Raw genomic sequence first — 57,671 nt, forward strand, 5'->3', positions numbered from 1 at the left:
GCCCGGCGACTTCACGATCGAGGTCATCGAGTGGTCGTGCTCGAAGCGTCGGGCCGCGTCGGTGGACGCGCGCAGACGACGCAGCTCGCAGGCGGAACGGTCGACCTCGGCGGGCAGTGGATCGGTCCGTCGCAGACCCGGATGAACGCACTCCTGCGGGAGCGCGGCCTCACGGACTATCCGTCCTTCACCAGCGGCCGCGCCGTCGTCATCGACGGGCACGGTCGCACGCGACGTTTCGGACCGGTGCCGGATGCCTCACTGATCGTCGGCGGCCTGGCGATGATGCCAGCCGTCCTCGACCTGGCGAACTGGCGGCGGCGACTCTCGACCGCTCCCCGGCGCGCGCTGATCGACGCCCTCGATCAGCGGACCGTCGCCGAGTGGATCGCGACGCGGATCCCCCACCGCGGCGCCCGTGACCTGGCGGCGGCTGCGCTCCGGGAGGTGTTCTGCGTCGAGCCCTCCGAGATCTCACTTCTCGTGCTGATCGAGAGTGTGGCGTCATCAGGCGGACTGGGGTCGGTGCTCGGCTTCGACGGAGGCGCGCAGCAGGATCTCATCCTCGAAGGCGCCGGTACCCTCGTGGCGCGCATGGCCGCCGGCCTCGACGTGCGGCTCCATTCTCCGGTGCATCGGATCGACGACACCGCGACGGGGGTGGTCGTCGAAGCGGCGACCGGTGCCGTCCGCGCGCGCCGAGCGCTCGTCGCCGTTCCCCCCTCCCTCGGCCGCGACATCGCCCTGTCGCCTCCGCCGGATCCCGACCTGGCTCGTTGGCTCGCCTCGCAGCGGCGCGGGCGCATCGTGAAGGTGATCGCGCACTATGAGCGGCCCTTCTGGCGAGATCGCGGCCTGTCCGGCACGGTCCTCCTCCCCCACGGGCCGGCCGGCTTGGCCACCGACATCTCCCCGCCGAGCGGCGGAGGGCGCCTCTGTCTCATCGCCGCCGGACGGGATGCCGATCACCTCCGCGGGCTCTCCGATGCGGTCCGCCACCGCCGCGTTCTCGAGGCACTCGTCCCCGTGCTCGGCGACGAGACGTTGCGCCCCCTCGATGTCGTGGGGAAGGACTGGACCGACGACCCGTGGATCCGCGGCGGCTACAGCTCGATTCCGTCGCCCGGCTCGTCGGTCCCACCGGTGTCCTTCCATCCGCGAGGCCACGTGCACTGGGCCGGCACCGAGACGGCGACCGAGTGGTCGGGTTACATGGAGGGCGCCGTGCGCTCGGGAGAGCGCGCCGCCGACGAGATCGTCGCAGCGACGCGTCAGTCGAGGAAGATGTCGGGGAAGAGCTCGTAGTCGGGAGTTCCCGGCACCGCCGCGTAGCGCGAGAAGTCGGTCACACCGGCGGCTTCGAGCACGTCTTCGACGATGAGCGTCTGTCCGGTGTAGTCCCGCGACGGCTTCGTCAGCACCTCGTACGCGGCGTCGGCGTAGATCTCGGGCGTGCGGCTGGCCCGCATCATCCGGTCTCCCCCGAGGGCGAACTGCACCGCGGCCGTGGCGATCGTGGTACGCGGCCACAGCGTGTTCGCCGCGATCCCCGCCTCGGCGAACTCCGCGGCGAAGCCGAGGGTCGCCATCGTCATGCCGTACTTCGCCAGCGTGTAGCCGGTGTGCGCGCCGAGCCAGCGCGGGCTGAGGTTCAACGGCGGCGAGAGCGACAGGATGTGGGGGTTGGCCGCCTCGCGCAGAATCGGCACCGCCGCCCGCGAGAGCATGAAGGTGCCACGGACGTTGACGTCCTGCATGAGGTCGTACTTCTTCGCCGCGAGGTCGAGCGAGGGCGACAGGTCGATCACGCTGGCGTTGTTGATCACGATGTCGATGCCGTCGAACTCGCCCTGGGTCTTCAGCACCGCCTCGGTGATGTCATCGTCGTTACGCACGTCGCCGACGATCGGCAAAGCCCGCCCGCCGGCCTCTTCGATCGCGGCCGCCGCGGTGTGCACGGTGCCCTCGAGCTTCGGGTGCGGGGTGTCGGTCTTGGCCAGCAGCGCGATGTTCGCGCCGTCGCGCGCCGCGCGCAGCGCGATCGCGAGGCCGATCCCGCGGCTGCCGCCCGAGATGAGGATGGTCTTTCCGGCGAGGGTCATCGGGTCTCCTCCGAGCGGGATCGTGAACGGGATGCTGCGGCGAAGGCCGCGACGCGGGTGCGCGCCTCGTCGGTGGCGAACCGGGCGCCGATCGTGGCGGCCTCGTCGTCGAGGTTCGCCTCGAAGGGGCGATCCGCCCCCTGCCGGACCAGGCGCTTGGCCTGCCCGAAGGCTGCGGTCGCGCCGTCGATCCAGGTGCGGGCGATCGCCTCGGCCCGGGCGGCCAGCTCGGCGGCGGGCACGACCTCGGCGACGAGACCCCAATCGAGTGCCTCCTCCGCAGTGAGCGTGCGGTCCTGGAGCAGCAGCTGCAGGGCACGCCGTTGGCCGACCGCCGCCGGCAGCAGCGTCGTCACCCCGAGGTCGGGGGTGAGCCCGATGTTGGCGTAGCGGCTGACGAAGCGCGCCGCGTCGGTGGCCACGATGTAGTCGGCGGTGAGCATGAGCCCGAGGCCCCCGCCGGCCACGGCGCCCTGCACGGCGGCGACGATGGGTGTGTCCGACAGAGCAAGGGTGCGGATGCCGTCGTGAATCACGTGGGCGCTGGCGGTGACGTCGTCACCGGAAGCCCCGCTGGTCGACATCGCCACCACGTCGCCGCCCGCGCAGAAGGCGGGCCCCGCGGCATCCAGGATCACCGCTCCGATCGCGGGGTCGTCGGCCACCCGGTGGGCGATCTCGCGCCAGCGTTCGGCCATCGCGAAGTCCATCGCGTTCAACCGCGCCGGGCGGTTGAAGGTGACCCGGGCGAGGCCGTCGTCCGCGACGGCGAGGAGGATGCTGTCCTCGACGACGCCGGTCATCGGGGAGCCATCCGGATCGCGCCGTCGAGGCGGATCGTCTCGCCGTTGAGGTAGCCGTTCTCGACGATCTGCTGCACCAGGGAGGCGTACTCGTCGGGCCTTCCAAGGCGCGCGGGATAGGGCACCTGTTCGCCGAGCGAGTCCTGAGCCGCCTGCGGCAGGCCCTTCAGCATCGGGGTCTCCATGATGCCGGGGGCGATCGTGACGACCCGGATGGCGTGGCGGGCCAGTTCGCGCGCGATCGGAAGGGTCATGGCGTGCACGCCTCCCTTGCTAGCCGCATACGCCGGCTGACCGATCTGCCCGTCGAAGGCGGCGACGCTGGCGGTGTTGACGATGACGCCCCGGTCTCCGGACGCGGTGGGCTCGGTGCGGGCGATGGCCGCGGAGCCCTGGGCGATCACGTTGTACGTGCCGATGAGGTTCACCCGGATGAGGCGTTCGAAGTCGGCCAGGGGCGTGGGCCGGCCGTCACGGTCGAGCACCTTGGCCGGCGGGGCGATCCCGGCGCAGTTCACGACGATGCGCAGCGGTCCTGTGCTCGCCGCCGTGGCGACCGCGGCGGCGACCTGCTCGGGGTCGGTGACATCGGCAGGGGCGAAGGCCCCACCGAAGCCGGCCGCGGCCTCGGCTCCAGGCGATGAGGGCAGATCGACGATGGTCACGACGGCACCCGCGCGGGCGAGTCTGTCGGCGGTGGCGAGGCCGAGCCCGCTCGCGCCGCCGGTGACGAGGGCTGCTGCGCCCGAGATCTCCATGCCGTTCCCCTTCGAACCGTTCCGCCTGTCAGCGACACGGCGTGTCAGTCCCCATGGGACTGAGTGTCACCGCCGTATCGCTGACACCAGGCTAACGGGTTCGCCGTGACGTCACGAGCCGCGCGACTCGTCCTTCGCGACGACGACCGGCTCGCCCTCGATCTGCTCGCGGTCCTTCGCCTCGCGGTCGTTGCGGGTCTTGATGAGGCTCGCGATCGTCGCCACCGTGATCGTGCCGGCGATGAAGAGCAGCGACAGCCAGATCGGGATCTCGGGAACCCACAGCAGCGGCTCGCCGCCGTTGATGAAGGGCAGCTCATTGACGTGGAGAGCGTGGAAGACGAGTTTCACGCCGATGAAGGCGAGGATGACCGCGAGACCCTGTGCGAGGTAGACCAGGCGCTCCAGCAGACCGCCGATGAGGAAGTACAGCTGACGCAGACCCATCAGGGCGAATGCGTTGGCGACGAAGACGATGTACGCCTCCTCGGTCAGACCGTAGATCGCGGGGATCGAGTCGACGGCGAAGATGAGGTCGACGAACCCGATCGCGACGATGACGAGCAGCATCGGGGTGACGAACCGACGACCGTCCTTCTTGACGGTCAGCTTGTCGCCGTTGTACTCGTCGCTGACCGGCAGGTGACGACGCACGAACGTCATGAACTTGCCGTTGGCGGGGTCGGACTCGCCGTGCGAGAACGCCTGTCGGTAGGCCAGGAACAGCAGCAGCGCCCCGAAGATGTAGAAGATCCACGAGAAGTTCTCGATGAGGGCCGCACCGACCGCGATGAACGCTCCACGCATGACCAGCGCGATCACGATGCCGATCATCAGCACCTTCTGCTGGTAGATCTTCGGCACCGCGAACCCGGTCATGACGATGAGGAAGACGAAGAGGTTGTCGATCGACAGCGCCTTCTCGGTGAGGTAGCCGGCGTAGTACTCGCCACCGAAGTCCCAACCCCAGACCATGCCGATGACGACGCCGAAGATGAGGGCGAGGCCGATGTAGAAGGCCGACCAGCGGGCCGACTCGCCGATGCTCGGCTCGTGGGGCTTTCGCACATGGGCGAAGAACTCGTAGATGAAGAACGCGATGGTGACCGCGATCGTGATGATCCAGACGAGAGGAGTGATGTCCACGGAAAATGCTCCAAGAGTGAGGGCAGGCGTCGTACCGCCCAAGGTCTCCTCCGCCCAGAGTGGGTCGGCGGCCCGGAACGCTGCATCGGATTCGTATTGACGGGCACGCCGCAAACGGGAGTACTCCCCTTGTTGCGGGTACCAGGGTACCAAACCCCGCCGGGCTAGGGTGGCTCGCGTGTCGATTCCGACGGACGAGGTGGTGGTGCCCACGCGGGTGCGCCATCTCGCCGGCTCTGACGACCTGATACCCGTCTGGCGGAACGGACTGGGTGGGCTGACCTTCCGCGCGACCGGGGCCGCCGGCATCCGCTACGTGAAGTGGGGACCGAGAAACGCCGAGACCACTGTCGAGGGGGAGGCGGAGCGCCTGGTGTGGGCGGCCGCATTCACACCGGTGCCGAGGGTGATCGCGCGGGGCGGAGACGACGACGAGGAGTGGCTCGTCACCGAGGCTCTTCCGGGCGAGAGTGCCGTCGCGCCGCGGTGGATCGCGGCACCCGAGATCGCCGTATCTGCGATCGGGGTGGGCCTCCGATCGCTCCACGACCGGCTTCCCGTGACCGACTGCCCGTTCTCGTGGCGGGTCGCCGATCGTCTCGCGCGGGCGGCGCGCCGCGGCATCCGCGTGCCCGAGCCTCTGCGGAAGGCACCCGACGAGGAGGACCTCGTGGTCTGCCACGGCGACGCCTGCAGCCCCAACACGGTGCTCACCGACGAGGGGACCGTCTCGGGGCACGTCGATCTCGGCGCGCTCGGCGTCGCCGACCGCTGGGCCGACATCGCCGTCGCCGCGATGAGCCTGGAGTGGAACTATGGGCCAGGATGGACCGAGACTCTGCTCGAGGCCTACGGCATCGCCCCGGACGAGAGTCGGATGACGTACTACCGAGAGCTGTGGAACGCGACATGACAGAAACCCCGCGGGTGACCGGAACGGTCGAGACGATCGACGATGAGCGGCACCTCGTGCTGCGGAGGACGTTCACCGCGTCGGCGAAGAAGGTGTGGCGCGATCTGACCGACGCCGACCGGCTCGAGAGGTGGATCGGCACGTGGGAGGGCGACCCGGCCGACGGGCACGTGATGTTCCGGATGACCGCCGAGGGTGAGAATGTGCCCGCCGAGACCTTCACGATCCGCGAGTGCGACAAGCCACGGCGTCTGGTCGCCGACACCGCCGTCGGCGAGGGGACCTGGCACCTGTGGTTCGAGCTCAAGGAGGACGAGGGCGAGACCCTGCTCTCGTTCGGCCAGCGACTGGGCGGCGGTGAGGACGTCGGCTCGATCGGGCCCGGCTGGGAGTACTACCTCGACCGGCTCGTCGCGGCGCGCGAGGGGCGCGACGTCGCGGAGGTCGAGTGGAGCGCGTACTACCCCGCGCTCCGCGAGGAGTACCTGAAGGTCGACGCGGGCTGAGCGCGGCGGTCGCGCGGGGCGTTCGCGCGGCGGTGACGGCGCGCCGTGGTGGTGCCGCGATGCGGTGGCCTGGCGCATGAGTGGCGCATATGGTCGCCTTGCCGCGCTCAACCCGGCTATCTGCGCCACCTCGATCCGCAGCCGCCGGGGAATGTGGCGCATGTGGTCGCCTTGCGCAGCTGAACCCGACCATTTGCGCCACCTCGGTCCGCGCCGCCTCAAGGAAGCGGCGCATATGGTCGCTTTGCGCCGCTCAAACCGACAATTTGCGCCACCTCGATGAGCCGGCGCTACGGCGCTGACGGGCAGTGACGCGCGTGGACCCCGGGGGCCGCCCGACCCTGCGCCCGGCCCTCAGCCCGGCCCGAGGATGAGGTTCCACGTCCCGGCGAGCACGGCCGCGGCGACGGCGATCCCTCCGACGGCGGCGCCCACGGCCAACAGTGCCCACTCGCGTCGGCCGAACGTCGATTCCCGGGCCCAGGTGCGGCGGCCCGGCGCGCCGAAGCCCCGCGCCTCCATCGCGGTGGCGAGCGTCGCCCCGCGGCGGAGCGACAGCACGAGCAGCGCGAACGCCATGCCGAGGAATCGGCGCACCCGGCCGCGGTCGGCCACGCCGCGCGCGCGGCGCGCGAGCTCGAGCGCCCGCCAGTCGTCGAGGAACAGCCCCACCATGCGCAGCCCCGCGAGCGCCCCGAGCACGAAACGCGAGGGCAGCCGCAGCACCTGGCCGAGCCCGTCGGCGAGGTCGGTGGGGTCGACGGTGACGAACAGCACGACCGAGGGCAGCGCGATGGCGAGCACCCGCAGCATCGTGGCGAACGCCAGCTCGAGCGACCCCTCGCTGACGCGGACGACGAACAGCTCCAGCAGCACCCGCCCCGACGTCTCGCCGTAGAGCGCGATCGTCAGTGCTGTGAGCGGTGCGGCGAGCCACACCGGCCACGTGCGCCGCCAGAACTCGCGCCACCCGAGGCCTGCGAACGGGAACAGCGCGAACTCGAGAAGCAGCGCCACCCCCGCCGAGACCGGGTCGAGGGTCAGCACGAGCGGCACGGTGAGAAGTGCCGCCGCGCCGAGCTTCGCGACCGGGTTGATCGCGGCGACCGGGCCGGTGCGCGCGCGGGTGCGCTCGAGCGTCATCCGACCGCCCCCATCTCCAGTTCGTCGGCGCCGAGCGCACGCACCACCTCGCGGTCGTGCGTGATCGCGACGATCGCCGTCCCCGCGTCGCGGAGCCCTGCAAGCAACGCGACGAGCTCGCTCCAGGTGCGGGCGTCCTGCCCGAAGGTGGGCTCGTCGAGGACGAGCACGCGCGGCCGGGTCGCGATCGCCGCCGCGACCGTCAGGCGGCGCTTCTCACCGCCCGAGAGCGTGTACGGGTTGGCGGCGCCGAGGTGGTCGAGCCTCAGCCGCCGCAGCAGGTCGTCGACCCGCGCCTCGACGTCGGGCTCGGCCATGCCGAGGGCACGCGGCCCGACGGCGAGCTCGTCGCGCACCGTGCGGGTGAGGAGCTGATGCTCGGGCTCCTGGAACACCGTGCCGATGCGGGTGAGGAGCGCCCGTGAGCTCCACCGGATCGGCGTCGGCCCCGCTCCGTCGGCGAGCGTCTCGGTCGCCATGAGAGCACCGGATGCCACGGGCAGAAGTCCCGCGAGGGTCAGCCCGAGCGTGGACTTGCCCACCCCGTTCGGCCCGGTGACGGCCAGCACGCCGCGCTCCCGGACGACGGCGTGCCCCACGCGCGCGACGGGGGTGTGGCGCACGCGTTCGACCTCGAGGTCGTGGGCCTCGAGAAGCGTGCGACCGGGCGGCGAGGACGCCGGCGCCGGATGGCGCGGCGGCCGGCCGGGCACCCAGACCCCCTGCGCCGCGAGCGCCGCGCCGTCGCGGCGCAGCACCTCATCGGGTGCACCGTCGGCGACGACACCACCCGTGCCTGCGCCGGCTCCACCCAGCACGATCACCCGGTCGACGACGCCGAGCCACGCCTCGACACGGTGTTCGACGACGACCAGGGTCATCCGGGTCTCGGCAGCGACGCGGGCGACGGCGTCGCGTACCTCGATCACGCCCGCGGGGTCGAGGTTGGCGGTCGGCTCATCCAGCAGCAGGATGCCGGGGCGCATCGCCAGCGCCCCGGCGAGCGCGAGCCGCTGCTTCTGCCCCCCCGAGAGCGCCTTCGTGGGCCGGTCGAGGGGCGCCTCGAGGCCGACGGCGTCGAGGGCCGCCTCCACGCGCGGCCAGATCTCCGCGCGCGGGACGCCGAGGTTCTCGCAGCCGAAGGCGACGTCGTCGCCGACGCGGGCGAGGATGACCTGGGCGTCGGGGTCCTGGAGCACCAGTCCCGCCCGCCCGCGGGCCTCGGCCGCCGGCATCCCGTCGATGAGGAGTTCGCCGGCTCGCTCGCCGTCCTCCCCCTCACCGAGCACGCCGGCGAACCCGTGGAGGAGGGTCGACTTGCCCGCCCCCGACGCGCCGAGCAGGAGCACGCGTTCCCCCGGATGGATGCGCAGCGTGACGTCCCTCAGCGCCCACGCGCGACGCGAGGCGTGTCGCCACCCCCAGCTGCGCGCCTCCAGCGCAGCCGGACGTGTACCGGTCGAGTCCACCGGTCTAGACGCGGGCGCGCGCCTCGCGCCCGATCGCGAAGCGGTCGAGTGCGCCGGTGGCGGCGAGGCCTCGTGCGAGCACCCACGACAGCGCCCCGGCGATGAGCGCGCCCGAAAGAAGCGTGCTGGCGAGGTACACGGTGATGAACAGCCCTCCCGAACCCGGGTACCAGAGGATCAGGTTGTTGATGCCGCCGGCGAGCGCCGCGCCCATGCCGGCGAGCACGGCGACCGGGAGGCTCCAGCGCCGGTAGAAGAAGAGCAGGAAGATGAGCTCGGCGCCGAGGCCCTGGACGAGACCGGCTTCGATCGTGAGGAAGCCTCCCCAGGTGTTGCCGACGAGGGCCGAGACGACCGCCGCGAGCGTCTCGGTGTAGATCGCCGCGCCGGGCTTGCGGATGATGAGCGCTCCGAGCACCCCGGCGAACAGCCACGGTCCGTCGAGAAGACCCTGAAGGCCCGGAAGCAGCGGACTCAGGAAGTTGCTCGGCCCGAGATAGGCGATGTTCCACAGCAGGAACACCAGACCCGCCGCGACCCCGAGGACGCTCGCGATGACGATGTCGATGACCCGCCACCGGAAGCGGTGGCCGCCTCCGGTGCCGGTGGTCGACGAGGCGGACCCGGTCGTGGACGTGTGCGTATGCATCAGTACTCCTTCCTGCGCTGGCATGACCCAGATCAGGTTCGACGGTCGGAGCGCGATTCGCTCCCTCTCAGCCCGGCTCGCCGGACTCCCGTGGTATCGGCGACCATCATATCGCCGACGGCGTTGTAGCGTAGGCGAATGGCGGAGGACGACCGGCACCCCCTCACGCGTCGCGCCCTGCGCCGGCACCCGGGGGAGACGGATGCGGCGGAGTCGCCGTCCCATGCCGGAGTGCTGACCGCACCCGGGGGTGACGCCGCCCCCTCACCGACGCGATCGAGCTTGGCCGAGCCGTCGATCGTCGCCGAGTCGCGGCATCCCACCGCCCTGACCTGGGTTGACGAGTCCGCGATCCTCGCCCGCCCGCCCGGGTTCACCGACCTCTCCGGCGGCGGCGTGCCGTACGTGCCGGTGGGGCCCGACCTGCTCGCGGGCGCCCCGCGGCGCTCGATCTTCCGCCCCGGCGTGCTGCTTCCCGCCGCGGTGATCCTCGGTCTCGTCGGCGGCTACGCCGCCACGACCGGGCTCTGGCCGCTCTACGCCGTGACGCCCGAGGTCGAGGCCGTGCAGGTGCTGCCCGCCGCGGCGCCCGCGGCGGCTCCGGTCTGGCCCGCCGAGGGAAGCGCTGCGGTCGCCGTCGAGGGCATCGGGGGGCCGGTGGCCTCCAGCGCCGACCGCGACGCCATCGCGAGCATCACGAAGGTCGTGACCTCCCTCGTCGTCCTCGACGAGCTCCAGCTCGGCCCCGGCGAGCCGGGTCCGGAGTTCCGCTTCACCGGCCGCGACAGCGACGAGTACTGGGACTACCTGGCCGGCGGCGAGTCCGCCCTCGACGTTCCCGTCGGAGGCACGCTCTCGATGTATCAGATGCTCGAGGGCATCCTGATCGGATCGGCGAACAACTACGCCGACCGCCTCGCGTCGTACCTGTACCCCACCGATGCGGTCTTCGCCAACGCGGCGGCGAGCTGGCTCGACCGCCACGGGATCGACGGGATCACGATCGTCGAGCCCACCGGCATCGACGAGCGCAACAGCGCCAGCTCCGACGCTCTCATCCCGCTCGCCCAGCGCGCCCTCGCCAACCCGGTCGTCGCGGAGATCGTCGCCAAGCAGGCCGTCGAACTCCCCGGCGCCGGGCTCGTGACCAACACCAACGGACTCCTCGCCGATCCCGGAGTGGTCGGCATCAAGACCGGCACGCTCGATCGCTGGAGTCTGCTGTCGGCGAAGAGCATCACCGTCGCCGAGACCCCGATCACCCTCTACGCCGCCGTCCTCGGCCAGCCCGACGACGAGGCGCGCCTGGCGGCATCCCGCGCTCTGTACGCACAGCTCGAGGCCGAGCTGCAGCCGACGGTCGCGGTACCGGCAGGCACGACGGCCGGGTACGTCCGGACCGCGTGGGGCGAGGACGTGCCGATCGTGACGACGGCGGATGCCGCGGTGATCGCGTGGAACGGAGGCTCGGCGACCGTGGAGTCGGCCTTCGACCTCGACGACCTGCGCGCCGAGGGCGACACCGTCGGGGCACTGACCGCGACCGGCGCGCTGGATGAGAGCGTGGTCGGGCTCGAGCTCGCGCAGGACGTCGAGGATCCGTCGTTCTGGTGGCGGCTCACCCACCCGCTGGAGCTGTTCGGCCTGACCGGCTGAGCGCGGCGGCGTCGCAGCTCCGGGGCATCGTCCCAGGCGAATCGGCCTAGACGAACTGCGCCGTGTGCTGGAGCCGTGTGCGGATCTCGAACAGCTCCGTCCCGCCGATGGCACGCGCGCCGGGCAGGCCCCGGCGCAGCACCGTGGCCAGGGCACTTCGCGAGACGAGCGCCACGGGGACGCCCTTGACCTTGCCGAGCTCCTGGATCATCTCGGTGACGTCCTCGTCGGGAAGCACCACGACGGCCCCGGTGAACTTCACCCTCGCGGCGCGGGAGACCACCCGCATGCGCGACAGCAGTCCCGCGACGGATCCCTCGGGGATCCCGTCACCGACGATCTCGCCTCGGCGCACCCCGACCGGTCCGCCGAAGTCCTCGGAGAGGATCCCGAACAGCCCGCTCGGGCCCAGCACGATGTGGTCGAGTTTCACGTCGGGGTCGCCGTCGCGACCGGAGGCGGCGACGTCATGCCACACCGTGTAGCCCATGCCGAGGTCGGCGACGGTGCGGGCGGTCTCCTCCTCGGCGAGGGCGTCGGCCAGCAGCCGGCGCAGGTGGCGGGGCGCGGAGCGGACGAGCGCCGGGTCGTAGGGATCGTCCACGGTGACACCGCGTCCGACCCACTCGCGGACCAGGGTCAGGTACCGCTCGCGACGCCATCCCCCCGGGTGACCGTACGACCGGGCGCGGGGACGCGTGTCGGCGCGGGGCGCCGGCGGGCGCCATCCCGACCATTCCGGTGCCGCTTCGGCACCGAACCCGTGCCCACGGTCGTAAGCGGCACGGGCCTCCGCGGTGCCGACGAGTTCCCAGGCGCGCTGCACCTGGACGAACACCGCCGCATCGCCCCCGGTGTCGGGGTGGGTCTGCCGCAGCCGCAGGCGATACGCGCGGCGCAGCGTCTCGTCATCGGCAGTGGGGTCGACCTGCAGCACCTCGTAGGCCGAGGCGGACAACGGACTGTCGAACACCGTTTCAGGCTATGCGCTGCTGATCGAGACTCGGCTGAGAGCGCCGATCAGGTCGCCGATCGTGTGGCCGGCGTTGGAGGGATGCCGCAGGGGCCGCGTCGAACGCACGGTGTAATGGTTGCGGCGCCCGCGCCGCTCGCGTTCGACGTAGCCCTCGGCGACGAGGTCGTTCAGGATCGTCACGGTCGAGCGCTCGGAGATCCCCACGATGCGGGCGATCTCGGCGAGGGTGACGTCGTTGTTGTCGGCGACGGCGACGAGGACGTGCGCGTGGTGGGTCAGGAATGTCCACGCACCGCCGCTCGCCATCACACGATTGTGGCGGCCCGGGTGACGGGATGCCAACCCGGGCCGCCGACGGATCGGTCTCCCGTCAACCGGTGCAGGCACCGCCGCGCAGGTCGACCCGCGCGCCCCAGTGATCGATCGGCACCCGCGCCGTGTCGTCGGAGGTCTGCACCGCCGTCCGGTCCAACCAGAAGGGCCCGCCGTGGACAGTGAGGCAGGACGCCTCGGGCACCAGGATCTCGTTCGTGACTCCGAGCAGCAGATCGCGTGAATCCGGCGCGATGGCATAGGTGGCGCGCTCCGCACCATCGGCCTCGAAGGCGACCACGGTGAGGGCTTCCTCCCCGGCGTTTCTCACGCTGCCGCACCCGAACGGATTGCCGCAGCTGCTCGACGGTGCACTGACGAACGGGAGGATCATCAGGGCGACGAGCCCGAAGGCCGGGAGGGCGATGAGGAGAGCCGCGCGGGGCCGGCGCGTTCGGGTGGTCTCGCTCATCGCCGGCTCCCGGCCATGGCGCGACGCGAGCGGAAGACCGGCTCGAGCTCGGCCATCTCCTCCTCGGTCGCGAGACGGAAGGCTCCCGCCGACTCCACCTCGATCTCGCGGCGCCCCTGACCGCGGGTCGCGATGAGCGAGGCGGTGATGGCGACGGCGATGATGAGCGCGACCACCGCGAGCGAGACGAGGGTCGGGATTTTCACGACGTCGAGGAGGGCCATCTTCACGCCGACCCAGACCAGCACGAACGCGAGTCCGATCTTGAGGTAGCGGAAGCGGTGGATGAGGTCGGCGAGCAGGAAGTACATCGCGCGAAGGCCCAGGATGGCGAACGCGTTGGCGGTGAAGACGAGGAACGGCTCGCTGGTGACGGCGAAGATCGCGGGGATCGAGTCGACCGCGAAGATGATGTCGGTCACCTCGACCAGTACGAGCACCGCCAGCAGAGGCGTGGCGACCAGCACCCCGGCCTTGCGGATCAGGAACCGCTGCCCGTGGTAGGCGTCGGTCATCGGCACGAAGCGGCGGAAGAGCTTCAGCGTCCGCGACTTCTCCGGGTGGACGTGCTCGTTGCGGGTGCGGATCATCTGGATGCCGGTGAGGATGAGGAACGCGGCGAAGACGTAGAGGATCCACGAGAAGTTCTCGATGAGCGCAGCGCCGGCGGCGATGAAGATCCCCCGGAAGACCAGGGCCCCGAGAACACCGAGGAAGAGCACCCGGTGCTGGAACTCGCGGGGCACCGCGAAGGCGGCGAAGATGATCGCCCAGACGAAGACGTTGTCGACAGCGAGGGACTTCTCGATCACGTATCCGGCGAAGTACTGCTGACCGAACTCCGCGCCCCACGAGTTCCAGACGACGATGCCGAAGGTGATGCCCGAGAGCACCCAGACGATCGACCAGGCCGCCGCTTCGCGGACGCCGATCACGTGGGCTTTGCGGTGGGCGACGAGATCGACGACGAGCATGGCGACGATCACGCCGAGGACGACGAACCAGGCCCAGAGCGGGACGGACATGAGAAAACCTCCACGAGTGTCGTGAAGGTCTCATCGGCGTTGCGTCGCCCCACGCACCGGGTCACGTCGGGTGACCGTACTGTCGATGCGTCGCGAGGATTACTCCCCTTCGAGGAACAGTGAAGCACACTTCATGCTTTGCGGGCAAGCTCGAGGTGTCGCCAGACGACCGCGGGTCACCGGCCCGGAGCGGATGAGCTGCGCGCCGGCGGATCCCTCCCCCGCAGCGGGAGATCGGGCGACCGCCGCTCAGCCCGCCGGGCGTCCCGTCAACACCGACGCCAGCGTCGGGCGCCAGTGGCGCTGCACGTACTCCAGAGCCTCGTCGACCGGCAGCGCACGGGTGGAGTTGCCCACCCGTATCCAGAGCTCCGTCGTCGCGCCTCCCCCGCTTCCTGCGAGGAACACCGGCTTCGGTGAGGGCGGACACTCCACGGCGCAGACGACCGCGTCGCCGGGCGCCACGCTGACGAACCGGATGCGCGGCAGCGCCGCGGCGTTCCGGCCGAGGGCCGTGGAGAGCATGTCGCGCAGCCACAGCTCGAATCGGTCGTGATCGGGTGTCCGGAGGGTCGCGAGGTCGCGGTCGAGTCCCACCGCCTGACCGGCATCGTTCGCGCCGATGACGAGCACGCCGCCGCGGCTGTTCAGGAACGCGGCGATCGTCTTGGCGATCGCGAGCTCCATCCGAGCATCCTTCTTGCTCTCCCGCACGTTCCAGCGCGCCGTCTCTTTGAACTCCGCGCGCTCCGACTCCCCCGCGCGCAGCACTGCCGAGATGTCAGCGTCACCCACCCCGCGCTGCGTGAGGGCCACGATCGACGCGACGAGGAACGACAGACCGAGGCTCGTTCCGAAGGTGAGGAGGAGGGTCGTGGGCATCCAGAGTCGTTGTCCGTAGAGGAACATGCCCGCCAGGAAGATGCCGACGCTGAACCCGAGGAGCGAGATGAGTGTCATCGCGGTGACGCTGAGCGACAGGCGTCGACCGAAGATCGCCAGGATCAGGCGGGCGAGCAGATACGCGATGCCGACGGAGATCGGCAGCGCGACGGCGAAGTCGACCAGGAGGGGGCTCTGCGGCATCCGTCCCTCTCAGCGCAGCGCGCCCACGCTCGCCAGCGCGAGGCGGATGAGGGTTCCCCGGCCCCCCTCCATCTCGGCCGCGACGGCATCGGACGACGCCTCGTCGGGCGAGAGCCAGGTGACTTCCAGGGCGTCCTGCCGCGGCTCGCAGGTACCGGTGACCGGAACGACGAACGCCAGCGACACCGCGTGCTGCCGGTCGTCGTGGAAGGCGCTGACGCCGGGGAGGGGGAAGTACTCGGCGACGGTGAAGGGCACCGGCTGCGGCGGCAGCAGCGGAAAGGCCATCGGGCCGAGGTCGTTCTCAAGGTGACGGAACAGCGCGTCGCGCACCGTCTCGCCATACCGCACCCGCCCCGACACGATCGAACGGGTGATCTCGCCGACGGGGGTCGCGCGCAGCAGGATGCCGACCTGGATCACCTGCCCCATGCCGTCGGTGCGGACGGGGATGGCCTCGACGTAGAGCATCGGGAGGCGCCGGCGGGCCTCGGCCAGCTCGATGTCGCTCAGCCATCCGGGGTTGGCCGACGAGCCCGTCGAGCCCCCGCCGAGTCCGTCGAGCGGGTCGCGGCGAGCGCTGCGGGCGTCGTCGTTCTCGCTCGGGTCGGGATCAGGGGTACGCACCGGCATAGGTCATGTATACCCCGAGGTATCGGGATCACCGAGGAGCACGGACGTCGGGCGGACCTGTCGGGAGCCTCTGGAAGGATGTCGGCATGTCCGACGAGCCCGCTCCCGCCCTCGCCCTCGACGACGACCTGGTGCTGTGGTCGGCGGATCCCGACGACCGCGCCGGGCGGCCGCTGCTGGTGCTGCTGCACGGCTACGGCGCCGATGAGCGCGACCTCTTCGGGCTCGTCCCCTTCCTCCCGTCCGACTTCGTGGTCGCCGCGGTGCGGGCACCGCTCACCCCGCCGTGGCCGTCGCCCGGATACTCCTGGTACCCCATCGAGGGTCTGCAGAGCCGCGATCCGGGGGCTGTCACGTCGGCTGCGCAGGCATTGCTGCGCTGGCTGGATGCCGCGGCCACGCCGGCGACGACCGTCGGCCTGCTGGGGTTCTCGCAGGGTGCCGCCGTCGCTCTGCAGGCGCTTCGCCTGAATCACGAGCGGTTCGCCTTCGCGGTGAACCTGTCGGGCTACGTCACGCCGGGGGCGCTCTCGGGCGACGCCGCCCTCGCTGCCCGCCGTCCCCCGGTGTTCTGGGGTCGCGGCTCCCGCGACGACGTCATCCCCGCCGCTCTGGTGGAGCACACCACGAGCTGGCTCCCCGAGCATGTCGACCTCAGCGGGAGGCTGTACCCGGGGCTCACCCACAGCGTCTCCGAGGACGAGCTGCGCGATGTGCAGGTCTTCCTCGACAAGCGTCTCGCCGCGATGACGGAGGCCGAGGCCGGGTAGGTCGAACGGAGGTCGAGCCGAGAGGGTCGGTGTCAGTCGCCTCCGCCACCCCCGCCGCCCCCTTCGCCGGCGCCGGCGCCTCCGTCGAAGCCGCCGTCGGTGGAGTGCCGGTCATCCCAGGTCGCAGCCCCCGTCGCTCCGGCGGTCTCCCCTCCGCCCGAGCGATCGGGGCGACGCGTCGACGGCGACCGAGCCGCGCCGAACGCCAGGGCGAGTGCCAACCCGAGCCCCACACCGATGGCGATGCCCACGGCGACGTCGCTGAGCGCCGAACCGATCGCCACGCCCACGGCGACTCCGATGGCGATCCCGCCGAACCATCCCCCTGCCCACCGATCGGGGCGACCCCCGTCGGCGCCTCGATCGGTGGGCAGGGGCCTCACGCTACGCACGGCGCCTTCCGTGCGCGTCCCTCGCCGGGCGGACTCCGCTCCGCCCCTCGGCGGAGTGTGCGAGGGGCGCGCGATCGGGTCGCCGGGTCGCCGTGCGCATGGCGCGCGGCACGCGACCCGTCACAAAGTGCGGCTCGCGCATCGCCAGGGCAGCATTTCTTGACGGGTGGCCGAATCGTCGGGCCGCCGGGCCGCCGGGCCGCCGGGCCGCCGGGCCGCCGGGCCGTCGGGCCGCCGGGCCGCCGGGCCGTCGGGCCGTCGGGCGCGGAGCGCGCGCTCCGCGCTCTCCGCGCGACCCGGCCGTGATTGCGCGAAGCGCCGCTCACCCCGCGACCCGTCAGAAAATGCGGCCCGCACGGCCCACGGGCAGCGTTTCTCGACGATCGGCCACGCGCCGGCGCGCGCGAAGCGCCGCTCACCCCGCGACCCGTCAGAAAATGCGGCCCGCACGGCCCACGGGCAGCGTTTCTCGACGGATCGGCCACGCGCCGGCGCGCGCGAAGCGCCGCTCGCCCCGCGACCCGTCAGAAAGTGCGGCCTGGGCGGCCCACGGGCAGCGTTTCTCGACGGGTCGAAGCCGCTTCGCCCCTGCGCGCGACGCGCCGCTCGCCCCGCGACCCGTCTAAGAGTGCGGCTCGCTCGGCGCGAGGGCGACGTTTTCCGACGGATCGGTCACGCGCCGGCGTGCGTGACGCCGCTCGCCCCCGCGACCCGCCAAAGAATGCGGGTTGCACGGCCCACGGGCAGCGTTTCTCGACGATCGGCCACGCGCCGGCGCGCGCGAAGCGCCGCTCACCCCGCGACCCGTCAGAAAGTGCGGCCTGGGCGGCCCACGGGCAGCGTTCTTCGACGGGTCGACGATGGAACCCCACCCCTTGCGAGGCACCCGGGATGACCCGCTACAGTGTTCAGGTCCTGTTCCCGACGTGAGGAAATCCGGTGAAGGTATCCGACGGCTCCGCGTTCACGCGCTGACACCGTCGACCCGCCGCATCCGTCAGGTCTTCTCTGCCGCATCTCGGCGCCCGGTGTCTGCGCATCCCTCAGACATCCGGGAGGCCTCGTGCCGCAGTCATCCGTTCATCCCTCCGTCGTCCTCGACGACGTCTCGTTCCACTGGCCCGACGGGACGGTCGCGCTCCGCGACGTCTCGGGCTCCTTCCCCGCGGGCCGCACGGGCCTCGTCGGCCGAAACGGCACGGGCAAGACCACTCTCCTCCGCCTCATCGCCGGCGACCTGATCCCGGCGGCGGGGCGCATCCAGCGCACCGCCGATGTGGCGACCCTCGCGCAGCGGCTGACGCTCGACGTCGACATCCCCGTCGCCGACCTGTTGGGCGCCGGTCCGGCCCTGCGCGCGGTCCGTGCGATCGAGGCCGGCGATGTCGACCCCCAGCACTTCGACACCGTCGGCGACGACTGGGACATCGAGGCGCGCTGCCACGCCGCCCTCGCAGAGGCGGGTCTCAGGCCCGACATGCTCGATCGCCGCGTGGGAGAACTGTCGGGCGGCGAGGCCGTGCTCGCCGCGATCGCGGGCATCCGCGCGGGCGGGGCGACCATCACCCTGCTCGACGAGCCGACGAACAACCTCGATCGCGATGCGCGCCACCACCTCTACGACCTGGTCGACCAGTGGCAGGGAACGCTCATCGTCGTCAGCCACGACACCGCCCTGCTCGAGCGCATGGACGACACCGCCGAGCTCTACGACCACACGCTGTCGGTGTTCGGCGGGCCCTACTCGCAGTGGCGAGCCTGGCTCGATGCGGAACAGGACGCAGCGCGCCAGGCCGAGCGTGCCGCTGCGCAGCGCTACCGCCGAGAGCGGCGCGACCGCATCGAAGCCGAGACGAAGATCTCGCACCGCATGGCGATGGGACGCAAGGCGGAGCGCGAGAAGCGCGTCCCGAAGATCGTCGCAGGCGGGCTGAAGCGGGCCGCACAGGTGTCCGCCGGCAAGTACCGCGGCGAGATGGCCGACCGCGAGCAGGCTGCCCGTGCGGATCTCGACCTCGCCGAGCGGCGGATCCGCGACGACGATGCGGTGCGCATCGACCTCCCCGACCCGGGGGTCGCGGCGGGACGCCGCATCGCCACCCTCTCCGGCGACGACCGCGCGTGGATCATCCAGGGCCCGGAGCGCGTGGCCCTCGTCGGCCCGAACGGGGCGGGGAAGACCACTGCGCTGGAACGCCTCGTCGGCGGGGGCGGTTGCGTCGGCGACATCCTGCTCGAACCTCACACCGACCGGATCGGCTACCTTCCGCAGCGGGTGGACGGGCTGAACGATCAGGAATCCGTGCTCGCGAACATCGCCGCCGCCGCGCCGCACACCGGCACGGTGGAACTGCGCAACCGGCTCGCGCGATTCCTCATCCGGGGTGCGGCGGTCGATCGACCGGTGTCGGCGCTGTCAGGCGGGGAGCGATTCCGGGTGGCGCTGGCCCACCTCCTCCTGGCCGACCCGGCGCCTCACCTTCTGGTGCTCGACGAACCGACGAACAACCTCGATCTCGACACCGTCGACCAGCTCGTCGCCGCACTCTCGTCGTACCGGGGGGCCGTGCTGGTCGTGAGCCACGACGACGCGTTCCTCCGCCGGCTCGGCGTGGACCTCGTGCTCGAGTTGAGGGACGGTGTGCTGCGGGAGACGGACCTCAGCGGGGACAAGCCGCTGGACGTGGAGTGAGGAAGAGGCCGGTCAAGCCCGCCCCGATGTCGGAGGTGCGCGGGAAGATGGGGGGATGAGCGACGCCTCGACGGTGGCGGCACCTGAGGTGCTCGGCCGCTTCGGTCCTGCGACCCAGGACTGGTTCCGTGGCGCCTTCGCCGAACCGACGGCGGCGCAAGCCGGGGCATGGGATGCGATCTCCCACGGCAAGCACGCACTCGTGGTCGCGCCGACCGGCTCGGGGAAGACCCTGTCGGCATTCCTGTGGGCGATCGACCGCATCTTCCGGGAGAAGGATGCTCCGGCGAAGACCTCCGACGATGCTCCCCGCCGCCGCCGCGGCGGCACCCGGGCGACCCCTCCCGCTCAAACCCGGGTGCTCTACATCTCGCCGCTGAAGGCCCTGGGCGTCGACGTCGAGCGCAACCTCCGGTCTCCGCTTGTCGGCATCGGCCAATCGGGGCGCCGGCTCGGCCAGCCCGTGCCGAACGTCACCGTCGGCGTGCGCTCGGGCGACACCTCCTCGAGCGACCGCCGCAAGCTCGTCACCGATCCTCCCGACATCCTGATCACCACGCCCGAGTCGCTGTATCTCATGCTCACCAGCCAGGCCGGTGAGACTCTCCGCGAGGTGCACACCGTCATCATCGACGAGGTGCACGCCGTGGCCGCCACCAAGCGCGGTGCACACCTGGCGGTGAGCCTCGAGCGCCTCGACGCGTTGCGGCAGTCGCACGACGCCGGCGTGGCACCAGCGCAGCGCATCGGCTTGTCGGCCACCGTTCGGCCGATCGACGAGGTCGCGCGCTTCCTCGGGGGATCGCAACCGGTCGAGATCGTCGCGCCACCGTCGACCAAGGCCTTCGACCTGCGCGTCGTGGTGCCCGTCGAAGACATGCTCAATCCGCCGCCGCCTCCGGGAGCGCCCCCCGAACCGGTGGACGGCGGCGACGCCTCCGGTGACTGGTACGCGCCCGACTCCGCTCCGGAGGAGCGGACCGGATCGCTGTGGCCGCACGTCGAGGAGGCGATCGTCGATCGCATCCTCGCCCACCGGTCGACGATCGTGTTCTCCAACTCTCGACGTCTCGCCGAGCGATTGACCGGCCGGCTGAACGAGATCTACGCCGAGCGCATCGGCGCCGAGATCCCAGATCCGACGGCCCCCGCCGCGATGATGTCTCAGGCCGGGTCGTCGGCAGGCGCGCCCGCCGTCCTCGCCAAGGCCCACCACGGCTCGGTGTCGAAGGAGCAGCGCGCCCAGGTCGAGGAAGAGCTGAAGTCGGGCGTGCTCCGCTGCGTCGTGGCGACGTCGAGCCTCGAGCTCGGTATCGACATGGGCGCGGTCGATCTCGTCATCCAGGTCGAGGCTCCCCCGTCGGCGGCATCGGGGCTGCAGCGCATCGGCCGCGCGGGCCACCAGGTGGGCGAGGTGAGCCGCGCCGCCCTGTTCCCCAAGCACCGCGGCGATGTGCTGCACACCGCGATCGTCACCGAGCGGATGCTCGCCGGGAAGATCGAGGCGATCGCGGTCCCGCAGAATCCCCTCGACATCCTCGCCCAGCAGACCGTCGCCGCATGCGCCCTCGGACCGATCGACGTGGAGGGCTGGTTCGAGACGGTCAAGCGCAGCGCCCCTTTCCGCACCCTCCCCCGCTCCGCCTACGAGGCCACGCTCGACCTGCTGGCCGGGCGCTTCCCGTCGGACGAGTTCGCTGAGCTCCGGCCGAGGCTGGTGTGGGATCGCGACCACGGCACCCTCACCGGTCGTCCCGGCTCCCAGCGGATCGCCGTGACGAGTGGGGGGACGATCCCCGACCGAGGCCTGTTCGGGGTGTTCGTCGCCGGAGAGAGCAGCAACGCCCGCGTCGGCGAGCTCGACGAGGAGATGGTCTACGAATCCCGGGTCAATGACGTGTTCACCCTCGGCACGACCAGCTGGCGAATCGTGGAGATCACTCACGACCGGGTGAACGTCGTGCCGGCCTTCGGTCAGCCGGGCAAGCTCCCCTTCTGGCACGGTGACGGCATCGGTCGTCCCGCAGAGCTCGGCGAGGCCCTCGGGAAGTTCTCCCGAGAGGTGACGTCGGCGGGGCCCGAGAAGGCGGCGCAACGCCTCGACGCCGCCGGCCTCGACCCGCACGCGCAGCAGAACCTCCTCACCTACCTCGCCGAGCAGCGCGAGGCCACCGGATCCCTCCCGACAGACCGCACGCTCACGGTCGAGCGCTCCCGCGACGAGGTCGGCGATTGGCGGGTCATCCTTCATTCCCCGTTCGGCATGCAGGTGCACGCGCCTTGGGCGCTCGCGGTGAACGCCCGGATCCGCGAGCGCCTCGGCGTCGAAGGCGCGGCCGTCGCCAGCGACGACGGCATCATCGCCCGGGTGCCGGATGCCACGGCGGAGCCGCCCGGCGCGGAGCTGTTCGTGTTCGAACTCGACGAGCTCGAGCAGATCGTCACCGACGAGGTCGGCGGATCGGCGCTGTTCGCCTCCCGGTTCCGCGAATGCGCCGCGCGCGCCCTCCTCATGCCGCGGACGAACCCCAACCGCCGAAGCCCGCTGTGGCAGCAGCGTCAACGTGCCGCCCAGCTGCTCGAGGTCGCGCGGCGCTACCCGACCTTCCCGATCATCCTCGAGACACTCCGCGAAGTGCTGCAGGACGTGTACGACCTGCCGGCGTTGCTGCGCATCGCCGCGAGCATCGCCGATCGCCGCATCCGACTCATCGAGACGACCACCAGCCAGCCGTCGCCCTTCGCCCGCGACCTCCTGTTCGGGTACGTCGGGGCGTTCATGTACGAGGGCGACTCGCCCCTGGCCGAGCGTCGCGCTGCCGCGCTGTCCGTCGACCCCGCGCTCCTGGGTGAGCTGCTCGGCAAGGTCGAGATGCGAGAGCTGCTCGACCCGGACGTCATCGCGCAGTTCGAACGCGAAGTGCAGCGGCTCGATCCCGAACGCCGCGTGAAGGGGATCGAAGGGGTCGCCGATCTGCTCCGACTTCTGGGGCCCCTCGACGCCGACGACGTCACCGCGCGCCTTCAGCCGGACGAGGGGTCGCCGTCCGCCGTTCCCGAGCGGCAGACCGCCCTGGCGCTTCTCGACGCCCTCGTCGAGGCGCGACGCGCGATCCCCGTCACCATCGGCGGGGTACCCCGCGTCGCCGGTATCGAAGACGCCGGTCGCCTGCGCGACGCGTTGGGAGTGGCCCTGCCCGTGGGCATCCCGGTGGCGTTCCTCGAGCCGCTGGCCGATCCACTGGGCGACCTCGTCGCGCGCTACGCGCGCACCCACGGCCCGTTCCGAACCGATGACGTCGCCACCCGCCTGGGCATCGGCACCGCCGTCGCCCGCCTCACCCTGCAGCGCCTCGAAGCGCAGGGACGCCTCTCGAGCGGGTTCTTCCTTCCCGTGGGCGACGACCGGACCGGTCGCGCCGAGGAGGCCGAGTGGTGCGACAGCGAGGTGCTGCGCCGCCTGCGGATGCGCTCGCTGGCCGCCATCCGCGGCAGCGTCGAGCCCGTTCCCCCCGACGCCTTCGCGCGATTCCTGCCCGAATGGCAGCATGTCACCCGGCCCCTCGAAGGCATCGACGGCGTCGCCGCCGTCGTCGAGCAGCTGGCGGGGGTTCCCATCCCGGCCAGCGCATGGGAGTCGCTCATCCTCCCGTCGCGTGTCAGCGACTACTCCCCGGCCCTGCTGGACGAGCTGACCACCAGCGGTGAGGTGGTCTGGTCCGGACACGGCTCGCTCCCCGGACGCGACGGCTGGATCGCCCTGCATCCGGCCGACACCGTTCCGCTCACGCTCGCACCGATCGAGGACGAGCTCGCGGAGGATTCGCTCGAAGCCCGCATCATCGAGGTGCTCGAGGCCGGTGGCGCGTATTTCGCGGCTCAGTTGCGCTCGCTGGCCCACGCCGAGAACGAGCAGTCCGTGATCGATGCCCTCTGGGCGCTGACGTGGACCGGTCGCGTCACCAACGACACCTTCGCGCCTATCCGAACTCTTCTCGCCGGGGGCTCGCAGGCCCACCGGGTCAGCCGGCGGGCGCCGCGCGCGCGGATGTATCGCGGCGCGGCCCTGCCCCGTGTCACCCCGTCGGCGCCGCCACGCCCGCCGGCGATCGGCGGGCGCTGGTCGCTCCTTCCCGCGGTCGAGCCCGACCCCGCGCTGCGGGCGACGGCGGCGGCGAGCCTGCTGCTCGACCGCTACGGCGTGGTGACGCGCGGCTCCGTTCAATCCGAGGGGACGCCCGGTGGCTTCGCTCAGGCTTATCGCGTGCTCGCGGGCTTCGAGGAGGCCGGCCACTGCCGACGCGGGTACGTGATCGAGAAGCTCGGCGCCGCCCAGTTCGCCGCGTCGAGCACGGTCGATCGCCTGCGCCACTTCGCCGCTCTGCCCGACCCGCCGCCACGGGCGGCCGTCACCCTCGCTGCGACCGATCCCGCCAACCCTTACGGCGCCGCTCTGGGGTGGCCACGTGTCGAGGGCGTCTCCCACCGGCCCGGCCGGAAAGCCGGCGGCCTCGTCGTCCTGGTCGACGGTCGTCTGGTGCTGTACGTCGAGCGCGGGGGCAAATCGACGCTCGCATTCACCGACGATGTCGCCTCGCTGCAGTCGGCGGCGCGCGACCTGGCCGCGACGATCGCCGCGCGCCGGCTCGACACGGTGACGATCGAACAGGTCAACGGCTCGTTCGTTCTCGGCACGCCCGTGGGAGGCGCACTGCGTGAGGCCGGTTTCGTCGAAAGCCCCCGTGGTCTGACGCTGCGCCGCGCCACCGCGGCCGCAGCCGGTGCGGGAGGACCGGGGCGCCGTGCCTGAGGGCGACACCGTCTTCCGTGCGGCGCGACGGCTTCACGAGGCACTCGCCGGTCATCCGGTGGCGCGTTTCGACCTGCGGGTTCCGCAGGTGGCGACGGTCGATCTGACCGGAGAGACCGTGCACGCGGTGGTCCCGCGGGGCAAGCACATCCTGCACCGCATCGGCTCCTGGACCTTGCACAGCCATCTCAAGATGGAGGGCGAGTGGCACGTCTATCGCCGCGGCGGGCGGTGGCGCAAACCCGGGTACAAGGCCCGCGCCATCGTCGGCACGACGGAGTGGGACACCGTCGGCTTCGACCTGGCGGACATCGCCGTCGTCCCGACCGAACGGGAAGGCGAGCTCGTGGATCACCTCGGCCCCGATCCGCTGTCGAAGGACTGGGACCCCGCCGAGGCGGCACGACGGCTCTCGTCGGACCCCCGCGAGATTCATGTCGCCCTGCTGGAGCAGCGACACGTCGCGGGGTTCGGCAACGAGTACGCCAACGAGATCCTCTTCGTCCGCGGCATCCTCCCCACCACCCCCGCACCCGAGGTCGACGCGGCAGCGCTACTCGATGTCGGGGTACGGATGATCCGAGCCAACCGCGACCGCTCGGGCCGCACGTTCACCGGCGACTCGCGCCCCGGGCAGAGCACCTGGGTCTACCGCCGCGAGGGACGGCCCTGCCGACGATGCGGCACACAGATCATCGGCGGAGAACTCGGGGCTGATCCGACGCGGGAACGCATCATCTTCTGGTGCCCGGTCTGCCAGACCTGAACCGTCCGACCCGTCGACCCATCCGCTGCGTACCTCTGCGACGAAGACTTTGCAAGCCCCTGCATCCAAGAAGGCTGATGCGAGGGAATGTATCTGTGCAGGCATCGGTTGTATCTGTACTCGGCGCAACAACCGCGCTGAAGGAGGAGATCGTGGGTAAGAACTACGTCGACATCGAGAACGACCAGGGCGAGACGCTCCGCTACCGCAAGCACGTCAACGGGCGCGGACTGATCGCTCACGGCGCAAAGGTGCACCCGACCGCCATCGTCGAGGCCGGCGCCTACGTCGAACCCGGTGCTCAGATCGCCGCCGGTGCTCGGGTCGGGCGCGGTGCGTGGATCGAGGCGGAGGCCATGATCGGTCCCGAGGTTCACATCGCTCCCCACGCCCACGTCGGACCCGGCGCGGTCATCGGCGGCGGCGCACGCATCGGCGTCCGCACGAACATCGGCGCGAACGCGCGGGTCGCGGTGAACTCCCTCATCCGCGACGACGAGACGATCGCCGACGGTGAGCGGGTGGCGACCGACCGCCGCGGTTTCCGGCTGGCCGCCTGACCCCATCCACCGCCCAGCGCCGTCGGCCGCGACTAGCCTGAACGCATGACGGCGCGGCCCTTCCTTCTCGGTGCAGTTCCCGGAGCCACCCCCGGCAAGTGGATCGGGATCTGGAAAGAGCGGATGCCGCGGGTCGCCCTCGAGCTCGTGCCGATCTCCGTGTCCGACCAGCGTCGACGTCTCGACACCGGGGAGGTCCATGCGGCTCTCGTCCGCCAGCCCATCGACAAGGACGGGTTGTATCTCATCCCCCTCTACGACGAAGTGCCCGTCGTCGTCATGTCCACCGACTCCCACCTGACCGTCGCCGACGAGTTGAGCTTCGACGACCTGGCCGGGGAGACCGTCTTCACGCCGTCGGACGACGTGCTCGGCGTCGAGGTCGCAGGGACGACGGCAGCAACCTTCGGCGGCTCGCTCGACACCGCCGAGGCCATCGCCACCGCCGCGAGCGGTGCCGGAATCGTCATCGTCCCGATGTCGCTGGCGCGATTGCACCATCGCCGCGATGCGACGTTCCGTCCACTCGTCGACGGCCCCGTGTCATCCCTCGGTCTCGCGTGGCCCATCGATCCCCCCGACGGGGAGATCGACGCGCACATACAGACCTTCATCGGCATCGTCCGCGGTCGCAGCGCCCGTTCGTCGCGCACATGACGCAGGGGTGCCGCGGACCGAAACTCCCGCGACACCCCCGGAAGCGACACGGATCATCACGCCCCGCGGGAGCGCGCCCCCCGGCAGATCCTCGAGTGCCCCCCGGTCGGGCTTCGGCCGACCGCACTCACTGCCGCTTCACAGTGTCGGAGCCGCGCGACGGCTCCGTGATACACGCCGCGTGAGATTTCTTCAGAAGCCGCGGCCGTGCACCTGGAACGGCGCCCGGATCCCCGTCCGTCGCGCGGCAGCAGCGAGAGCCTCCGCCGGGGCCTCGCCCGCGGCAAGGCCCTCATGCATCACGGCCAGGAGCTCGCACGCGTCGTCGTCTGCCACCCGGACGGGCGCGGCGATCACCGACTCCGCTCCGCCGTGCAGCCAGATGCGGGCCATACCGAGCGCCTCCTCCCCCCACCGCACCGAGGACCGCCCGACCTCGCACGCCGAGAGCACCACGACACGGGGCACCTCGGGGATGAGATCGATGTCGTACCCGAAGAGCACGCCGTCGGTGAGCTCCAACCCCGAGAACAGCGGGTTGTCCGCGGTGTGACGACCGTGCGCGGCGATGTGGAGGACGTCCGACGACGCGGCCAGCCGGGCCGTCGCACGCACCGCCGCATCGTCGGCGAGGAGCATCGCCGACGATGGCCAGGCAGACCCCGCCCGGGCGACTTCCTCCTCACCGCGCGGCACCCCCGGGCCGACGACGAAGCCGGTCGCACCTCCCGCCACGGGTGTCACGGACATGGCGCGCACCCAGCGCGTCGCCGACGTCGCCGCCGTGAACACCCGCCCCTCCATCGACGGGAGCATCCCCCAGGGCACACCGCTGAGGATGCCGGGGACGGTGAGCACAAGTCGCCGACGGTCGGTGCGTGACAACGCGGGATCGAGGATGCCCGCGTCGAGCTCGGCGAGTCGGCTCTGCAGCGCGGCCTGCACGACGGAGACCATCGGTCCCGACCGCACCGCCGCCGCGATGTCCAGGTCGGCACGCAGTCCCGGCAGCAGCCGGCTGACCTGGTCGGGGTCAGCGAGACGGATGAGACTGTCCTGCTCACTGTCCGTCACCAGGACGGCGAGCTCGGCTCCGGTGTACAGGAAGCTCAGCACCGCGGTGTCGGCGCCGAGGACGCCGCGCAGGGTCTGCAGCGTCGCGCGCTCCGACATCTCTCCCGCGCGGGTTCCCGCCCACTGCCGTCGGCGCGCGCGTTCCCGCAGCTCGGCCGCGCGCGGGTCGTCGAGCCAGTCGATGCCCGTACGCTCCGCACGGATCGTGCGGAGTTCCGCCAGCTCGGCGGCCAGCTGCGGGTCGGGAGGCGGGCGGAGCGGGGTCGACTGCTGGCTGAGGTGTCGGGCGCGCTCCGCCCACGCGAATGCGACCTCCGGATCCTTCGAGCGCACGGCCGCGTCGAGACCGGCGTACATGAGGCGCGCGCCGTGCATCGCGGCGGAGGTCTGCAGATCGAGGCTGCCGAACGTGCCCGTCCACGACGCCAGGACGTCGATTCCCCGTGCCGCGTGTCGGCGCACGTCACCGTGCCGACCGCGCCACGCAGCACGCGCCGCTTTCACCTCTTGAGCGATGAGGCGCACTTCGAGGGGCGCGTCGTCACGGACCCGGACGCGCCGCCCGTCGAGCGAGGGGTCGGCCGCGGCCGCCGTGAGCCGCAGGGCGGTCGCCTCGCCGCGGAAGCCCGCTCGGACGAGATCGACCGCGACCTCCTCGACCCGCTGGGCGACCTCTTCCCTCGGGGCCCCGCGCGGGGGCTGCATCTCGGCGCGCAACCGGATCGCCTCCGCCCGGTGCGCCCACGCCTCGTTCCCGAGGCGTTGAAATCTGCGGGATGCTGCGAGCGCGACCTTTCGCGCCCGCGCGGGGTCGTGCGTGAGAAGCGATCGCGCCAGCTGGAACTCCGCCTCCGCCCGCGACTGCGGCATCCGGTGAGCGCCGAAGACGGCCGCGACCCGCTCGAGCAGGCGCTCGGCCTCGGTGGTCTGTCCCGCCTCTCGCAGCACCTCAGCTCGGTCCATGTCGCCCACCGCCCCCGCGACGGGGGTCGTCGCCGCGGCCGGCCTGGCGGTGAGCATCGCTTCGAGCGCCGTGACCAGGTCACCCGCGAGAAGCGCGATGTATCCGAGGTTGTGGCGAGCGTGCGCTTCGTCTGTCGCGAGGCCCGAGGCGGCGAAACGCGCGGCCGCCCATTCGGCGTCCGCGGCCGCCCCCTCGAGATCGCGCAGCTGCATCCGTCCCAGGCTCCGGTTCATCCGTACTCGGGCCGAGGCAAGCGGATCGGCGTCGTCGAGAGAAGCGACCGCCTCACCGAAGAGACGCTCGGCCTCGTCGAGCCGCCCGCCGTACATCGCCAGCGCCCCGAGCTGACCTCGCAGAATGGCGCGGGTATGCGCCGTCAGCCCGCGTGCCGAGAGGGCCTCTCGGAGCACCCGCTCGGCGGCGGCCGGCGACCCGGTGCGCTGCAGCGCCAGTGCGCGGGTCCCCTCGATGCGCGCGAGGAGGTCGGGATCACCCGTGCGGCCGGAGGCCTGCGCCAGCACGCGGAGCGCGCGTGCGTATCGTCCGGAGATGCACAGCTCGACGGCGAGTCGGTGCAGATCGTCGGCGCTTCTGGTGGCCACCCTTCATCTTCGCGCAGACAGGTCCGCCGCCGGGGATCTCAAGCGGGTGCCCGCGTCGTGCCCTTCCACTCCTTCTCGAGCTTCGCACCGGCCTTGCGGAGGGCCTTCACCCGAGGTCCGGGCTTGTCATCGAGCGAGCCGTCCATGAGCCCGACCCCAACCATCTCGGCGAGAGCGCCCGCGATGTGCGGGGCGGCGAAAGAGGTGCCGCTCCAGACGACGAAGCCTCCGGTGAAGTCATCGGGGTCGATCGTCTCGCGTCGGAGGCCGTAGCGGTCGTTGCGGGTGCCGGCCTGGATGCCCCCGTTCAGCGGCGGCGCCGAGCTGACAACGGCGACCCCCGGGGCGTACACGCGGACCCAGTCGCCGACGTTGCTGAAGAGGGCGACGCTCTTGCCGTTGGGGTTGAGCGCTCCGACCGACAGGTGCGGTGCGGCGTCATCGGGGTCCTCGACCGTGAAGTCGGCATCCGGCCACCGCCAGAGTGCGGCCGGGAATGCGGGGCGGTCGGTGGCGTCGTTGCCGGCGGAGCAGACGACGGCGCAGCCGTGGCGGCGCGCCGCCACCAGGTAGGTCACCAGCGTCTGGTCGAACTGACCGTCCTCGGGCGTCTCGTGGTAGTAGCTCAGGGAGAGGTTCAGCACGTCGATCGGCCGACCACCCTCACCGCGGGCGTAGCGGATCACCAGTTCCGCCACCGCGCGCACGGCCTCGAGGAACTCCCCCTCGAGGAGGGTCCCCTGGCTGTCGGCGACGCGGATGGAGATGAGATCGGCGTCGGGCGCGATCTGCCGGACCACCCCGGCGACGAAGGTGCCGTGTCCCGCGGCCTGGTCGAGGAAGCCGTCGAAGGGGCCCGACACGTCGCCGATCTCCTCCGGGTCGGTGGCCGCGCCCACGACGCCGACCGGCTCACCACCGTTGCGCAGATCACGATCGACGATGCTGTCGGGCAGCCACGCGTGCCGCCCGCATCCGGTGTCCATGAACGCGACGACGGGGCGCCGCCCCACGATGGAGTCGTCGTCGCGGCGAGGCGGGTCGCCGATGTACGACACGACCTCGCGACCACCGGAACCCGGGTAGGCGTAGGAACCCGGGCCGGGCGCGTTGGTCGACCCGTAGGGGTTCGTCGACCCGTAGGGGTTCGTCGACCCATAGGGATTCGTCGACCCATAGGGATTCGTCGACCCATAGGGGTTGGTCGACCCGTACGGGTCGATGGAGATGATGTGGTCGAGCCCGATCCCCGGCAGTCCTTTCCCTGAGCGGCCGCGCGCCCGCTGCAGAAGCCGCCACGCGTCGATGGGAGGCACCGGCTCGTCGTCGCGATCGGGCTGGGGATCGGGGAAGATCCGGGCAACGAGCACGAGAGGAAGACCGAGCTCGCGCCGTGCGGTGCCCGCCCGCTCCCGCGCCGCCTCGTCGGTGAGGCGCTCACCCCTCACCGTCTCCAGTCGCACACCCCATCCGAAGTCGCCGGCAGCGCCGCGGAGGATCGAGAGGATCTCGCCCAGCAGCTCGTCGTCGGTGACGAGGAGATGGTCGGGGTCGTACGCCGTCGGGTAGGGACGAACCCCCTCCACACGTTCGCTGGTCGGATCAAGCGGCACCCCGCGGGGGCGGGCGGCGTCGACGCGATCGCGCCAATCGGGTGTTCCGTCGGGTCGGACCATGGTGAAGCGTCTCCTCGATCAGTGGCGAGGCCGCGCCCGCGGGCGCGGCGGGATCAGATTTCGAACTGCGGGGTCTGGAATTCCCGCGGGCCGGTCTCCCCCTGCACTCCGGGAAGCGACAGACGCAGGCGGGTCAGGCCCGGTGGGATGTCGACGAAGGCGAACCGGCCGTGTTCACCGGCATCCGTCGTCCACTCGCGAGCCTGCTGCACGAGCCGGACCGACAACGGGGCCGCATCGACCCAGCCATCCACCCGGCGGTGGCCGTCGTCAGCGACGGAGAGATGCAGGAGCACGTTCGTGCGCCCGTCGCTGAACTGCAGCGTGGCCGTGTCGGCGTCGCCGCGGGTCGCCGCGAGCGTGCCCTCCACGAGCGTCAGCAGCGCGTATTCGCGGGAGAGGTCTTCGACCGCCACGGCGGCGACCATCCGGTCGACCAGGCCCGCCGGCATCGGGTCGACCTCCTCCCACACCGCGCGCAGCCGTGCGAACAGACGGGCATCGGCGGAATCATCCGTCGTCATCTCTGCCGTCCTCTCCTTCCTCTGCGAGGATCGCCCGCAGTTTGCTGAGACACCGCTGCCTCGTCGGACCGATGGAGCCGACCGGCATCGCGAGATCTGTCGCGATGCGGGCGTAATCGGGTCGTTCGTCGAAGGCGACCACGCGCAGCAGACGTTGGCACCGTTCGTTGAGTCGGGCCACCGCGATCCACAGACGCCGCGACGCATCGTCGCGAAGCGCCGTCTGCTCGGCCGACTCCTCGGTCGGCAGGTGAGGCTCCAGGCTGTCGACCTCGGTGGGGTCGGCACGTCGCTGCTGGCGACCGACCCGCCACGCCTCGCGGCGGGCGGTGGTGGTGAGCCAGCCCGAGACGGCGAGGGGCTCCACGATCGATTCGTGGCGACGCACCAGGGTCAGCCACGTGGTCTGCACGACATCCTGGGCGAGCGCGTGGTCGACGCCGTAGGCGCGGACGACGTGCCACAGGGTCGGAGTCATCAGTCGGACGAGGTCGTCCATCGCGCTGCGATCACCGTCTCGCCACCGCTGGAACAGGGTGGCGGCGAGCTCCCAACGCAGAGGGCGGGCAGGGTCGACCCCGGCATCCGCGTCAGCATGCGTCATAGCGCCCATTGTGGCCACACCCGTACAGAGGCACCACCCGGACGTGTGATACATCCTCGGCCGACCTAAACTTCACGGGTGACCTCCGCCGATCTGCTCTATCTCTGCGCGCGGCCCCAGGAGGCTGCGGCAGAGGCCGAATACGCGTCTTTCCGCGAGGCGATGGGCGTCGGCATCGAGCGGATGCACCGCCACGACCTGGTTCGCTCTCCTCTGCCTGATGATGCGCTCGAGACCTACCGCGCCGTGGTCGTCGGCGGGAGCCCCTTCAACGTCGTCGACCCGGAGTCGTCGAAGACCGATGTGCAGCGCCGCGTAGAGCGCGACCTCGAGCGGGTCGCCGCCGCCGCGGTGACGGGCGCATCCCTCGCGGCGATGTTCACCTGCTACGGCATCAGCGTGGTCACCCGCCTCCTCGGCGGCCAGGTCAGCCGCGGATTCCCCGAGGATGCCGGCCCGACCGACGTGTCGCTGACGCCGGCCGCCCAGGACGATCCGCTCTTCTCCTCACTCGCGTCGACGTTCTCTGCTCTGACCGGCCACAAGGAGGGCACCGCCGCCCTGCCGACGGGCGCGGTGCACCTCGCCACGAACGCGGCCTGCCCGGTGCAGGCCTACCGTGTCGGCGATCGGCTCTACACCACGCAGTTCCACCCCGAGCTGACCCCGCGGGCCTTCACCGAGCGCATGCAGGTCTACCGCAACGACGGCTACTACGACGCGCGCGACTACGACGTCATCGCCGACCGGGTGCTCGCCACGCCGGTCAGTGAACCAGCTCGCCTGCTGGCCGCGTTCGGCGCGCGCTTCGGCGCGCCGGCCTGACGCCTGCTCCCGCAGACGCCCTCAGGTCGCACCCCCGGGAGGATCGATCAGCAGACTGGCCCGTTCGTCGAGGTATCCCGCGAGCGGAACATAGCCGCCGGTCGCGCTCCATCGGACGCGCGGTTCGTCATCGACCATCTTCACCGGCCCGGATGCCGCGCCGCGGCCGATCGCGTCGAGGTCAAGTCGCTGCCATCCGATGTGGACGGTCTCACCCTCGGCGAACCCGCCCCGCCGAGCCGCCGCAGCAAGCTCCGCCCGCTGCCGCTGCGACTCCGCCGTGAACCCGCGCCGCACCTCGGCGCGCGCACGCAGGATGTCACCCGTCGCCAGCAGCTCGTCGTCGGTGAGCAGGAGCGTTCCGAGATGCCACGCCGCGCCCCGCCGGATGATCCGGGGAGCGCGGGGGATGCCGAGGAGGCGCCGAGGTGGGAGCAGTTCCCCGAGCCCCTCACGGGGCGCGTCGGCCAGCCGGGCACGGGCGGCGGCGAGCAGATCGTCGAGGGAGCTCACGCGGGATCGCTCATCGGGGCGGAATCCCACTCGAGACTGTCGCCGGCGGACCTCGCGCGCTTCCCGCGCGTGATCGCCGCGAGGAGCGGGAAGAGGAGGACTGAGAGCATCCCGGCCCCGACCAGCACCGCCGCCGTCGACCCTTCGAGCACCCGTTCGTCGACGCCGATGGTCGTCACCGCGACGATGATCGGCAGAGCGGTCGCGCCCATGAACATCGTCGCCACGCGGTCGCGCGCACTCGAGCCCGGCGGCGCAGCCAGCATCGAGGGAAGCCCCCGGACGACCAGCAGCCCGATGAGGGCGACGGGGACCGCCAAGAGCAGCAGCGGTTCGGCGAGGAGGCTCGCCAGATCGAACTCGATGCCGGTGTCGATGAAGAACACCGGGATGAGGAAGCCGAACGCCACCGCCTCGACCTTGGTCTCGACGTCTTTGCGCTGTTTCTCCCCCGCTCCGCGCATGAGAAGGCGCCAGATGACCCCGGCTGCGAAAGCGCCCAGCAGCACGTCGACTCCGAGGATGACGCTCAGGACCACCAGCGCGGCGATGATCAGGAACATCACCCGGATGGCGAACTGGCCCGAGGTGTGCAGCGTCGCGGTGACGACCGTGTAGAGCGGGCCCTGCGGCATCCGGTACGCGAGCACCATTGCACCGGCCGCGACCACGAGGAAGACCAGGAGGACCACGGTCGCCGTCCCGATGTCGCGTCCGCCGAGGAACAGCGTGATCGCGATGAGCGGACCGAACTCGCCGACGGTGCCGACCGCCATGACCGAGCGGCCGAACGGGGTGCGCAGGTCGCCGCTGTCGCGGAGGATCGGCACCAGGGCGCCGAGCGCCGTGGAGGCCAGCGCGATGCCGATGATGACGCCGGCCTCGCCCGGGGAGAGGACGAAGCCGATCCCCACGCCGACGGCGATGCTGATCGCCCAGCCGATCCACGCGAAGCGGCCGCTCCGGCCCCTCAGCGCACTCGCTTCGATCTCGGAGCCGGCGATGAAGAACAGCGCGACGAGTCCGAATTCGCTGAGGAAGTCGATGAACGCCGATTCGCCGACCCAGCCGAGCACCTGCGGCCCGACGAGGATCCCGAGGAGGAGCTCGAACACCACGATGGGCACGGCGACCCAGCGGCTGAGGCCGCGGACCAGCAGCGGCGCCGCGACGGCGACCAGCGCGATCACTACGGCGGCCATGTCCAACCCGTTCACGTGGCTCAGCGTAGCGAGCGGGTGGTCGCGAGTCAGCGCACAGCGTCGATCAGTCCGGGGGGACGGCTTCACGGGCGGTTTCCAGGGTGCGCCGCGCGCCGTCGACCCGCTCGGCGGCTGCGGCCCGCGCGTCCGCGGCCGCCGTCTGCGCTTCGGCCGCCGCCTGCGCATCTTTCTCCACGCGCGCAAGCTGCGCACGCAACTCCTCCACTCGGTCGGAGAGGTGCTCGGCGCGTTCCGTCGCCGTGGCGAGCAACGCGTCGGCCCGGGCGAGCTCTCGCTCGGCGTCGCTCGCTCCGCGCTCCGCCGCGCGCACCGCCTGCTCGGCGGCTTTGCGGGCCCGCCGCGCGGCGAGATCGTCCGTCCGTTCCGGGCGGGCGGGGGCGTCGGGAACCCCGGGGATGCTGCCGCCGACCGCCTCGGACAGGTCGACCGGGTCGACGCCGGTCGCCTCGAGGGGCCGGACGAGGCGCCCGGTCGCGACCGCTGCACCGGCGAGCGGGTCGAGGAGAGCGGCGGTGATCGTCGCGGCGACGTCATCGCGCGCAGCCGCACTGACCGTCACCCCCTGGTCTGCCGCGAGCGACACCGCCTGGCGGGTGAGCGCCTGAACCAGCGCCCGGCGCTCCCGGCCGAGGCGCTGCAGCTCCCGCGCGTCGAGGTCGTCCTGCGCCTCGCGCAGCGCCGCGGCGAGTTCGAGCACCTCGGCGAGGAGGCCCTCGCGTGCCAGCAGATCGACCGCCCAGGCCGAGGCCGCGGGCTTGCGGAGGGCACGGATGCGGACCCCGAGCGCACGCGGCGCGGCCTGAGCGCGGGCGTTCCGGGCGACGGTGAACTCGTCGGGGCGCAGGGCGTACAGCTCGGCGGCGACGGCATCGAGCTCGCTTGCTTCGCCGCCGTCCACGTCGCCCGCATCACCGGCCATCGCCCCATTGTGCCTCGAACGGCTCGCGCCGACCGGGCGGGGCGTCGGGCGGCGTCAGACCGCCAGCGCGCCCCGGCGCGGCACCGGCGCCGGCTGGGTGGGCGGGACGGCCGGCGCATGCAGCTCACGGTGCAGCCGCTCCATGCGCGCGTCGAGTTCGGCCGCGGTGTCGGCGGCATCCCTCAGACTCTCGATCAGTCCCTCCGGCACCTGCCGGGCGTACTTGTAGTAGATCTTGTGCTCGAGACTGGCCCAGAAGTCCATCGCGATGGTGCGGAACTGCACCTCCACCGGCACGGTGACCCGACCGGTGGAGAGGAACACCGGCACCTCCACGATCGCGTGCAGGCTCTTGTAGCCGTTCGGCTTGGGGTCCGCGATGTAGTCCTTGACGCTGCGCACCGCCACATCGTCCTGGCGCGTCAGAAGGTCGAACAGCCGGTAGGCGTCGGTGACGAAGCTGCAGGTGATGCGGACGCCCGCGATGTCGGTGATGTGCTCGCGGACCGCGGTGAACTCGGGATCGATGCCCTTCCGCGCCACCTTGTCGACGATGCTGTCGGGCGACTTCACCCGGCTCGAGACGTGCTCGATGGGGTTGTAGTCGTGCAGGTACAGGAACTCATCGCGGAGGATGGCGATCTTCGTCTCGATCTCCTGCATGCCGAAGCGATACTCCAGCAGAAACCGCTGCATCTCGTCGCGGAGCGCACGCATCTCCGCCGGGCTCACCGAGATGCGGTCGTCGTCACCGGTTGCGGGGGCCATGATCCGACGCTAGGCACGCCGGCTCTGAGCGGGCTGGGAGAGATGCGTCGCTGGTGAGGGGGTGAAGATCAGAGGATGCCGGCGGCCTGCCGTGCCGCGCCGAGGGCGACGTACTCACCGGGCGCCGGCACCTCGACGGGCATGCCGAGTACGAGCGGCGCGATCTCGCGAACCGCCTCGGACTGGGCACCCCCGCCGATGAGAAGTGCACGCTGGAGCGGCACGCCGAGGCCTCTGAGGGCGTCGAGACCTGCGCCGAGACCCCCGAGCATCCCCTCCACCGCGGCGCGCGCGAGGTTCTCGCGGGTCGTCGAGGCGAGGGTCATGCCGTCGAGCGACGCGGTGGCGTCGGGCAGGTTCGGTGTGCGCTCGCCCTCGAAGTATGGAACGAGTGCGAGGCCCCCCGCGCCCGGCTCGGCGGCGAGCGCGAGACGGCTGAGCTCGGCGTGGTCCACGCCGAGGAGGCGGGCGATCGCGTCGAGCACGCGGGCGGCGTTGAGGGTGGCCACGAGCGGCAGGAACCGCCCGGTGCAGTCGGCGAAGCCCGCGACCGTGCCGGTCGGGTCGATCGTTCGCTCATCGCTCACGGCGAAGACGGTACCGCTCGTCCCGATGGAGATGACGACGTCGCCCGTGGCCGCGCCGAGGCCCAGCGCGGCACCGGCGTTGTCGCCGGCCCCGCCGCCCACGCGTCGCCCGTCGGCGTCGGCGACGTACTCGTCGGGGCCGAGCACGCGCGGCAGACGCGCGTCGTGGCCGAGCGCTGCCTCGAGGAGCCCGTGGTCGTAGCCGCCGGTCTCGGGATCCCAGTACCCGGTGCCCGAGGCATCCGATCGATCGGTGACCAGTTCCTCGAGGACGGGACCGCGCGGGGCGTCGCCCGCGGGCCCGAACCCGCGCAGCCGCCAGGTGAGCCAGTCGTGCGGGAGGGCCACCGCGGCGACCTGCGCGGCGTTTCCGGGCTCGGCGTCGCGGAGCCAGCGGAGCTTGGTGATGGTGAACGACGCCACCGGCACGAGGCCCGAGCGCTGCGCGAGGTCGTCGGCACCGAACTCGGCGATGAGATCCCGGGCGGCGCCCGCCGAGCGGGTGTCGTTCCACAGCAGGGCCGGACGGATGACGCGGCCGTCGGCGTCGAGCACCACCATGCCGTGCTGCTGCCCGCCGATGGCCCACGCCTCGACGTCACCCAGGCCCCCGGCATCCTCGATCGCCGCCTGCAGGGCCTGCCACCAGGCGGCCGGGTCGACCTCGGTGCCCTCCGGGTGGGTGGCGCGTCCTTGGCGGACGACGTCGCCCGTGGCGGTGTCGACGATGACGACCTTGCACGACTGGGTCGACGAGTCGACCCCCATCACGAGTGCCATGGCTCTCCTTGCGTGTGGCGTGAGCCGCCGAAACCCACCGCGGCCGTCGAGACCGACGGCGTCACGGTGGGTTTCGCGCGGAAAGGTGGGTTTCGAGGGTCAGCGCGCCCCGAGCAGGTGCTCGGTGGCCAGCTGCTGCAGGCGGACGAAGCCGAACCCGTGGCCGCCGAGGTAGGCCTGCGCGTCGAAGTCCTCGTATGCCGAGCGGTCGCCGAGCAGGTCGTCGTACGACTCGCCGGCGTTCAGCGTGGGCTGGGCGAGCTCGGTGACCTTCGACGCCTCGAGCGCCTCCTGCACCTCGGGATCGGCACGGAAGGCCGCGGCGCGCTCCTTCAGCAGCAGGTAGGTGCGCATGTTCGCGGCAGCCGAGTCCCACACGCCGGTCTCGTCTTCGGTGCGCGAGGGCTTGTAGTCGAAGTGACGGGGGCCGTCGTAGGACGGCACGCCGCCGGGGCCGCCGTTCTCGAGCAGGTCGACCAGCGCGAAGGCGTTGTGCAGGTCACCGTGACCGAACACGAGGTCCTGGTCGTACTTGATGCCGCGCTGCCCGTTGAGATCGATGTGATAGAGCTTGCCGTGGTACAGCGCCTGGGCGATGCCGGCGGCGAAGTTCAGCCCGGCCATCTGCTCGTGCCCGACCTCGGGGTTGAGGCCCACGAGCTCGGGACGCTCGAGCGAATCGATGAAGGCCAGCGCGTGGCCGAGGGTGGGGAGCAGGATGTCGCCACGGGGCTCGTTGGGCTTCGGCTCGATCGCGAAACGGATGTCGTAACCCTTGTCGGTGACGTAGTCGCCGAGGAGGTTGACCGCCTCGCGGTAGCGCTCCAGCGCGGCGCGGATGTCCTTCGCGGCGTCGTACTCGGCGCCCTCGCGGCCGCCCCACATGACGAACGTCTTCGCACCGAGCTCGGCGGCCAGGTCGATGTTGCGGAGCACCTTGCGCAGGGCGAAGCGCCGCACCTGACGGTCGTTCGAGGTGAAGCCGCCGTCCTTGAACACCGGCGCGGAGAAGAGGTTGGTGGTCACCATCGGCACGATGAGGCCGGTGTCGGCGAGGGCGCCCTTCAGCCGGTCGATCTGCGTCTGGCGCTCACTGTCGCTCGATCCGAAGGCGAAGAGATCGTCGTCGTGGAAGGTGAGTCCGTACGCGCCGAGCTCGGCGAGCTTCTCGACCGCATGGACGACGTCCAGCGCGGGTCGCGTCGGGCCGCCGAACGGGTCGGTGCCGTTGTATCCGATGGTCCAGAGGCCGAACGAGAACTTGTCGGCGCGGGTGGGGGTGGGCATGTCGCTCCTTCGCGGGAAAATGTTGCGGTTAACAACCTATACCAGAACGGATGCCGCGTCCACACGCTCCTCACACCTGCGGCGCCACCGACGACACCTCGACCTCGGCCCGGAGGCGGCGGCGGTGATCCACACGCCGGAGTGGACCGGAGAGCACGACCGAATGATCGGAGACGAGGTCCGCACTCGACCTGCCGGCCGAAAGAACAATCCGCCCGGCGTCGACGATGCGCTCGCCGGCAGCACCGGTGTAGGCGACGAGGTCGGCGTGGACACGGAAGCAGACATCGGCGGATCGGCCCGGCTCCAGCGGCACGCGCGCGAAGGCGATGAGCTTCTGAAGAGGCCTGGCGACTGTCGCCACCGGGTCATGCAGGTAGAGCTGCACGATCTCGGTACCAGCCCGCCCACCGTCGTTCGTCACGCGGAGGCTCACCGCGACCTCGCCCGCGGTCGAGATCCGAGTCGCTTCGCCGACGAGATCCGACCACGTGAACGAGGTGTACGACAGGCCGTGGCCGAAGGGAAATGCGGCGGTCGGGTCGATGTTCGAGACCTCGGTACGCCGAGCCAGCTTGGCTGCCAGGTACGTCGTCGGCTGGCTGCCGGGCGACGACGGCACGCTGACCGGAAGACGACCGCTGGGGTTGACCCGACCACTCAGCACACCCGCGACCGCACCCGCACCCTCCTCTCCCGCGAAGAACGCCTCGATCACCGCGGCGGACTCGTCCGCCGCGCGACCGAGGGCATAAGGACGCCCGGCGAGCAGGACGACGATCGCTGGGGTCCCCGTGTCGAGCACGGCGTCGAGCAGCTGCTGCTGTGCGCCGGGGAGATCGAGCGATGCGGCGTCGCATCCCTCCCCACTCGTTCCACGTCCGAAAAGGCCGGCGCGATCGCCGAGCGCGAGGACGACGATGTCCGCGGCGCGCGCCACGGCGAGGGCGGCATCGAAGCCTGTCGTCTCTCCGCCGTCCACGCTCGTAGCCATCTGGTGATCGATGCGGGCGTCGGGGAACTCCTCGCGCAGCGCCTCGAGCAGCGTGGGGATGCGAATGCCCATCTGCGTTCCCGGGTGCTGCGTGACGACGTGCGTCGGAAAGGAGTAGCAGCCGAGCATGGCGTACGGATCGTCTGCGTTCGGACCGATCACCGCGATCGACGCGGGGCGGCCGAGGGGCAGCGTCCCGTCGTTGCGCAGCAGCACGATCGCCTCCTCTGCCAGCAGCCGCGCCAGTTCGCGGTTGCGGGGCGGATCGAGATCGACCGCGCCGCGGACGGACTCGGGCGAGGACAGATCCGCGCCCGCCAGGGCCGAGGGCACCGCCGACCAGTCGGCCGCGAGGAGTCCGAGCTGCTCCTTCTGTCGCAGCACCCGGCGAAGGGCGCGATCCACGAGCGCCTCCTCCACAACCCCCTCCTCGACGGCGCGCCGCAGCGGCTCACCGAAGGTCTTCACGGTCGGCAGCTCCACGTCGATGCCGGCCTCCAGCGCAGCGCCCGCGGCATCCGCCCAAGAGTCTGCGACACCGTGGAGGAGTTTCAGGAACGCGACGGAGAAGTAGTCGGCGACGACCGTGCCCTCGAAACCCCACTCCTCGCGGAGAAGGTCTGTCAGGAGCGTCCGGTCGGCGGCAGTGGGCACGCCATCGAGGTCGGCATACGAGTTCATCACGCTGCGGACGCCACCCTCCCGGATCGCCATCTCGAACGGCGGGAGGAGCACGTCCTGCAGCTCGCGCGCACCGATCGACACGGGGGCCAGGTTGCGGCCGCCCTTGGAAGCGGAGTACCCGACGAAGTGCTTCAACGTCGCCACGACGCCTGCCGACTCGAGGCCCGAGACGTACGCGGTCGCAACGGTGGCGACGAGGTGCGGGTCTTCACCGATCGTCTCCTCGACACGACCCCACCGGGCGTCTCGGACGACATCGAGCACCGGGGCGAGGCCCTGGTGCACGCCGACCGAGCGCATGTCGTCGCCGATGCGACGCCCCATGCGCTCGACCAGCTCGGGGTCGAATGTCGCACCCCAGCTCAGCGGCACGGGGTAGGCGGTCGCACCCCAGGCGGCGAAGCCCGCAAGGCACTCCTCGTGAGCCATTGCGGGAATGCCGAAGCGGGACGCGGCGCGAAGTCGCTGCTGCGTCCGCATGAGCGAGAGCGCCGCGACGCCGGCATCGACGGGCTTCGTGCCGAACGGTCGTGTCAGCTGCCCCAGGCCCGCCGGCAGGAGGGAATCGAGGTCGACGGCCTCTTCCACATCGTGCTGGTGCGGCGCCACGTCGCCACCCTCGTCCGACGCACCCACCCACACTCCGTAGAGCTGCGCGAGCTTCTCCTCGAGGGACATGCGCGAGACGAGCGATTCGACGACGTCGCCGGCGAGGGCGCGGGAATCGAGAACGCCCACTCCGGCGTCGAAGTCCTCGTCTACGTCGTTCGGTACCGGGGTCGAAAGTTTCATGTCTGCGCCTTCACAGTCGTACAGAGAGAAGCGACGCCCACGATTCAGACCCTGCAATCGCAGGAAACGGGCATTACGAACACCGAACGGGTTGCTCTGCCGTTCGCCACCAAATTTCCCGATCAAGAGGCAAAAAAGTTGTGGACCGCGCTCCCCCTCGTGGCTAGGTTAACGTTTACATTACACGCGACAGTTTCGAAGGAGAACTGTGAAAAAGACATTGTCGTCACTTGCCGCTGTGGCGCTCACGGGAGCGGCGCTCGCCGTTCCCGCAGCCGCGACAGCCAACGACGCGACGGCGATCGACCTGCAGCCTGAAAGCGTGCAGCAGACGATCGACGGCTTCGGCTACTCCGCCGCGTTCCAACGCACTCATCGCCTGAACCTCCTCTCCGACGAGAAGAAGGCCGAGGCGGTCGAACTCCTCCTCGGCGACACCGGCGTCGACCCGTCCATCCTGCGGCTCGGGATCGGCGGCCAATCGACCGGGCCGTACGACTGGATGCTGTCCATTCAGCCCGACGATCCCGGTGGGCCGGACGCCGAGCCGAACTACCAGTGGGACGGCTACGACAACGGGCAGGTGTGGTTCGCACAGGCGGCCGAGGCCGCCGGCGTCGAGTACATCTACGGCAACGCCTGGACCGCACCCGGATACATGAAGACGAACAACAGCGCGGCCAACGGCGGCACCCTGTGCGGGCTCTCGGGAACGGCGTGCCCGAGTGGGGACTGGACCGACGCCTACGCCGACTATCTCGTCGCGTGGGCGGACTTCTACGCCGACGAGGGCGTCGAGATCGACGGGATTGCCTTCACCAACGAGCCCGACTACACCTCGTCCTACGAGTCGATGCGCTTCACCCCGCAGCAGGCGGTGGAGTTCACCAAGACCGCCGGACCGGTCTTCGACGCCTCCGGATACGACCTGCTGTGCTGCGAATCGTTCGGCTGGAACCAGGGCAAGAACTATCACAGCGCGATCCAAGAGGACTCCGAGGCCTCGCAGTGGGTCGACGTCCTGACGGCGCACTCGTACGCCAGCCGTTCCGACTCGGCCTTCGAGACGGACAAGCCGCTGTGGATGTCGGAATGGGCGGCCTCCGTCGCCGGTCTGACGGAGTTCAACGCCAACTGGGACGGCGACCCGGGCGCCGGCTCCGACGGCATCCGCATGGTCGATCACATGATGGACACCCTCATGAGCGCCAACGCGACCGGATACCTGTGGTGGCTCGGCGTGAGCCAGGGCGGCTCGGGCTCGCTCATGGTGGTCGACGCCGAGAACGACACCTTCACCGTGGGTTCGCGGCTGTACGGCATGGCCGCCTTCAGCCGGTTCATCCGGCCCGACGCGGTGCGCTTCGACGCCGTCCACGCGATCGAGGGCGTGAAGGTCGCTGCCTTCGACAACGCCGACGGCAGCCGGGTCGTGCAGGTGCTGAACAACAACACCGCGCCGGTGTCGACGGACATCGACATCGATACCCAGCCGACCGCGTTCCTCAACGATCAGGGCAATCAGCTGGTCGAGACCGAAGGCATCGCGACCACGGCTGATGGACGCACGGCTCTCGAGCTTCCTGCCCGGTCGTTGGTGACCCTGGTCGTCGAGCCCGGGGCAGGCGAGGGCGACGGCGAGGGTATCCCGATCGAGGCGACGGTGCCCGGCCCCGGTGAGCCGGGTTCGCTGTCGCTGACGGTGGCCGACTTCGGAGCGGGGGTCGTGCTCAGCCCCGGCGAGAACGCCGGTGACCGCATCCGCTTCGCAGGCGAGCTCCCCGTGGTGACGGTCACCGACTCTCGCAGCGACGAGCAGGCGGGCGCCGGAGGGTGGTCGGTGTCGGGCCAGTCGAGCGACTTCACCGCCGGCGGCGAAACGCTCGGGGCGGAGCATCTCGGCTGGACGCCCGAAGTGCTCACCCCTCGCCCGGGGGTCAGCGCGGGTGATGCCGTGCCGACGGTCATGAGCGGCGGGCCGGGCCTGGCGGATCCTCAGCGCCTCGGCGACGCCGCCCCGGAGGGGCGATTCGGCTCGACGCAGCTCGGGGCGGATCTGTCTCTCGAAGCCCCGGTGGACACGCCTGCGGGCACCTATGAGGGCGTCCTCACGGTCACCCTCTTCCCCGAGGACTGATCCCCCCACCGGCGCGGCCTGCCTCTCACGCAGGCCGCGCCGGTTCCTCATCCGCGCAAGACTCACGGAGCCCCGATGAACGCCACCCCCGCTCTCCGCCGCATCGCGGCAGCCTCACTCCTCGCCTTCCTGACCCTGGCCTCGCCCGGATTCGCGGCCGCTGCCGAGAACACCTCCGGCACGACCTGGACGCTGTCCCCCGCCGGTCCCGACGGCGCCGACGAGCGGATCTCCCTCCGACACGTGATGGAACCGGGGGCGACGGTCGACGACCGCGTCGCGCTGACGAACTTCACCCCCGCGCCGGCGACGTTCGCGGTCTACGCGAGCGACGGCGTGGTGACCGCAGACGGCAACTTCGATCTCCTCCCTCCCGGCGAGACGCCGGTGGACGCGGGCTCCTGGATCGACATCGGCGCCGTCGACGGACAGGACCCCCTGCCCAATGAGCCGCTCACGATCGAGCTTCCCGCGGGCGGTTCGATCGTCATCCCCCTGACGATCACGGTCCCCGAGAACGCCTCGCCGGGCGACCACCCCGCGGGAGTCGTCGCACAATTCGTCCCCGGAGACGGTGCCGGCGTCGAGATGGCCAGTCGCGTCGGGGTCCGCGCCCATCTGCGGGTCGACGGTCCCGTCGTCGCGTCGCTCGACGTCGATCGGGTCGAGGCCACCTACGAACCCTCGTGGAACCCCTTCACTCCGGGCACGGTTCACATCGACTACACCCTCGGCAATTCGGGGAATGTGCGTCTCGGCGCGTCATCCACTGCCACCATCACCGGTCCGTTCGGCGTGGCCCCCTCCTCGGAGACGGCGTCCACGCGGGAGGTCCTGCCCGGACAAGAGGCACGCCTCTCGTCGTCGTTCGAGGTCTGGCCGCTGGTTCTCGGATTCGGCGACGTGGCGGTCACGCCCCAGATCGTCGGCGAGGACGCCCTCGTCGAGGCGGGCGCGACCCGGACGGCCACTCTCACCGTGTGGACGGTGCCGTGGGCGCAGCTGTGCCTCATCGCGGCCGTCGGCGCGATGATCATGCTGGCGCTGCGCCTGAGACGTCGATCGGCCGCGCGGATGCAGCGTCGCATCGACGACGCCGTGGCCCAGGCGTTGACCGCCGGCACCTCAGAGGGCGAGCACGACGATCAGCGCGCGGGCGGTGCGGTGGAGGCGCGGACGGCGAGCCGGGGGTGAAGGGAGCGGTGGATGTCGCTCTCAGGCGTCCCGCCGCGGGCATCGATACGCTCCAGCAGCAGTTCGACAGCGGCGTCGCCGAGCTCCCGCAGGTCCGCGCCGACACTGGTGAGCGGCGGGGAGGCGAGGCCCGTCACGAAAGTGTTGTCGAAGCCGACGAGGCTCACCTGATCGGGCACACGGATGCCCGACTCCGACCACTGGGCGAGCATCCCCAGCGCGACGAGATCGTTGTATGCGACCACCGCGGTGGCGCCCGTTTCCAGCGCCTCGACGGCGACCCGACGCCCGCCCGCGGAGGTGGGCGCGCCGCCGGCGATCTCCACCAGCGAGAGATCGGGCAGGCCCGCTGCCGCTTCGACGATCCCCCGCGATCGCCGCGCCTGCGACCACGAGGTGGCCGGTCCGCCGACGTAGGCGATGCGGCGGTGGCCGAGACCGTAGAGGTGCTCGATCGCGGCTCGGCCGGCGGCGGACTCGTCGATCGTCACCGAAGGGGTGGCCGGGCCCACCTCGCCGAGGTCGCGGTTGATCAGCACGCAGGTGTTCTCGGCCACGACCTCGCTCAGCCGGTCATCGGACAGGCGCGAGGAGACCAGGATCAGACCGTCGATCTGCGAGCGCAGCGCGCGGATCTCCTCGTCCTCGACGTCGGCGCGCTCCGTCGTGTCAACGACGACGAGACCGTACCCGCGCTCACGCGACATCGCCTGAGCGCCCTTGGTCATCGACGAGAAGTACGGGTTCTCGATGTCGGGCACCACGAGCGCGATCACCCCCGTCCGACCGCGACGCAGACTCGCCGCCGCCCTGTTGGGCCGGTATCCCAGCTCATCGATCGCGGCAAGCACCCGATCGCGCGTGTCACCCGAGACGCGATGGGGCTCGCGGAGCGCGCGCGACACCGTGGCGATCGAGACTCCCGATCGCGCCGCGACGTCGTGGACGGTCACCATCTCGAACGGGCACCTCGCTTGCGGTTCAGGGTTCCATCATCCCAACCCGCAGTGGCGGAACGCACGATGGACACTAGGATAATAACGTTTACATACCCAAGGAGCATTTCCATGCCGGTCCACGGCGGCAACGACGCCCCCTTTTCCCAGCCGCGGCTGCACCCCGATCGCGCCCTCCCTGCCGACCCCGGAATCCGGGGGATCGCGCGCACCATCCTGGCGCAGACAGCCACGCTTCCGATCGTGTCGATGCACGGCCACGTCGACGCCGAGATGCTGGCGCGGGACGAGGCCTTCGCAGATCCGTCGTCGCTGCTCGTGTCCCCCGATCACTATCTGGTCCGCATGCTCGTCTCGCAGTCCACCGCGCCCGGCCCGGTCCGCGACTCGGGCGTTCGCACCGTCGCCGACCTCGGCGCGGGCGCATCGCGTGGCGCGGTCGTCGAAACGGACCCCCGGGCGATCTGGCGCCGCTTCTGCGCGGGTTGGGCCGCCCTGCGCGGAACGCCCACACGTTACTGGCTCGAACACGTCCTGACTGAGGTGTTCGAGTCTCCGCGCAAGCCCTCTCCCGACACCGCCGACGCACTGTACGACCACATCGCCGATCAGCTCACCCGACCCGAGTTCCGTCCCCGCGCGCTCTTCGAACGGTTCGGCATCGAGGTCCTCGCAACGACGGACCCGGCGACGTCGGCTCTCGACGCCCACGCCCGGCTGGCGGGCGAAGGTTGGGGCGAACGGGTCATTCCCACCTTCCGCCCCGATCCGCTGCTCGAGCCCGCCCGTGGTGACTGGGTGCAGCAGCTCGAGGCGCTGAGCGAGAGCGCGGACACCGATGCGCACACCTACGAGGGCTATCTCGCCGCGCTGCGCGCCCGGCGGCAAGCCTTCCTCGACGCCGGGGCCCGCGCCACCGATCACGGCCACCGGTCGGCGACGATGGCACCGCTCGACCGCGTGGACGCCCGCAGACTCTTCGATGCGGCGCGAGCGAGCGAGATCGATGCCGACGCGGCAGCGGCCTTCACCGGACACATGTTGTTCCAGATGGCCGAGATGGCCACCGAAGACGGATTGGTCATGCAGCTGCATCCGGGGGTCATGCGCGATCACGATCGCGGTGTCGGCGAGCGATTCGGTCACGACATCGGTTATGACGTCCCGGTTGCGGGAGAGTTCACCCACGCGCTGCGACCGGCCCTCGAGGCGTTCGGTCACCACGACAACTTCCGCCTGATCGTCTTCACCGTCGACGAGACCCTCTACTCGCGCGAGCTCGCACCGCTCGCCGGCGTCTACCCGGCGCTGCGCCTCGGCGCACCGTGGTGGTTCCTCGACACACCCGACGCGATGCGTCGGTTCCGCGAGGCGGTGGGCGACACCGCGGGTCTGCGCAACACCAGCGGCTTCGTCGACGACACGCGGGCCTTCTGCTCGATCCCCGCCCGCCACGACCTATCGCGACGCATCGATGCGGGGCATCTCGCACGGCTTGTCGCCGAACACCGTCTCGACCTCGACGAGGCCATGGAGTCCGCGGTGGAACTGGCCTATACACTCCCTCGCGAGAGTTACCCCGCGCCCCGTCGCGACGACGTCGTGCGGCCCGCTGCCGCGGCGGCCGAGGCTCTGGCGTGACGGGTGCCGCACGTATCCGCTCGGCCGAGGTGCTGGTGGCCAGTCCCGCCCGCAACTTCGTCACCCTCCGCGTCACCACCGAGGACGGGGTCGTAGGACTGGGCGACGCCACACTCAACGGCCGTGAGCTCGCCGTCGCCGCATACCTGCGCGACCACGTCGCTCCCCTGCTCGTCGGTCGCGACGCCCATCGCATCGAGGATGTCTGGCAGCTGCTGTACCGATCGGCCTACTGGCGTCGCGGGCCGGTCACCATGAGCGCCGTGGCCGCAGTCGACATGGCGCTGTGGGACATCAAGGGCCGGATGGCGGGGATGCCCGTGTATCAGCTGCTGGGTGGGGCGTCGCGTGACGGATGCCTCGTCTACGCGCACGCCTCAGGTGCCGATCTCGACGACCTCGGCGACTCCGTGCGCGCCCGCCTCGACGAGGGCTACCTCGCGGTTCGGCTGCAGGTCGCAGTGCCGGGGATGGGCGGGGGATACGGGGTCGCCTCGTCACGCGCCAGCGGCGGCCGCTACACCTACGAACCGGCCAAACGGGCAGGTCTCCAGATCGAGGAGGGGTGGGACTCGCGGCGCTACCTGCGGTTCGCCCCCGACCTCTTCTCCTGGGCGCGGGAGGAATTCGGCGCCGAGGTCATGCTCCTCCACGACGTGCATCACCGGCTGACGCCGATCGAAGCTGCGCGTCTCGGGCGCAGCCTCGAGCCCTTCGACCTGTTCTGGCTGGAGGACTGCACGCCGGCCGAGAACCAGGAGGCGTTCCGTCTGATCCGGCAGCACACGACCACCCCGCTCGCGGTGGGTGAGGTGCTGAACTCGGTCTGGGATTTCCGGACCCTCATCCAGGAGCAGCTCATCGACTACGTTCGCGCGTCGGTCACCCACGCCGGCGGCATCACCCACCTCAAACGCCTGTTCGAGTTCGCCGCGCAGTATCAGATCAAGTCGGGCAGTCACGGACCCACCGACATCTCCCCCGTCGGGATGGCGGCCGCCCTGCACCTGGGCCTGGCCATCCACAACTTCGGGATCCAGGAGCACATGGCTCACCACGACCTCACCCACGAGGTGTTCCACACCTCGTACCGGTACGCCGACGGATACCTCCACCCCGGCGATGCGCCGGGGCTCGGCGTCGAGTATAACGACGACGCCGCACGACGGTTCGCCTACTCACCCGCGCTCCTGCCCGCCGCGCGACTGACCGACGGCACCGTCCATGACTGGTGAGATTCGGGCCCGCAGGCATCCATCCCTGATCAGATCGAGGAAGCAATGACCATCCCCGCACCGCACTCCGAAGCCGTTGCCGACGGGCACCCCATGTGGCTGCCCGAGGCCGTCACCGGCGAACTCCGAGACCGCACGGTGACCGTCCTCGGCGAGGGAGCGGTGCTCGACACGCTCCGTGCCGAGGTCGCGCGGGCCGGGATGAGCGAGGTCCGCGCTGACGCCGACCTTCTCATCGCTCCGTTCGACGTGGTCGAAGACGCACCCGAGGGGCTCGGCCCGGAAGCCTTCTTCCACCGTGTCCGCGAAGGTCGGACCGTGATCGCCTACGGCGGTCCGAACGGCGCCCTCTACGGGTGGTTCCACCATCTGCGCCACCTGGCTCGCGGGGGTGGCGAGCTGGCGTCCACTCAGGAACCGCTGCATGAGCTGCGGATGCTCGACCATTGGGACAACGTCGCGGTCCATCCCCACATGGGCCAGGTGGAGCGCGGCTACGCTGGCGGATCGATCTTCTACGACGACGGCCGTCTCCGTGAGGACCTGTCGCGCGTGGGTGCGTACGCCCGGCTCCTGGCATCCATCGGCATCAACCGCGTCACGATCAACAACGTCAACGTCGGGCCCCGGGAGGCGCGCCTCCTCACCGACGACCTCGGCACGGTCGAGCGTCTGGCGGCGATCTTCCGCTCCTGGGGGATTCGCACCCACCTGTCGATCAACTTCGCCTCGCCACTGACGCTGGGAGAACTGGACACCTCCGATCCGCTCGAGCCGGCGGTACAGAGATGGTGGAGGGATGCCGCGGCCCGCGTCTTCACCCGCATCCCCGACTTCGGCGGTTTTCTGGTGAAGGCCGATTCGGAGGGGCAGCCGGGACCGTACGCGTACGGTCGCGACCACGCCGACGGCGCGAACATGCTCGCGCGGGCGGTCGCCCCCTTCGAGGGCCTCGTGCACTGGCGCGCGTTCGTCTACAACCATCGCCAGGACTGGCGCGACCGCACCACCGACCGAGCGCGCGCCGCCTACGACACCTTCGTTCCCCTCGACGGCCGATTCGACGACAACGTCATCCTGCAGGTGAAATACGGTCCCCTCGACTTCCAGGTGCGGGAGCCGATCTCACCGGTCATCCCCGGGATGACGCGCACCCGCGTCGCGCTGGAGCTGCAGGTCACTCAGGAGTACACCGGCCAGCAGCAGCACGCGGTGTATCTCGGACCGCAGTGGAGCGAGATCCTCGCGTTCCGGCCGACGGGGGACGACGCCACCCTCGCCGAGGCGGTGCAGGGCGGAATCGCAGCCGTCTCGAACGTCGGGTCCGATGACTTCTGGACCGGCCACCCCCTGGCGCAGGCGAACCTCTACGCCTACGGGCGTCTGGCCTGGGATCCGACACTCGACCCGGGAACGATCCTGGACGAGTGGATCGCGCTGACGTTCGGAGCCGACGACCAGGTGCGCCGCGGCATCCGCTCGATCCTGGATGATTCGTGGCGGACCTATGAGATGTACACGGCGCCGCTCGGGGTCTGCTTCATGGTCAGCCCGCTGAACCGCCACTACGGCCCCGATGTCGACGGCTACGAGTACTCCGCCTGGGGCACCTACCACTTCGCCGATCGCGATGGCGTGGGCGTCGACCGGACCGTGAAGACCGGGACCGGCTTCACCGGTCAGTACTCCGAACCGTGGGCGAGCCGCTACGAGTCTGTCGACACCGTGCCGGACGAGCTGATCCTCTTCTTCCACCACGTGCCGTACACCCATCGCCTCCACAGCGGGTCGACGGTGATCCAGCACATCTACGACACTCACTTCGCGGGCGTCGAGCGGGTCGACGAGATGGCCGTGACCTGGGACGAGCTCGAGGGCCGGGTTCCGTCCGATCTGCACCGCCGCGTCGGAGAACGCCTCGCCGAGCAGCGGAGGTCGGCGATCGAGTGGCGCGACCAGATCAACACGTACTTCTGGCGGAAGTCGGGCATCGCCGACGAGGCCGGGCGCACGATCTACTGACAGCCCTCCCCGTGCCGGCTCTTCGGAGCCGGCACGGGGGTCAGCCGTCGTCCGCGGTGAACCGCTGCGTGACGTCGGCGACCATCGGCCGGGCGTTTGCGCCCGCGAACGCCGCGAAGACGACCGCGGTGAGCGCCAGCATCCAATCGGACCCGAACGCCACGACTGCTGTCGCCAGCACCAGGTACGACGCCGAGCCGAGTGTCACGAGCGGCTTGGCGGCCAGGTAGTACAAGGCGAGCCGTGCGATGTCGCGCGCCCGGAATCGGAAGAACGACGCGATCATGAGGGCGTGCGACGCCCACAGCGCCACGACGACGAGGAGCACGATCGCGGCGCCGGTGAAGAAGAGGTCGACGCCGGCGGCCGCGCCGAAGGCCACGGTCGTCCCGAGCACGGTGGCGATCGCGAGCGCGGGGACCCAGACCCAGAGCACATCGCCGAGGTTGCGCGCGTACGCCCGCCAGAACCTCGGCCAGACGTTCGGCTCCTCCGCCGTCATCCGGGCCGCCATCGTCGACACCGCCGCCGAGAACGCGGGGCCGAGCGGCAGAAGACACAGGGCGTACAGCGGGATGTTGCTCGCATCCCGCTCCAGCAGGAGGATCCCTGCGAACCCCGGAGCGGCGGCGAGGAGGAAGCAGCCCTCCACGACGACGTACCAGTAGACGACCGTCGTCGCGCGCCAGAATGCGCCCTGGCGCGGGTCGGGGGAAGACGCGGATGGGTTCACGCGCTCCATCCTGCCGGGGCTCGTCGGATCGGCCATCAGTCGACCTCGATCACGGCAACGCCGTTGACTCCCAGGCGCAGCGGTGCACCGACGGAGACGACGGCGCCGGTGAGCACATCGGTCCCTTGGAACGGTGAAGCCACGTCCACCTCGGCACCGCTGTGGTTGAGCACGAACTCGTAGCGACGTCCGTCGATCTCTCGCGTCGTGTGCTCGAGATCGGGTATGTCGGCGAAGGGGCCGAGAAGCCCCTGCTCGCTGAGCGCACGCCGGATGACCCAGTCGACCCCGCGCTGATCGAGGCACGTCCCGACGTACCAGGCTGAGCCGTCGCCGATCCGGTTCCGGGTGACGGCCGGGGTGCCCGCATAGAAGTCCTGCGTGTAGGACCCGATCGGCTCGGCACCTTGAGGGATGACCAGATCGAAGACGAGAGACGCCTCACTGCGCACCTCCGGCTCGTCGCCGTGCGAGAGCACCACGGTGTTCGTCTGCGTCGGCGGCAGCGAATCGGTCTCGTCGACCCGCACCCCGACGACCGGGCCGAGGGGGCCGGGGACATCGGAGAGGAAGGCGTTGTCGTCCTCGTCCACCCGCCCCGACAGCACGGTGGTCACGACCGTGCCACCGCGTCGCACGACCGCCTCCAGGCGAGCCGCCGTATCGCCCTTCACCATGTGGAGGAAGGGCGCGACGACGACGTCGTACGCGGACAGGTCGGCGGACACCGGAACGACGTCGAGCACTGCTCCTGCCTGCCACAGGGCCTCGTGATAGAGGACCATCTGCTTCTCGTACCGGACGAATCGGCTCGGGCCGTCGGAGATCTCGAGAGCCCACCACGAGTCCCAGTCGAAGAGCACGGCGACCCGGGCAGGCGTCCGTGACCCGAGCAGCCGGTCTCCGATCGCCGCGAGCTCGGCGCCGAGATCGGCGACCTCGCGGAACGCGCGGGTGTCGGTGCGACCGGCGTGGTTCAGCACCGCACCGTGATACTTCTCCGAGGCCCCCTTGCTGTGGCGCATCTGGAAGAACAGCACAGAATCCGAACCATGGGCGACCGCCTGCCACGACCAGAGTCTCATCTGACCGGGACGCTTGACGGGGTTGTAGTCGCGCGTGGACGTCATGGTCGGTGTCTGCTCCATGAGCCAGAAGGGCTGCCCGCCCTTGATGCCTCTCATGAGCCCGTGGCTGAGAGCCTGCCGCGAGACCGGCGACCCGTCGGTGGGGTAGTTGTCCCACGAGGCGAAGTCGAGGTCATCCGCCCACCGGTGGTAGTCGAGATGACGGTAGATCGCCATCATGTTCGTCGTCGCGGGCAGATCCGAGTGGGCGCGGATCGCCGCCTTTTCCTCGCGGAAGGAGCGCAGGATGTTGTCGGTGTTGAACCGGTGATAGTCGAGGGTGATGCCCTGGAACGCGGTGTGATCGGGACTCTTCCAATGTTCCGACAGGATGTTCGGCGGCACGATCTGGTCCCAGTCCGTGAACCGGTGTGACCAGAAGTCCGCGTTCCATGCATCGTTCAGCCGGTCGAGCGTCCCGTACCGGGCTCGCAGCCACAGACGGAACTCTCCTGCGCACAGATCGCAGTAGCAGAGCCCGCCGTACTCGTTGTTGATATGCCACGCCACGACCGCGGGGTGATCGGCATACCTCTCTGCGACCCGGGCCGCCATCGCGGTCGCGAGCCGGCGGTAGTTCCGTGAACTGACGCAAGCGTTATGACGCACGCCGTATACGTGGCGGCGTCCCTCGAAGTCGACGCGACACACATCGGGGTACGCCGTCGCCAGCCAGGGCGGCACCGCGGCGGTGCCCGTCGCCAGGCACACCTTCCGGCCCTCGGCGTGGGCCCGGTCGATGATCCGATCCAGCATGGAGAAGTCGTAGGTCTTTTCGTCGGGTTGGGTACGGGACCACGAGAAGACACCGACAGTGAGGAGATCGATGCCGGCGAGGTCGAAGGCCCGGTGGTCTTCGTCCCACACCTCTTCGCCCCACTGCTCGGGGTTGTAGTCGCCGCCGTAGGGGATCTTGCTCAGGGTGGGGAGTGTCATGGTCACTTTCTCCTCCGTCGACGGCAACGGCCCCGCGCCCGAGCGGACGCGAGGCCGTTGCCGGCGGATCAGTTGCTTTCGGCGTAGCGCTCCTGCGCCGCGTTGACGATGTCGAGGTACGCGGGCATGTTCATGCCCTCGAGCTCGGCGACGTAGTCGTCCCACTCGTCCATCGACCGCTGGCCGAGGATGAAGGCCGAGGTGTTCTGCCAGACGTGATCCTTCAGTGAGGACTGGTAGAGAGAGACCTGCTCGCGCTCGATCTCGTTCAGCGGGGCCGGCGGCGGCAGCTCGAGGACGTCCTTCGACGACATCGACTCGACGAACTCCAGCGCTTCGGGCCGGAGCATCGACCGGTCGAGGGCGACGGTCGATCCGTGCACGAGGGTGAACACGCCGTTGGAGAATCCGTAGTCAGCCTGCAGGTTCTCCGGGGCGTCCGGGTTCAGACCCATCGCCGTGATGTTCTCGTTGAGCACCCAGGTATCCTCACCGTCCTTGTCGTAGGTCACGCCTTCGACACCCCACTTGGCGAACTCGAGCCCCTCGTCGGAGTAGTACAGCCAGTCGAGGAACTGCAGCATCGCCAGGAAGTTCTCCGACTCCGCGGCATCGGACGAGAGCATGAAGCCGCTCACGAGCCGCTGGCCCGACTGGAAGTTGTCACCGGCCGGTCCCGCGGGAACGCGGATCATGCCGATCTCGGCATCCGTGCCGAGCTCCTCGATCGTGGAACGGTATCGGACGATCTCCTGATCGTTCGTCCCCATCGCCAGCGCCTGACCCGACGCGAACTTCTGGAGAGCCTGGTCGTCGTCCTGAGTGATGGCCTCGGGGTCGAGCAGTCCCTCCTCCACGAGCATCGCGTAATACTCGACCATGTCGCGATATCCGTCACTGGCCCCGGCGTATTCGAATTCCTCGCCGTTCCACCACAGACCCTGGCCGAAGCCCCATCCTCCGGTGGTGCCGAAGTTCGGCGACACGAAGCCGAGCGTCCCCTCGATCGGTCCATTGGCCGACCACCGGTCGGTCATCGGGTACAGGTCGGGATAGGCCTCTTTGACCGTGCGGAGCTGTTCGGCGAACTCCTCGAACGACTCGGGCTCGAGGCTGAGGCCCAGCTCCTCCCAGATGTCGGTGCGCACGGCGTAGGAGTATTCGGGCCGCGGCTCCTCACGGAAGCCCGGGAAGAGGTAGTACTTGCCGTCCTCCTGGCGCAGGGCGTTGAGGTCGGGCTCCATCCCCCACTTCTCGACCTTGTCCATGTAGTTCGGCATGTACTGGACGAAGTCGCTTGCGGGGAGGATCGCCCCACCCGCCACGAATGAGACTTCCTGGCCCGGGTAGGTCACCGAGACGATGTCGGGGGCGTCGCCCGCGCCGATCACGAGGGACTTGCGCTGATCCCACTCAGACAGGGGAGCGCTGACGATGTCGAAGGTGACGTTCTGGTTCGCCTCGAGCTCTTCGAACAGCAGCCAGTTGTCGTCGATCGGGTAGTTCGGGTGATCGCGGTAGAACAGGCCGAACTCGACGGGCTCGGTCGCGGAGAACGTGTCCCCCACCCCGTAGTCCTCCATCGCCCCGACATCCTTGCCGGTGAAGTCGAACTCGCCGCCTTCGGCGCTGCCACCGTCGTCGGAGGCGCCGCAGCCGGTCAGTACCAGGGCGCCGGCGGTGAGCAGCGCACCGGCGAGCATCGCGCCGCGTCGCGCGCTTCTCTTCGGTCGAATCTGCTGTGTCATCGGGATTCCTTTCTGGGGGTGTGGATCGGGTGTCTTCGGGTCACTGCTTGACGGAGCCGAGCATGACGCCGGAGACGAAGTACTTCTGGATGAAGGGATAGAGACAGACGATCGGCAGCACCGTGAGCAGCATCGTCACCGCCTTGACGTTCGCGGCGACCTGCGCCGATTCACCGGAGCCCATGCCCGCTCCGAGGGACTCGCCGCCCGTGGCAGCGGCCAGCAGGTTCCGCAGGTACACCGTCACCGGATACAGCTCGGATTGATCGAGGTAGAGGAAGGCGGTGAACCACGAATTCCAGAACGAGACGGCGTAGAAGAGCACCATCGTGGCGATGACGGCCTTGCTCAGCGGAAGGACGATGCGCAGCAGGATGCCGTACGTCGTCAGCCCGTCGATCGCCGCGGCCTCTTCGAGGTCCTCGGGGAAGTTCTCGAAAAAAGCCTTCATCACCAGGAGGTTGAAGATGCTGATCGCGTTCGGGATCACGATCGCCCAGATGGTGTTCTTGAACCCCAGGGTGTTGATCAGGATGTAGTTCGGAATGAGCCCGCCGTTGAAGAACATCGTGAACACGGCGATGCCGATGAAGAAGGCCCGCCCCTTGAGGTGCCGTTTCGACAGCGCGTAGGCGAACGACGTCGTGAGCACCATCGCGATGGCGGTCGCCACGACCGTATAGACCACCGTATTGCCGTAGTTCCGCCAGAACAGCGGGTCGCTCATGACATACCCGAACGTGGTGACGTTGAACCCCATGGGGATGAGATTCACCTGTCCGGAGTTGATGTACGCCTCGGAGCTGAACGCCTGGGCGACGACGTTCAGGAAGGGGTACAGGGTGATGAAGCAGATCGCCACGATGAGGACGGCGTTGATCACCCGGAACACCGTGTAGCTGCGGGAGTCCTTGATCCCCCCCTGCGTCGACGGCCGGAAGATCCTGTCGGCACGGCGGCGGACCGGCGTGCGGATACTGGTGGTCACCACAGGCTCGTCCCCACTGCTCGGCGCGAGATCGCATTGGCGGAAAGAATCAGGGTCAGGCCGATGAGCGCCTCGAACAGGCCGATCGCCGTGGCATACGAGAAGTTGCTCGAGATGATGCCGACCCGATACAGGTACGTGGATATGACGTCGGCTGTCGGGTACAGCAGTGGGTTGTACAACAGCAGCACCTTCTCGAACCCGACGGCCATGAATGTGCCGATGTTGAGGATGAGCAGGACGATCATCGTGGGTCGGATGCCCGGTAGCGTGACGTGCCAGATCTGGCGCCAGCGGTTGGCCCCGTCGATGCGTGCGGCCTCATAGAGCTGCGGATCGATGGTCGTGAGGGCCGCGAGGTAGAGGATCGTGCCCCAACCGACGGTCTGCCAGATCTCCGAGCTGACGTATATGGAGCGGAACCATTCGGGCAACTGCATGAAGGGGATGGCTTCGCCCCCGAAGAACTGGATCCCCTGGTTGATGGAGCCGCGGAGCGCGGTGAGCTGGAGCACCATGCCGGCGACGATGACGATCGACATGAAGTGGGGCAGGTAGGAGATGGACTGCGCGATGCGCTTGAAGCGCCGCGAACGCAGCTCATTGAACATCAGAGCGAGGATGATCGGCAGCGGGAACACGATCGCGAGCGTCAACCCGCCCAGGATCACCGTGTTCCAGAACGCCCGCCAGAAGGTCGGGTCGTTGATGAACAGCTCCACGTAACGCAGTCCGACCCACTCGTCACCGAACATGCTCCCGCCGGGGCGGAAGCGGCGGAAGGCGATGACATTCCCCGCCATCGGCACATACCGGAAGATCAGCAGGAAGATGATGGGGAGAACCAGCAGCGAGTAGAGGCGCCAGTCGCGCTTCAGCGCTTTGCGCCAGGTCCGGCGCTGCCTGGGCGGACGGGATCGCCGGCCGCGGTCGGTCTTGCGCTGCTGGTCCTCGGCTTCTTCGCGCAGCTCGATCGCGTCGGCGAGGACGACGTTGCTGTTGACGGACACTGCGCTCCTTTGCGGGTGGTCATCTCTCAGAGAGGCCTGCGATCTCGCGGGAAAACTTTCGACTTCCCGTGCGATACCCGATGACGCTAACCTCTGGAAGAATCGATGTCAACGTTTTCATTCGATCTTGCTCCAGGGACGCCGCCGAGCCCGGCGGGTCACGAAACGATGGGAGAACCCCTGCAATGGCGCGCTTCGACCTGCCGGAATCGCAACTCCGGACCTACCGTCCCGACGTCCCTGAGCCGCCGGGCTTCGACTCCTTCTGGCGCGAGACGATCGCCGATGCCCGGGCGCAGGCCACCGGCGTCCGACGTACGCCGACGGCCGCTCCGCTGGATCTCGTGACCGTCGAGGACGTCGTCTTCTCCGGCTACGCGGGCGACCCCGTGCGGGCCTGGCTCGTCCTTCCCGCCGGTGCGCGCGAACCACTTCCCGCCGTCGTGGAGTTCGTCGGATACGGCCGAGGGCGCGGCCTGCCTCACGAGCGGCTCCACTGGCCCGCCGCCGGGTTCGCGCAGCTCATCGTCGACACGCGAGGGCAGGGGGCGACGTGGGGCACCGGCGGGCAGACGGCGGATCCCCACGGGGCTGGGCCGGCGACCGCCGGCTTCCTCACCCGCGGGATCGACAACCCCTTCGACTACTACTACCGACGGGTCTTCGCGGACGCGGTGCGCGCCGTCGACGCCCTCCGCGAGATGCCGGAGGTTGATCCGTCCCGGGTCGCGGTGACAGGGAACAGCCAGGGCGGGGCGATCGCCATCGCGGCCGCCGGCCTGTCCGAGGGACTCGTGGGCGCGCTTCCCACCGTTCCGATCCTGTGCGACCT

48 protein-coding genes and 1 riboswitch (2 of these 49 only partly in view) are annotated in these 57,671 nt (G+C 70.3%); of the genes, 17 read left to right on the forward strand and 31 right to left on the reverse strand.

Annotation, left to right across the window (positions count from 1 at the left end; genetic code table 11):
• A protein-coding gene (locus FBY40_RS16965) for a flavin monoamine oxidase family protein (RefSeq protein ID WP_141939899.1) crosses the window boundary here: on the forward strand, nt 1-1,305 show its 3' portion. It extends 48 nt beyond the left edge of the window; only the last 1,305 of its 1,353 coding nucleotides appear in the window; the start codon falls outside the window, past its left edge; its stop codon occupies nt 1,303-1,305.
• Here the strand turns inward: FBY40_RS16965 and FBY40_RS16970 are convergent.
• From FBY40_RS16970 to FBY40_RS16985, 4 genes are all read right to left on the reverse strand, one after another.
• A complete protein-coding gene (locus FBY40_RS16970; RefSeq protein ID WP_141939900.1) occupies nt 1,272-2,102 on the reverse strand; it encodes an SDR family oxidoreductase in 831 nt (276 codons plus the stop codon). The two genes, FBY40_RS16965 and FBY40_RS16970, sit on opposite strands and share 34 nt — an antisense overlap.
• On the reverse strand, nt 2,099-2,905 hold the full coding sequence (locus tag FBY40_RS16975) for an enoyl-CoA hydratase/isomerase family protein (protein ID WP_141939901.1): 807 nt from the start codon (nt 2,903-2,905) through the stop codon (nt 2,099-2,101). The genes FBY40_RS16970 and FBY40_RS16975 overlap by 4 nt, the downstream gene beginning before the upstream one ends.
• A complete protein-coding gene (locus FBY40_RS16980) occupies nt 2,902-3,663 on the reverse strand; it encodes an SDR family NAD(P)-dependent oxidoreductase (protein WP_124292333.1) in 762 nt (253 codons plus the stop codon). The genes FBY40_RS16975 and FBY40_RS16980 overlap by 4 nt, the downstream gene beginning before the upstream one ends.
• Before the next feature lie 111 nt (nt 3,664-3,774).
• Nucleotides 3,775-4,809 (reverse strand): TerC family protein, encoded by a 1,035-nt coding sequence (locus FBY40_RS16985; protein ID WP_124292332.1) that lies wholly within the window; start codon nt 4,807-4,809, stop codon nt 3,775-3,777.
• A 178-nt stretch (nt 4,810-4,987) separates the two neighbouring features.
• On the opposite strand from FBY40_RS16985, the gene FBY40_RS16990 reads away from it, so the two are divergent.
• Nucleotides 4,988-5,722, forward strand: a complete 735-nt coding sequence (locus FBY40_RS16990; protein ID WP_141939902.1) for an aminoglycoside 3'-phosphotransferase — start codon at nt 4,988-4,990, stop codon at nt 5,720-5,722.
• Nucleotides 5,719-6,228, forward strand: a complete 510-nt coding sequence (locus FBY40_RS16995) for an SRPBCC domain-containing protein (RefSeq protein ID WP_141939903.1) — start codon at nt 5,719-5,721, stop codon at nt 6,226-6,228. Before FBY40_RS16990 ends, FBY40_RS16995 begins: the two co-directional genes overlap by 4 nt.
• A gap of 354 nt (nt 6,229-6,582) precedes the next feature.
• Here the strand turns inward: FBY40_RS16995 and FBY40_RS17000 are convergent, their stop codons facing one another.
• From FBY40_RS17000 to FBY40_RS17010, 3 genes are all read right to left on the reverse strand, one after another.
• A complete protein-coding gene (locus tag FBY40_RS17000) occupies nt 6,583-7,371 on the reverse strand; it encodes an energy-coupling factor transporter transmembrane component T family protein (RefSeq protein WP_141939904.1) in 789 nt (262 codons plus the stop codon).
• Entirely contained in the window at nt 7,368-8,840 is a 1,473-nt protein-coding gene (locus FBY40_RS17005) for an ABC transporter ATP-binding protein (protein ID WP_235015008.1), read from the reverse strand. The genes FBY40_RS17000 and FBY40_RS17005 overlap by 4 nt, the downstream gene beginning before the upstream one ends.
• 4 nt (nt 8,841-8,844) lie before the next feature.
• Nucleotides 8,845-9,489: an ECF transporter S component gene (locus FBY40_RS17010; RefSeq protein WP_141939905.1), complete on the reverse strand. Its 645-nt coding sequence runs from the start codon at nt 9,487-9,489 to the stop codon at nt 8,845-8,847.
• A riboswitch (TPP riboswitch) is annotated at nt 9,482-9,591 on the reverse strand. Its footprint overlaps the gene before it by 8 nt.
• 36 nt (nt 9,592-9,627) lie before the next feature.
• Between FBY40_RS17010 and FBY40_RS17015 the strand changes: the two genes are divergently transcribed.
• Nucleotides 9,628-11,145: a D-alanyl-D-alanine carboxypeptidase family protein gene (locus tag FBY40_RS17015; protein WP_141939906.1), complete on the forward strand. Its 1,518-nt coding sequence runs from the start codon at nt 9,628-9,630 to the stop codon at nt 11,143-11,145.
• 46 nt (nt 11,146-11,191) lie between these two features.
• On the opposite strand, the gene FBY40_RS17020 is transcribed toward FBY40_RS17015, so the two are convergent.
• The 6 genes from FBY40_RS17020 to FBY40_RS17045 form a co-directional block, all read right to left on the reverse strand.
• Nucleotides 11,192-12,118, reverse strand: coding sequence for a nuclease-related domain-containing protein (locus tag FBY40_RS17020; RefSeq protein ID WP_141939907.1), 927 nt, complete (start codon nt 12,116-12,118; stop codon nt 11,192-11,194).
• Nucleotides 12,119-12,127: 9 nt separating this feature from the next.
• Nucleotides 12,128-12,427: a helix-turn-helix transcriptional regulator gene (locus tag FBY40_RS17025; protein WP_141939908.1), complete on the reverse strand. Its 300-nt coding sequence runs from the start codon at nt 12,425-12,427 to the stop codon at nt 12,128-12,130.
• 64 nt (nt 12,428-12,491) lie between these two features.
• Nucleotides 12,492-12,905, reverse strand: a complete 414-nt coding sequence (locus FBY40_RS17030; protein ID WP_141939909.1) for a hypothetical protein — start codon at nt 12,903-12,905, stop codon at nt 12,492-12,494.
• Nucleotides 12,902-13,930, reverse strand: coding sequence for a TerC family protein (locus FBY40_RS17035; protein ID WP_141939910.1), 1,029 nt, complete (start codon nt 13,928-13,930; stop codon nt 12,902-12,904). Before FBY40_RS17035 ends, FBY40_RS17030 begins: the two co-directional genes overlap by 4 nt.
• 249 nt (nt 13,931-14,179) lie before the next feature.
• The gene (locus FBY40_RS17040; protein ID WP_141939911.1) at nt 14,180-15,016 is read right to left on the reverse strand and encodes an AlbA family DNA-binding domain-containing protein; all 837 of its coding nucleotides are present in this window, start codon (nt 15,014-15,016) and stop codon (nt 14,180-14,182) included.
• Between the two features lie 9 nt (nt 15,017-15,025).
• Nucleotides 15,026-15,649 (reverse strand): NUDIX hydrolase family protein, encoded by a 624-nt coding sequence (locus FBY40_RS17045; protein WP_124292320.1) that lies wholly within the window; start codon nt 15,647-15,649, stop codon nt 15,026-15,028.
• Between the two features lie 86 nt (nt 15,650-15,735).
• Here FBY40_RS17045 and FBY40_RS17050 point away from each other — a divergent pair, with 86 nt between their 5' ends.
• A complete protein-coding gene (locus FBY40_RS17050) occupies nt 15,736-16,419 on the forward strand; it encodes an alpha/beta hydrolase (RefSeq protein ID WP_141939912.1) in 684 nt (227 codons plus the stop codon).
• A gap of 32 nt (nt 16,420-16,451) precedes the next feature.
• On the opposite strand, the gene FBY40_RS17055 is transcribed toward FBY40_RS17050, so the two are convergent.
• Entirely contained in the window at nt 16,452-16,811 is a 360-nt protein-coding gene (locus FBY40_RS17055) for a hypothetical protein (RefSeq protein WP_200830012.1), read from the reverse strand.
• A 1,063-nt stretch (nt 16,812-17,874) separates the two neighbouring features.
• Here FBY40_RS17055 and FBY40_RS17065 point away from each other — a divergent pair.
• The 5 genes from FBY40_RS17065 to FBY40_RS17085 all read left to right on the forward strand — a co-directional run bounded on the left by FBY40_RS17065 (nt 17,875) and on the right by FBY40_RS17085 (nt 26,296).
• The gene (locus FBY40_RS17065; RefSeq protein WP_141939913.1) at nt 17,875-19,503 is read left to right on the forward strand and encodes an ABC-F family ATP-binding cassette domain-containing protein; all 1,629 of its coding nucleotides are present in this window, start codon (nt 17,875-17,877) and stop codon (nt 19,501-19,503) included.
• Nucleotides 19,504-19,558: 55 nt separating this feature from the next.
• Nucleotides 19,559-24,313: an ATP-dependent helicase gene (locus tag FBY40_RS17070; protein ID WP_141939914.1), complete on the forward strand. Its 4,755-nt coding sequence runs from the start codon at nt 19,559-19,561 to the stop codon at nt 24,311-24,313.
• On the forward strand, nt 24,306-25,079 hold the full coding sequence (locus FBY40_RS17075) for a DNA-formamidopyrimidine glycosylase family protein (RefSeq protein WP_141939915.1): 774 nt from the start codon (nt 24,306-24,308) through the stop codon (nt 25,077-25,079). Before FBY40_RS17070 ends, FBY40_RS17075 begins: the two co-directional genes overlap by 8 nt.
• Before the next feature lie 152 nt (nt 25,080-25,231).
• Nucleotides 25,232-25,639 (forward strand): transferase, encoded by a 408-nt coding sequence (locus FBY40_RS17080; RefSeq protein WP_141939916.1) that lies wholly within the window; start codon nt 25,232-25,234, stop codon nt 25,637-25,639.
• A 45-nt stretch (nt 25,640-25,684) separates the two neighbouring features.
• On the forward strand, nt 25,685-26,296 hold the full coding sequence (locus tag FBY40_RS17085) for a LysR substrate-binding domain-containing protein (protein ID WP_141939917.1): 612 nt from the start codon (nt 25,685-25,687) through the stop codon (nt 26,294-26,296).
• Nucleotides 26,297-26,488: 192 nt separating this feature from the next.
• Here the strand turns inward: FBY40_RS17085 and FBY40_RS17090 are convergent, their stop codons facing one another.
• From FBY40_RS17090 to FBY40_RS17105, 4 genes are read right to left on the reverse strand one after another with little or no spacing between them, the layout of a single operon-like run.
• Entirely contained in the window at nt 26,489-28,936 is a 2,448-nt protein-coding gene (locus tag FBY40_RS17090; protein ID WP_235015011.1) for a CHAT domain-containing protein, read from the reverse strand.
• A 38-nt stretch (nt 28,937-28,974) separates the two neighbouring features.
• Complete coding sequence (locus FBY40_RS17095; RefSeq protein WP_141939918.1) at nt 28,975-30,612, reverse strand: S8/S53 family peptidase; 1,638 nt, start codon at nt 30,610-30,612, stop codon at nt 28,975-28,977.
• Nucleotides 30,613-30,665: 53 nt separating this feature from the next.
• Nucleotides 30,666-31,136 (reverse strand): hypothetical protein, encoded by a 471-nt coding sequence (locus FBY40_RS17100; protein WP_141939919.1) that lies wholly within the window; start codon nt 31,134-31,136, stop codon nt 30,666-30,668.
• Complete coding sequence (locus tag FBY40_RS17105) at nt 31,123-31,740, reverse strand: RNA polymerase sigma factor (protein WP_235015012.1); 618 nt, start codon at nt 31,738-31,740, stop codon at nt 31,123-31,125. Before FBY40_RS17105 ends, FBY40_RS17100 begins: the two co-directional genes overlap by 14 nt.
• Before the next feature lie 78 nt (nt 31,741-31,818).
• Here FBY40_RS17105 and FBY40_RS17110 point away from each other — a divergent pair, with 78 nt between their 5' ends.
• The gene (locus tag FBY40_RS17110) at nt 31,819-32,565 is read left to right on the forward strand and encodes a glutamine amidotransferase-related protein (RefSeq protein ID WP_141939921.1); all 747 of its coding nucleotides are present in this window, start codon (nt 31,819-31,821) and stop codon (nt 32,563-32,565) included.
• A 21-nt stretch (nt 32,566-32,586) separates the two neighbouring features.
• On the opposite strand, the gene FBY40_RS17115 is transcribed toward FBY40_RS17110, so the two are convergent.
• The 7 genes from FBY40_RS17115 to FBY40_RS17145 all read right to left on the reverse strand — a co-directional run bounded on the left by FBY40_RS17115 (nt 32,587) and on the right by FBY40_RS17145 (nt 41,112).
• A complete protein-coding gene (locus tag FBY40_RS17115; RefSeq protein ID WP_141939922.1) occupies nt 32,587-33,078 on the reverse strand; it encodes a glutaminase in 492 nt (163 codons plus the stop codon).
• Nucleotides 33,075-34,295, reverse strand: coding sequence for a cation:proton antiporter (locus tag FBY40_RS17120; protein WP_200830013.1), 1,221 nt, complete (start codon nt 34,293-34,295; stop codon nt 33,075-33,077). The genes FBY40_RS17115 and FBY40_RS17120 overlap by 4 nt, the downstream gene beginning before the upstream one ends.
• A 49-nt stretch (nt 34,296-34,344) precedes the next feature.
• Nucleotides 34,345-35,220 (reverse strand): transposase, encoded by an 876-nt coding sequence (locus FBY40_RS17125; protein ID WP_235015014.1) that lies wholly within the window; start codon nt 35,218-35,220, stop codon nt 34,345-34,347.
• Nucleotides 35,221-35,274: 54 nt separating this feature from the next.
• Nucleotides 35,275-35,988, reverse strand: a complete 714-nt coding sequence (locus tag FBY40_RS17130; RefSeq protein ID WP_141939923.1) for a GTP pyrophosphokinase — start codon at nt 35,986-35,988, stop codon at nt 35,275-35,277.
• Nucleotides 35,989-36,056: 68 nt separating this feature from the next.
• Nucleotides 36,057-37,355 carry a xylulokinase gene (xylB, locus tag FBY40_RS17135; RefSeq protein WP_200830014.1) on the reverse strand — a complete coding sequence of 433 codons (1,299 nt, stop codon included), beginning with the start codon at nt 37,353-37,355 and terminating at the stop codon, nt 36,057-36,059.
• Between the two features lie 99 nt (nt 37,356-37,454).
• Complete coding sequence (gene xylA, locus FBY40_RS17140; RefSeq protein ID WP_141939924.1) at nt 37,455-38,642, reverse strand: xylose isomerase; 1,188 nt, start codon at nt 38,640-38,642, stop codon at nt 37,455-37,457.
• Between the two features lie 70 nt (nt 38,643-38,712).
• Nucleotides 38,713-41,112 carry a beta-glucosidase family protein gene (locus tag FBY40_RS17145; protein ID WP_141939925.1) on the reverse strand — a complete coding sequence of 800 codons (2,400 nt, stop codon included), beginning with the start codon at nt 41,110-41,112 and terminating at the stop codon, nt 38,713-38,715.
• 208 nt (nt 41,113-41,320) lie between these two features.
• Between FBY40_RS17145 and FBY40_RS17150 the strand changes: the two genes are divergently transcribed.
• Entirely contained in the window at nt 41,321-43,249 is a 1,929-nt protein-coding gene (locus FBY40_RS17150) for a glycoside hydrolase family 30 protein (RefSeq protein ID WP_141939926.1), read from the forward strand.
• Nucleotides 43,250-43,324: 75 nt separating this feature from the next.
• The gene (locus FBY40_RS17155) at nt 43,325-44,443 is read left to right on the forward strand and encodes a hypothetical protein (RefSeq protein ID WP_141939927.1); all 1,119 of its coding nucleotides are present in this window, start codon (nt 43,325-43,327) and stop codon (nt 44,441-44,443) included.
• Here the strand turns inward: FBY40_RS17155 and FBY40_RS17160 are convergent.
• Nucleotides 44,395-45,399: a LacI family DNA-binding transcriptional regulator gene (locus FBY40_RS17160; RefSeq protein ID WP_141939928.1), complete on the reverse strand. Its 1,005-nt coding sequence runs from the start codon at nt 45,397-45,399 to the stop codon at nt 44,395-44,397. The genes FBY40_RS17155 and FBY40_RS17160 overlap by 49 nt on opposite strands.
• A 111-nt stretch (nt 45,400-45,510) precedes the next feature.
• Here FBY40_RS17160 and uxaC point away from each other — a divergent pair, with 111 nt between their 5' ends.
• The 3 genes from uxaC to FBY40_RS17175 are packed head-to-tail and all read left to right on the forward strand — an operon-like array spanning nt 45,511 to nt 50,297.
• On the forward strand, nt 45,511-47,040 hold the full coding sequence (gene uxaC / locus FBY40_RS17165; RefSeq protein ID WP_141939929.1) for a glucuronate isomerase: 1,530 nt from the start codon (nt 45,511-45,513) through the stop codon (nt 47,038-47,040).
• Entirely contained in the window at nt 47,037-48,275 is a 1,239-nt protein-coding gene (manD, locus tag FBY40_RS17170; RefSeq protein WP_141939930.1) for a D-mannonate dehydratase ManD, read from the forward strand. The genes uxaC and manD overlap by 4 nt, the downstream gene beginning before the upstream one ends.
• Before the next feature lie 45 nt (nt 48,276-48,320).
• Nucleotides 48,321-50,297, forward strand: a complete 1,977-nt coding sequence (locus FBY40_RS17175; RefSeq protein ID WP_141939931.1) for an alpha-glucuronidase — start codon at nt 48,321-48,323, stop codon at nt 50,295-50,297.
• A gap of 40 nt (nt 50,298-50,337) precedes the next feature.
• Here FBY40_RS17175 and FBY40_RS17180 read toward each other — a convergent pair whose 3' ends face one another.
• The 5 genes from FBY40_RS17180 to FBY40_RS17200 form a co-directional block, all read right to left on the reverse strand.
• Complete coding sequence (locus tag FBY40_RS17180; protein ID WP_141939932.1) at nt 50,338-51,066, reverse strand: DUF624 domain-containing protein; 729 nt, start codon at nt 51,064-51,066, stop codon at nt 50,338-50,340.
• Nucleotides 51,066-53,093, reverse strand: a complete 2,028-nt coding sequence (locus FBY40_RS17185; protein ID WP_141939933.1) for a beta-galactosidase — start codon at nt 53,091-53,093, stop codon at nt 51,066-51,068. Before FBY40_RS17185 ends, FBY40_RS17180 begins: the two co-directional genes overlap by 1 nt.
• 68 nt (nt 53,094-53,161) lie before the next feature.
• Nucleotides 53,162-54,841: an ABC transporter substrate-binding protein gene (locus FBY40_RS17190; protein WP_235015016.1), complete on the reverse strand. Its 1,680-nt coding sequence runs from the start codon at nt 54,839-54,841 to the stop codon at nt 53,162-53,164.
• 40 nt (nt 54,842-54,881) lie between these two features.
• Entirely contained in the window at nt 54,882-55,784 is a 903-nt protein-coding gene (locus tag FBY40_RS17195; RefSeq protein WP_235015148.1) for a carbohydrate ABC transporter permease, read from the reverse strand.
• Nucleotides 55,785-55,825: 41 nt separating this feature from the next.
• On the reverse strand, nt 55,826-56,803 hold the full coding sequence (locus FBY40_RS17200; protein ID WP_141940264.1) for an ABC transporter permease subunit: 978 nt from the start codon (nt 56,801-56,803) through the stop codon (nt 55,826-55,828).
• Nucleotides 56,804-57,024: 221 nt separating this feature from the next.
• On the opposite strand from FBY40_RS17200, the gene FBY40_RS17205 reads away from it, so the two are divergent.
• On the forward strand, nt 57,025-57,671 hold the 5' portion of the coding sequence (locus FBY40_RS17205; RefSeq protein WP_141939934.1) for an acetylxylan esterase. The gene runs 352 nt beyond the window's last position; 647 of the gene's 999 nt are visible here — the first part of the coding sequence; it begins with the start codon at nt 57,025-57,027; its stop codon lies off the right edge, out of view.

The organism is Microbacterium sp. SLBN-154, assembly GCF_006715565.1.
Lineage (GTDB): Bacteria > Actinomycetota > Actinomycetes > Actinomycetales > Microbacteriaceae > Microbacterium.

What these genes read in the sequence shown, in the direction of transcription:
- FBY40_RS16970 (WP_141939900.1), bottom strand. Translation starts at nt 2,102, where the DNA reads ATGACCCTCGCCGGAAAGACCATCCTCATCTCGGGCGGCAGCCGCGGG.
- xylA (WP_141939924.1), bottom strand. Translation starts at nt 38,642, where the DNA reads ATGCCCACCCCCACCCGCGCCGACAAGTTCTCGTTCGGCCTCTGGACC.
- FBY40_RS17180 (WP_141939932.1), bottom strand. Translation starts at nt 51,066, where the DNA reads ATGGCCGATCCGACGAGCCCCGGCAGGATGGAGCGCGTGAACCCATCC.
- FBY40_RS17035 (WP_141939910.1), bottom strand. Translation starts at nt 13,930, where the DNA reads ATGTCCGTCCCGCTCTGGGCCTGGTTCGTCGTCCTCGGCGTGATCGTC.
- FBY40_RS17175 (WP_141939931.1), top strand. Translation starts at nt 48,321, where the DNA reads ATGACCATCCCCGCACCGCACTCCGAAGCCGTTGCCGACGGGCACCCC.
- FBY40_RS17015 (WP_141939906.1), top strand. Translation starts at nt 9,628, where the DNA reads ATGGCGGAGGACGACCGGCACCCCCTCACGCGTCGCGCCCTGCGCCGG.
- FBY40_RS17185 (WP_141939933.1), bottom strand. Translation starts at nt 53,093, where the DNA reads ATGACACTCCCCACCCTGAGCAAGATCCCCTACGGCGGCGACTACAAC.
- FBY40_RS17025 (WP_141939908.1), bottom strand. Translation starts at nt 12,427, where the DNA reads ATGGCGAGCGGCGGTGCGTGGACATTCCTGACCCACCACGCGCACGTC.
- FBY40_RS17130 (WP_141939923.1), bottom strand. Translation starts at nt 35,988, where the DNA reads ATGGCCCCCGCAACCGGTGACGACGACCGCATCTCGGTGAGCCCGGCG.
- FBY40_RS17125 (WP_235015014.1), bottom strand. Translation starts at nt 35,220, where the DNA reads ATGGCCGGTGATGCGGGCGACGTGGACGGCGGCGAAGCAAGCGAGCTC.
- uxaC (WP_141939929.1), top strand. Translation starts at nt 45,511, where the DNA reads ATGCCGGTCCACGGCGGCAACGACGCCCCCTTTTCCCAGCCGCGGCTG.
- FBY40_RS17160 (WP_141939928.1), bottom strand. Translation starts at nt 45,399, where the DNA reads ATGGTGACCGTCCACGACGTCGCGGCGCGATCGGGAGTCTCGATCGCC.
- FBY40_RS16980 (WP_124292333.1), bottom strand. Translation starts at nt 3,663, where the DNA reads ATGGAGATCTCGGGCGCAGCAGCCCTCGTCACCGGCGGCGCGAGCGGG.
- xylB (WP_200830014.1), bottom strand. Translation starts at nt 37,355, where the DNA reads ATGGCACTCGTGATGGGGGTCGACTCGTCGACCCAGTCGTGCAAGGTC.
- FBY40_RS17100 (WP_141939919.1), bottom strand. Translation starts at nt 31,136, where the DNA reads ATGACGACGGATGATTCCGCCGATGCCCGTCTGTTCGCACGGCTGCGC.
- FBY40_RS17050 (WP_141939912.1), top strand. Translation starts at nt 15,736, where the DNA reads ATGTCCGACGAGCCCGCTCCCGCCCTCGCCCTCGACGACGACCTGGTG.
- FBY40_RS17000 (WP_141939904.1), bottom strand. Translation starts at nt 7,371, where the DNA reads ATGACGCTCGAGCGCACCCGCGCGCGCACCGGCCCGGTCGCCGCGATC.
- FBY40_RS16975 (WP_141939901.1), bottom strand. Translation starts at nt 2,905, where the DNA reads ATGACCGGCGTCGTCGAGGACAGCATCCTCCTCGCCGTCGCGGACGAC.
- FBY40_RS17095 (WP_141939918.1), bottom strand. Translation starts at nt 30,612, where the DNA reads ATGGTCCGACCCGACGGAACACCCGATTGGCGCGATCGCGTCGACGCC.
- FBY40_RS17105 (WP_235015012.1), bottom strand. Translation starts at nt 31,740, where the DNA reads ATGACGCATGCTGACGCGGATGCCGGGGTCGACCCTGCCCGCCCTCTG.
- FBY40_RS17070 (WP_141939914.1), top strand. Translation starts at nt 19,559, where the DNA reads ATGAGCGACGCCTCGACGGTGGCGGCACCTGAGGTGCTCGGCCGCTTC.
- FBY40_RS17085 (WP_141939917.1), top strand. Translation starts at nt 25,685, where the DNA reads ATGACGGCGCGGCCCTTCCTTCTCGGTGCAGTTCCCGGAGCCACCCCC.
- FBY40_RS17190 (WP_235015016.1), bottom strand. Translation starts at nt 54,841, where the DNA reads ATGACACAGCAGATTCGACCGAAGAGAAGCGCGCGACGCGGCGCGATG.
- FBY40_RS16995 (WP_141939903.1), top strand. Translation starts at nt 5,719, where the DNA reads ATGACAGAAACCCCGCGGGTGACCGGAACGGTCGAGACGATCGACGAT.
- FBY40_RS17045 (WP_124292320.1), bottom strand. Translation starts at nt 15,649, where the DNA reads ATGCCGGTGCGTACCCCTGATCCCGACCCGAGCGAGAACGACGACGCC.
- FBY40_RS17010 (WP_141939905.1), bottom strand. Translation starts at nt 9,489, where the DNA reads ATGCATACGCACACGTCCACGACCGGGTCCGCCTCGTCGACCACCGGC.
- FBY40_RS17155 (WP_141939927.1), top strand. Translation starts at nt 43,325, where the DNA reads ATGAACGCCACCCCCGCTCTCCGCCGCATCGCGGCAGCCTCACTCCTC.
- FBY40_RS17145 (WP_141939925.1), bottom strand. Translation starts at nt 41,112, where the DNA reads ATGAAACTTTCGACCCCGGTACCGAACGACGTAGACGAGGACTTCGAC.
- FBY40_RS17040 (WP_141939911.1), bottom strand. Translation starts at nt 15,016, where the DNA reads ATGCCGCAGAGCCCCCTCCTGGTCGACTTCGCCGTCGCGCTGCCGATC.
- FBY40_RS17030 (WP_141939909.1), bottom strand. Translation starts at nt 12,905, where the DNA reads ATGAGCGAGACCACCCGAACGCGCCGGCCCCGCGCGGCTCTCCTCATC.